This is a genomic window from Synechococcus sp. MU1643 (assembly GCF_020514095.1).
Lineage (GTDB): Bacteria > Cyanobacteriota > Cyanobacteriia > PCC-6307 > Cyanobiaceae > Parasynechococcus.
In genome coordinates this window covers 1-56,292 of sequence record NZ_VTKY01000001.1, presented here as the reverse complement: position 1 = coordinate 56,292, position 56,292 = coordinate 1, and the positions used below count along the sequence as shown (strand labels likewise).

56 protein-coding genes and 2 pseudogenes (1 of these 58 only partly in view) are annotated in these 56,292 nt (G+C 60.6%); 37 read left to right on the top strand and 21 right to left on the bottom strand.

Translation table 11 applies throughout. The features are described 5' to 3' along the window. A protein-coding gene (locus FZX09_RS00290; protein ID WP_226399111.1) for a carbohydrate ABC transporter permease crosses the window boundary here: on the bottom strand, positions 1–388 show its start. Its footprint begins 437 nt before the window's first position; the window shows 388 of its 825 coding nt (coding positions 1–388); the start codon lies at positions 386–388; its stop codon lies beyond the left edge, outside the window. 10 nt (positions 389–398) lie between these two features. Beyond that, positions 399–2,021 carry a 2-isopropylmalate synthase gene (locus FZX09_RS00285; RefSeq protein ID WP_226399110.1) on the bottom strand — a complete coding sequence of 541 codons (1,623 nt, stop codon included), beginning with the start codon at positions 2,019–2,021 and terminating at the stop codon, positions 399–401. Positions 2,022–2,130: 109 nt separating this feature from the next. Here FZX09_RS00285 and FZX09_RS00280 point away from each other — a divergent pair, with 109 nt between their 5' ends. Continuing rightward, the gene (locus FZX09_RS00280) at positions 2,131–3,714 is read left to right on the top strand and encodes a 1,4-alpha-glucan branching protein domain-containing protein (RefSeq protein ID WP_226399109.1); all 1,584 of its coding nucleotides are present in this window, start codon (positions 2,131–2,133) and stop codon (positions 3,712–3,714) included. Between the two features lie 111 nt (positions 3,715–3,825). Here the strand turns inward: FZX09_RS00280 and crtL are convergent, their stop codons facing one another. Both crtL and gyrA read right to left on the bottom strand, forming a co-directional pair. Next, positions 3,826–5,064: a lycopene beta cyclase gene (crtL, locus tag FZX09_RS00275; RefSeq protein ID WP_226399108.1), complete on the bottom strand. Its 1,239-nt coding sequence runs from the start codon at positions 5,062–5,064 to the stop codon at positions 3,826–3,828. A 2-nt stretch (positions 5,065–5,066) separates the two neighbouring features. Then, the gene (gene gyrA, locus FZX09_RS00270; protein ID WP_226399107.1) at positions 5,067–7,679 is read right to left on the bottom strand and encodes a DNA gyrase subunit A; all 2,613 of its coding nucleotides are present in this window, start codon (positions 7,677–7,679) and stop codon (positions 5,067–5,069) included. Between the two features lie 90 nt (positions 7,680–7,769). On the opposite strand from gyrA, the gene FZX09_RS00265 reads away from it, so the two are divergent. The 5 genes and pseudogenes from FZX09_RS00265 to rsmD all read left to right on the top strand — a co-directional run. Next, positions 7,770–8,336, top strand: a complete 567-nt coding sequence (locus FZX09_RS00265; protein WP_226399106.1) for a CAAD domain-containing protein — start codon at positions 7,770–7,772, stop codon at positions 8,334–8,336. A gap of 49 nt (positions 8,337–8,385) precedes the next feature. Next, positions 8,386–9,549, top strand: a complete 1,164-nt coding sequence (locus FZX09_RS00260; protein ID WP_226399105.1) for a GuaB3 family IMP dehydrogenase-related protein — start codon at positions 8,386–8,388, stop codon at positions 9,547–9,549. A gap of 180 nt (positions 9,550–9,729) precedes the next feature. Beyond that, a complete protein-coding gene (trxA, locus tag FZX09_RS00255; protein WP_009790257.1) occupies positions 9,730–10,053 on the top strand; it encodes a thioredoxin in 324 nt (107 codons plus the stop codon). Positions 10,054–10,079: 26 nt separating this feature from the next. Beyond that, complete coding sequence (gene hisH, locus FZX09_RS00250; RefSeq protein ID WP_226399104.1) at positions 10,080–10,721, top strand: imidazole glycerol phosphate synthase subunit HisH; 642 nt, start codon at positions 10,080–10,082, stop codon at positions 10,719–10,721. Then, positions 10,718–11,254, top strand: a pseudogene (gene rsmD, locus FZX09_RS00245) (16S rRNA (guanine(966)-N(2))-methyltransferase RsmD); the annotation flags it as partial. The gene hisH and the pseudogene rsmD, both read left to right, overlap by 4 nt. A 13-nt stretch (positions 11,255–11,267) precedes the next feature. Here rsmD and petG read toward each other — a convergent pair. Then, on the bottom strand, positions 11,268–11,384 hold the full coding sequence (gene petG / locus FZX09_RS00240) for a cytochrome b6-f complex subunit V (RefSeq protein ID WP_071823076.1): 117 nt from the start codon (positions 11,382–11,384) through the stop codon (positions 11,268–11,270). A 56-nt stretch (positions 11,385–11,440) separates the two neighbouring features. Here petG and FZX09_RS00235 point away from each other — a divergent pair, with 56 nt between their 5' ends. The 13 genes from FZX09_RS00235 to FZX09_RS00175 all read left to right on the top strand — a co-directional run bounded on the left by FZX09_RS00235 (position 11,441) and on the right by FZX09_RS00175 (position 22,547). Next, positions 11,441–11,854: a c-type cytochrome gene (locus FZX09_RS00235; RefSeq protein ID WP_226399103.1), complete on the top strand. Its 414-nt coding sequence runs from the start codon at positions 11,441–11,443 to the stop codon at positions 11,852–11,854. A gap of 9 nt (positions 11,855–11,863) precedes the next feature. Beyond that, positions 11,864–12,610 carry an RNA methyltransferase gene (locus FZX09_RS00230; RefSeq protein ID WP_226399102.1) on the top strand — a complete coding sequence of 249 codons (747 nt, stop codon included), beginning with the start codon at positions 11,864–11,866 and terminating at the stop codon, positions 12,608–12,610. Positions 12,611–12,638: 28 nt separating this feature from the next. Then, positions 12,639–13,787 carry a serine hydrolase gene (locus tag FZX09_RS00225; protein ID WP_226399101.1) on the top strand — a complete coding sequence of 383 codons (1,149 nt, stop codon included), beginning with the start codon at positions 12,639–12,641 and terminating at the stop codon, positions 13,785–13,787. After that, a complete protein-coding gene (locus FZX09_RS00220; RefSeq protein ID WP_226399100.1) occupies positions 13,784–15,136 on the top strand; it encodes a DUF3370 domain-containing protein in 1,353 nt (450 codons plus the stop codon). Before FZX09_RS00225 ends, FZX09_RS00220 begins: the two co-directional genes overlap by 4 nt. A gap of 20 nt (positions 15,137–15,156) precedes the next feature. Further along, positions 15,157–16,245 carry a magnesium chelatase ATPase subunit I gene (gene bchI / locus FZX09_RS00215; RefSeq protein ID WP_226399099.1) on the top strand — a complete coding sequence of 363 codons (1,089 nt, stop codon included), beginning with the start codon at positions 15,157–15,159 and terminating at the stop codon, positions 16,243–16,245. A gap of 18 nt (positions 16,246–16,263) precedes the next feature. Next, positions 16,264–16,728 carry a crossover junction endodeoxyribonuclease RuvC gene (gene ruvC, locus FZX09_RS00210; RefSeq protein ID WP_226399098.1) on the top strand — a complete coding sequence of 155 codons (465 nt, stop codon included), beginning with the start codon at positions 16,264–16,266 and terminating at the stop codon, positions 16,726–16,728. Continuing rightward, the gene (locus FZX09_RS00205) at positions 16,725–17,273 is read left to right on the top strand and encodes a 5-formyltetrahydrofolate cyclo-ligase (protein ID WP_226399097.1); all 549 of its coding nucleotides are present in this window, start codon (positions 16,725–16,727) and stop codon (positions 17,271–17,273) included. Before ruvC ends, FZX09_RS00205 begins: the two co-directional genes overlap by 4 nt. Positions 17,274–17,284: 11 nt before the next feature. Next, positions 17,285–17,728 carry a hypothetical protein gene (locus FZX09_RS00200; protein WP_226399096.1) on the top strand — a complete coding sequence of 148 codons (444 nt, stop codon included), beginning with the start codon at positions 17,285–17,287 and terminating at the stop codon, positions 17,726–17,728. A 7-nt stretch (positions 17,729–17,735) separates the two neighbouring features. Beyond that, positions 17,736–18,158: a SufE family protein gene (locus tag FZX09_RS00195; protein WP_226399095.1), complete on the top strand. Its 423-nt coding sequence runs from the start codon at positions 17,736–17,738 to the stop codon at positions 18,156–18,158. 75 nt (positions 18,159–18,233) lie between these two features. Next, complete coding sequence (locus tag FZX09_RS00190) at positions 18,234–19,541, top strand: homoserine dehydrogenase (RefSeq protein WP_226399094.1); 1,308 nt, start codon at positions 18,234–18,236, stop codon at positions 19,539–19,541. A 164-nt stretch (positions 19,542–19,705) separates the two neighbouring features. Continuing rightward, complete coding sequence (locus FZX09_RS00185; RefSeq protein ID WP_370624134.1) at positions 19,706–19,879, top strand: hypothetical protein; 174 nt, start codon at positions 19,706–19,708, stop codon at positions 19,877–19,879. 89 nt (positions 19,880–19,968) lie between these two features. Beyond that, a complete protein-coding gene (locus FZX09_RS00180) occupies positions 19,969–21,528 on the top strand; it encodes an ABC transporter substrate-binding protein (protein ID WP_226399092.1) in 1,560 nt (519 codons plus the stop codon). Continuing rightward, a complete protein-coding gene (locus FZX09_RS00175) occupies positions 21,528–22,547 on the top strand; it encodes an ABC transporter permease (protein ID WP_226399091.1) in 1,020 nt (339 codons plus the stop codon). The genes FZX09_RS00180 and FZX09_RS00175 overlap by 1 nt, the downstream gene beginning before the upstream one ends. Here the strand turns inward: FZX09_RS00175 and FZX09_RS00170 are convergent. Next, a complete protein-coding gene (locus tag FZX09_RS00170) occupies positions 22,541–24,187 on the bottom strand; it encodes an alpha/beta hydrolase (RefSeq protein WP_226399090.1) in 1,647 nt (548 codons plus the stop codon). The two genes, FZX09_RS00175 and FZX09_RS00170, sit on opposite strands and share 7 nt — an antisense overlap. Positions 24,188–24,252: 65 nt before the next feature. Between FZX09_RS00170 and FZX09_RS00165 the strand changes: the two genes are divergently transcribed. The 3 genes from FZX09_RS00165 (at position 24,253) to FZX09_RS00155 (ending at position 29,015) form a co-directional block, all read left to right on the top strand. Then, positions 24,253–25,467 (top strand): MFS transporter, encoded by a 1,215-nt coding sequence (locus tag FZX09_RS00165; protein ID WP_370624133.1) that lies wholly within the window; start codon positions 24,253–24,255, stop codon positions 25,465–25,467. A 474-nt stretch (positions 25,468–25,941) separates the two neighbouring features. Beyond that, positions 25,942–28,524 carry a tetratricopeptide repeat protein gene (locus FZX09_RS00160; RefSeq protein ID WP_226399089.1) on the top strand — a complete coding sequence of 861 codons (2,583 nt, stop codon included), beginning with the start codon at positions 25,942–25,944 and terminating at the stop codon, positions 28,522–28,524. A 248-nt stretch (positions 28,525–28,772) separates the two neighbouring features. After that, positions 28,773–29,015, top strand: a complete 243-nt coding sequence (locus tag FZX09_RS00155) for a hypothetical protein (protein WP_226399088.1) — start codon at positions 28,773–28,775, stop codon at positions 29,013–29,015. A 96-nt stretch (positions 29,016–29,111) separates the two neighbouring features. Here FZX09_RS00155 and ychF read toward each other — a convergent pair whose 3' ends face one another. Continuing rightward, complete coding sequence (ychF, locus tag FZX09_RS00150) at positions 29,112–30,203, bottom strand: redox-regulated ATPase YchF (protein ID WP_226399087.1); 1,092 nt, start codon at positions 30,201–30,203, stop codon at positions 29,112–29,114. 51 nt (positions 30,204–30,254) lie between these two features. On the opposite strand from ychF, the gene FZX09_RS00145 reads away from it, so the two are divergent. From FZX09_RS00145 to FZX09_RS00130, 4 genes are read left to right on the top strand one after another with little or no spacing between them, the layout of a single operon-like run. After that, positions 30,255–31,421, top strand: a complete 1,167-nt coding sequence (locus tag FZX09_RS00145; protein ID WP_226399086.1) for an efflux RND transporter periplasmic adaptor subunit — start codon at positions 30,255–30,257, stop codon at positions 31,419–31,421. A gap of 24 nt (positions 31,422–31,445) precedes the next feature. After that, positions 31,446–34,406 carry a DNA polymerase I gene (gene polA, locus FZX09_RS00140; protein WP_226399085.1) on the top strand — a complete coding sequence of 987 codons (2,961 nt, stop codon included), beginning with the start codon at positions 31,446–31,448 and terminating at the stop codon, positions 34,404–34,406. A gap of 46 nt (positions 34,407–34,452) precedes the next feature. After that, positions 34,453–35,934 (top strand): cysteine--tRNA ligase, encoded by a 1,482-nt coding sequence (cysS, locus tag FZX09_RS00135; protein ID WP_226400285.1) that lies wholly within the window; start codon positions 34,453–34,455, stop codon positions 35,932–35,934. A gap of 20 nt (positions 35,935–35,954) precedes the next feature. Then, positions 35,955–36,197, top strand: coding sequence for a hypothetical protein (locus tag FZX09_RS00130; protein WP_226399084.1), 243 nt, complete (start codon positions 35,955–35,957; stop codon positions 36,195–36,197). 20 nt (positions 36,198–36,217) lie between these two features. Here FZX09_RS00130 and FZX09_RS00125 read toward each other — a convergent pair whose 3' ends face one another. Further along, positions 36,218–37,537 (bottom strand): sodium-dependent transporter, encoded by a 1,320-nt coding sequence (locus FZX09_RS00125; protein WP_226399083.1) that lies wholly within the window; start codon positions 37,535–37,537, stop codon positions 36,218–36,220. Positions 37,538–37,616: 79 nt separating this feature from the next. On the opposite strand from FZX09_RS00125, the gene FZX09_RS00120 reads away from it, so the two are divergent. The 3 genes from FZX09_RS00120 to FZX09_RS00110 all read left to right on the top strand — a co-directional run bounded on the left by FZX09_RS00120 (position 37,617) and on the right by FZX09_RS00110 (position 40,597). Then, the gene (locus FZX09_RS00120; RefSeq protein WP_226399082.1) at positions 37,617–38,864 is read left to right on the top strand and encodes a 1-deoxy-D-xylulose-5-phosphate reductoisomerase; all 1,248 of its coding nucleotides are present in this window, start codon (positions 37,617–37,619) and stop codon (positions 38,862–38,864) included. 2 nt (positions 38,865–38,866) lie between these two features. Further along, entirely contained in the window at positions 38,867–39,229 is a 363-nt protein-coding gene (locus FZX09_RS00115) for a ferredoxin (RefSeq protein ID WP_226399081.1), read from the top strand. 222 nt (positions 39,230–39,451) lie between these two features. Next, on the top strand, positions 39,452–40,597 hold the full coding sequence (locus FZX09_RS00110) for a fatty acid desaturase (RefSeq protein WP_226399080.1): 1,146 nt from the start codon (positions 39,452–39,454) through the stop codon (positions 40,595–40,597). A gap of 35 nt (positions 40,598–40,632) precedes the next feature. Here FZX09_RS00110 and FZX09_RS00105 read toward each other — a convergent pair whose 3' ends face one another. From FZX09_RS00105 to FZX09_RS00090, 4 genes are read right to left on the bottom strand one after another with little or no spacing between them, the layout of a single operon-like run. Continuing rightward, a complete protein-coding gene (locus tag FZX09_RS00105; RefSeq protein ID WP_226399079.1) occupies positions 40,633–41,664 on the bottom strand; it encodes a YheT family hydrolase in 1,032 nt (343 codons plus the stop codon). Further along, positions 41,664–43,085, bottom strand: a complete 1,422-nt coding sequence (locus FZX09_RS00100) for an NAD(P)(+) transhydrogenase (Re/Si-specific) subunit beta (protein WP_226399078.1) — start codon at positions 43,083–43,085, stop codon at positions 41,664–41,666. Before FZX09_RS00100 ends, FZX09_RS00105 begins: the two co-directional genes overlap by 1 nt. Continuing rightward, a complete protein-coding gene (locus tag FZX09_RS00095; RefSeq protein ID WP_115025338.1) occupies positions 43,085–43,381 on the bottom strand; it encodes an NAD(P) transhydrogenase subunit alpha in 297 nt (98 codons plus the stop codon). Before FZX09_RS00095 ends, FZX09_RS00100 begins: the two co-directional genes overlap by 1 nt. Next, the gene (locus FZX09_RS00090) at positions 43,381–44,520 is read right to left on the bottom strand and encodes a Re/Si-specific NAD(P)(+) transhydrogenase subunit alpha (RefSeq protein WP_226399077.1); all 1,140 of its coding nucleotides are present in this window, start codon (positions 44,518–44,520) and stop codon (positions 43,381–43,383) included. Before FZX09_RS00090 ends, FZX09_RS00095 begins: the two co-directional genes overlap by 1 nt. Positions 44,521–44,645: 125 nt before the next feature. Between FZX09_RS00090 and FZX09_RS00085 the strand changes: the two genes are divergently transcribed. After that, on the top strand, positions 44,646–45,224 hold the full coding sequence (locus FZX09_RS00085) for an EF-1 guanine nucleotide exchange domain-containing protein (RefSeq protein ID WP_226399076.1): 579 nt from the start codon (positions 44,646–44,648) through the stop codon (positions 45,222–45,224). Between the two features lie 33 nt (positions 45,225–45,257). Here the strand turns inward: FZX09_RS00085 and FZX09_RS00080 are convergent, their stop codons facing one another. After that, positions 45,258–45,491, bottom strand: a complete 234-nt coding sequence (locus FZX09_RS00080) for a hypothetical protein (RefSeq protein WP_226399075.1) — start codon at positions 45,489–45,491, stop codon at positions 45,258–45,260. Positions 45,492–45,536: 45 nt separating this feature from the next. Here FZX09_RS00080 and FZX09_RS00075 point away from each other — a divergent pair, with 45 nt between their 5' ends. The 3 genes from FZX09_RS00075 (at position 45,537) to trxB (ending at position 48,823) form a co-directional block, all read left to right on the top strand. Further along, on the top strand, positions 45,537–46,988 hold the full coding sequence (locus tag FZX09_RS00075) for a DEAD/DEAH box helicase family protein (RefSeq protein WP_226400283.1): 1,452 nt from the start codon (positions 45,537–45,539) through the stop codon (positions 46,986–46,988). A gap of 96 nt (positions 46,989–47,084) precedes the next feature. After that, entirely contained in the window at positions 47,085–47,333 is a 249-nt protein-coding gene (locus FZX09_RS00070) for a hypothetical protein (RefSeq protein ID WP_226399074.1), read from the top strand. A gap of 107 nt (positions 47,334–47,440) precedes the next feature. Then, the gene (gene trxB, locus FZX09_RS00065; RefSeq protein WP_226399073.1) at positions 47,441–48,823 is read left to right on the top strand and encodes a thioredoxin-disulfide reductase; all 1,383 of its coding nucleotides are present in this window, start codon (positions 47,441–47,443) and stop codon (positions 48,821–48,823) included. Positions 48,824–48,835: 12 nt separating this feature from the next. On the opposite strand, the gene infA is transcribed toward trxB, so the two are convergent. Continuing rightward, positions 48,836–49,105: a translation initiation factor IF-1 gene (gene infA, locus FZX09_RS00060; RefSeq protein ID WP_006041809.1), complete on the bottom strand. Its 270-nt coding sequence runs from the start codon at positions 49,103–49,105 to the stop codon at positions 48,836–48,838. A gap of 201 nt (positions 49,106–49,306) precedes the next feature. On the opposite strand from infA, the gene FZX09_RS00055 reads away from it, so the two are divergent. Further along, positions 49,307–49,954, top strand: a complete 648-nt coding sequence (locus FZX09_RS00055; RefSeq protein ID WP_226399072.1) for a pseudouridine synthase — start codon at positions 49,307–49,309, stop codon at positions 49,952–49,954. Here FZX09_RS00055 and FZX09_RS00050 read toward each other — a convergent pair. From FZX09_RS00050 to FZX09_RS00030, 5 genes are read right to left on the bottom strand one after another with little or no spacing between them, the layout of a single operon-like run. After that, a complete protein-coding gene (locus tag FZX09_RS00050) occupies positions 49,902–50,714 on the bottom strand; it encodes a methyltransferase domain-containing protein (RefSeq protein WP_226399071.1) in 813 nt (270 codons plus the stop codon). The two genes, FZX09_RS00055 and FZX09_RS00050, sit on opposite strands and share 53 nt — an antisense overlap. After that, a complete protein-coding gene (locus FZX09_RS00045; RefSeq protein WP_011364934.1) occupies positions 50,714–50,929 on the bottom strand; it encodes a hypothetical protein in 216 nt (71 codons plus the stop codon). The genes FZX09_RS00050 and FZX09_RS00045 overlap by 1 nt, the downstream gene beginning before the upstream one ends. A 53-nt stretch (positions 50,930–50,982) precedes the next feature. After that, positions 50,983–51,945, bottom strand: coding sequence for an NAD(P)H-binding protein (locus FZX09_RS00040; RefSeq protein WP_226399070.1), 963 nt, complete (start codon positions 51,943–51,945; stop codon positions 50,983–50,985). Positions 51,946–52,001: 56 nt separating this feature from the next. Further along, a complete protein-coding gene (petM, locus tag FZX09_RS00035; RefSeq protein WP_011364936.1) occupies positions 52,002–52,103 on the bottom strand; it encodes a cytochrome b6-f complex subunit PetM in 102 nt (33 codons plus the stop codon). Positions 52,104–52,131: 28 nt separating this feature from the next. Beyond that, complete coding sequence (locus FZX09_RS00030) at positions 52,132–53,295, bottom strand: N2,N2-dimethylguanosine tRNA methyltransferase (RefSeq protein ID WP_370624172.1); 1,164 nt, start codon at positions 53,293–53,295, stop codon at positions 52,132–52,134. Between the two features lie 4 nt (positions 53,296–53,299). Between FZX09_RS00030 and FZX09_RS00025 the strand changes: the two genes are divergently transcribed. Then, positions 53,300–54,265, top strand: a complete 966-nt coding sequence (locus tag FZX09_RS00025) for an alpha/beta fold hydrolase (protein WP_226399068.1) — start codon at positions 53,300–53,302, stop codon at positions 54,263–54,265. Continuing rightward, a complete protein-coding gene (gene ilvN, locus FZX09_RS00020; RefSeq protein WP_226399067.1) occupies positions 54,237–54,767 on the top strand; it encodes an acetolactate synthase small subunit in 531 nt (176 codons plus the stop codon). The genes FZX09_RS00025 and ilvN overlap by 29 nt, the downstream gene beginning before the upstream one ends. A 2-nt stretch (positions 54,768–54,769) precedes the next feature. On the opposite strand, the gene FZX09_RS00015 is transcribed toward ilvN, so the two are convergent. Both FZX09_RS00015 and FZX09_RS00010 read right to left on the bottom strand, forming a co-directional pair. Next, a complete protein-coding gene (locus tag FZX09_RS00015) occupies positions 54,770–55,441 on the bottom strand; it encodes a peptidylprolyl isomerase (protein ID WP_226399066.1) in 672 nt (223 codons plus the stop codon). Positions 55,442–55,445: 4 nt separating this feature from the next. After that, a complete protein-coding gene (locus FZX09_RS00010; RefSeq protein WP_226399065.1) occupies positions 55,446–55,982 on the bottom strand; it encodes a photosystem I assembly protein Ycf4 in 537 nt (178 codons plus the stop codon). A gap of 188 nt (positions 55,983–56,170) precedes the next feature. Here FZX09_RS00010 and FZX09_RS00005 point away from each other — a divergent pair. After that, positions 56,171–56,292, top strand: a pseudogene (locus tag FZX09_RS00005) (photosystem II D2 protein (photosystem q(a) protein)); the annotation flags it as partial.

The following is a 56,292-nucleotide window of genomic DNA, read 5'->3' as shown; positions in this document are numbered from 1 at the left end:
CCATCAGCAGATACAGCGGAATCATCACCACCTGAAACGGGATCAGGATCGTGGCCACCACCAAGCCCAGCACCAGGCCTCGTCCGGCGAAGCGCAACCGGGCCAGGGGGTAGGCGGCCAGGGAGCAGAAAAGCAGGTTGGCCAGCACCGCCAAGCCACTCACCACGGTGCTGTTGAACAGATAAGTGGTGAGGGGATTGTCTCGAAACAGCCGGACGTAGGCATCGAAGCTCGGCTGGGCGGGCAGCAACGCCGGCGGACTGCTGAAGATGTCTTCCGCCGGACTCTTAAGCGAGGTGCTCACCAACCAGAGCAACGGCGTGAGCACCAGCAGCGCCAGAAGAATCAGCAACACCAGCTGGACAGCCCGGGCGGTGGAAGTGCGCATGGCGTCGGCTCTAGAGCGTCGGTCGGGTCTCCAGAACAACAGGATCCTTCTGGGGATGCAATGACTGGCGCTCCTCTCCGGCCACCAGGCGATTGAGGGCATTAATGAAGGCCATCGCCGCCGCCACCACCACATCGGTGTCGGCAGCGTGGCCGGAATAGAGGGCACCGTTGCGGCGCAGGCGAATGGTCACCTCGCCCATGGCATCGATGCCCTCGGTGACCGACTTGACCGAGAACTCGATCAATTCATTGGGCACACCCGCCAGATCATTCAAGGCACGGCAGACGGCATCCACCGGACCGGTGCCCACCGCCGAACCTGTGGTCTCACTACCCTCTTCATCTAGAAGGGTGACGGTGGCAGTGGGGCGCAGGCTGCTGCCACAGCTGACCTGCACGAGCTTGAGCTGGAAGCGGGATTCCGGCTGCTGCACCTGTTCGCTGACGATCGCCTCGAGATCACGGTCGGTGATCTCGCGCTTGCGATCAGCGAGTTCCTTGAAGCGGGCAAAGGCTTCATCGAGGTCCTCGCGGGTGAGGTCGTAGCCAAGCTCCTCCAGACGGGCGCGCACGGCACTGCGGCCGCTCAGCTTGCCGAGGGAGATGCGGTTGTCGGACAACCCGACGGTCTTGGCATCAATGATTTCGTAGGTGAGCCGGTTCTTGAGAACGCCGTCCTGGTGGATGCCGGATTCATGGGCGAAGGCATTGGCACCAACGATCGCCTTGTTGGGCTGCACCACCATTCCGGTGAGATTGGACACCAACCGTGAGGTCTTGATGATCTCTTCGGTGCGCACGGCCGTAAGCGGCGTGGGGCTGTCTTCATCCCGGCCAAAGAACGGGTTGTAATGACGCCGCCGCACGTGCAACGCCATCACCAACTCCTCGAGGGAGGCATTGCCGGCCCGTTCGCCAATGCCATTGATGGTGCATTCGAGCTGACGGGCGCCGTTCTTGACGGCCTCGAGAAAATTGGCCACGGCCAGGCCGAGATCGTTGTGGCCGTGCACGGAGATCACGGCCTCGCCGATGTTGGGCACGTGCTGATTGATCCCTGCGATCAGGGCCCCGAACTCCGACGGGGTGGTGTAACCGACGGTGTCGGGAATGTTGATCGTGGTGGCACCCGCAGCAATCGCCGCCTCAATCACCTCGTAGAGAAACTCCGGGTCGCTGCGGCCGGCGTCCTCACAGGAGAACTCAACGTCCTCGACTAGAGAACGGGCATAGCTCACCATCTCGGGAACGATGCCGAGCACATCGGCACGGCTCTTCCGCAGCTTGTGCTCGAGGTGGATGTCGCTGGTGGCGATGAAGGTGTGAATGCGACGGCGCGGTGCTGGCGCCACGGCATCAGCACAGGCCTTGATGTCGGCCCGCGAGGCACGGGCCAGGCCGCAGATGATCGGGCCGTTATCGCCACCCACCTGCTGGGCAATCCGCTGCACAGCGGCGAAATCACCGGGGCTAGCAAAGGGAAATCCCGCCTCGATCACATCCACACCGAGCCGCGCCAGCTGCTGGGCAATGGCCAGCTTTTCCTCCAGGTTGAGGCTCGCCCCGGGCGACTGCTCACCATCCCGCAGGGTGGTGTCAAAAATCAGGACGCGACCGGGGTCCTTGGCCATGGAAGAGGCTCCAGCGGAGGTCTTAGTCGGAGTGACTATGAGTTAATCCATCTTAGTTCAGCTCCCAAGGGGGAAACGGATTAAGGTCAGCAACCGTTTGGGCTTGTTCGTGACCAAAGGCGCTGTCGCCCTGGTGTTGCATGCCCATCTGCCCTACGTGCGATCGGCACAACCTGGCTCCCTGGAGGAGGACTGGTTTTTCCAGGCCCTGATCGAGTGTTACTTGCCGCTGTTGGAAACGCTGGAGCTGGCCAACGCCGACCCCCACCAGCAGCCCAAACTCACCATCGGCTTGTCGCCGACGCTGCTGTCGCTGCTGAGCGATCAAGACCTGAAGCAGCGCTTTCCCCAGTGGTTGCACGAACGGCTGGTTCTCCTCCCGAAGGCCGACCCATCACTGCGTGCAGGCGCCGAGCACCTGGCGGCCACAATCGAGCGGCATCGGCTGGCGTGGCGGTCCTGCGACGGCGATTTGATCCAGCGCTTCGCCGCCCTGCAGCGCGATGGGGTGGTGGACCTGCTCACCTGCGGCGCCACCCACGGCTATCTGCCCCTGCTGCGCCATCACCCGGAAGCGGTGCGCGGCCAACTGCGCACAGCGGTGCGGGAACACCAACGCCTGGTGGGGGAGCGCCCCCTAGGGATCTGGCTGCCGGAATGCGCCTATTACGAAGGCCTGGACCGCTGGATGCGCGATGCCGGGCTTCGCTACGCCGTGCTGGACGGGCATGGGCTGCTGCATGGCCGGCCCCGGCCCCGCTACGGCGTGTATGCGCCGATCTGCAGCCGCAACGGGGTGGCTCTCTTCGGGCGTGACAGTGACGCCACCCTGCCGGTGTGGTCGGCCAAGGACGGCTACCCCGGCGATCCCCACTACCGGGAGTTCCATCGCGATCTGGGCTGGGACCTGCCAATCGAAGAGCTCAAACCCCTTGGCCTCGACCAACCGCGCCCGCTCGGCCTGAAACTGCATCGGGTGACCGATCACAGCGCACCGTTGGACCGGAAACAGCCCTATGAACCGTGGGTGGCTGCTGAACGGGTGAAAGAGCATGCCGCCGATTACCTACAGGGCCGCCGCCGGCAGTTGGATCAGCTCGGGAATGCCATGGAAGTTTCCCCACTCTTGGTGGCACCTTTCGATGCAGAACTGTTTGGCCACTGGTGGTTTGAAGGGCCGGCTTTTCTCAGCCAGCTGTTCCAGCAGGCACCTCAGGAGGGGGTGGCCTTCACCCGGCTGCGCGATGTGCTGAACAGCGTTGGCCAACTTCAGCTCTGCGATCCCTCCCCCTCCAGCTGGGGGCAAGGGGGCTATCACGACTACTGGCTGAACGACAGCAACGCCTGGATCATCCCCGAGTGGGAAAAGGCCAGCGCCGCGATGGTGCAGCGCTGCAGCCGCGGGGTGGGCAGCGAGCAGGCGATGCAGTGGCTGCAGCAAGCGGCACGGGAACTGTTGCTCGCGCAGTCGTCCGACTGGAGCTTCATCCTTAGAGCCGGCACCACCACCGAACTGGCCCGAGAACGGGTGCAACGCCATCTGGGCCGCTTCTGGCACCTGATGCAGGCAATCGACGGCACCACCGAACTGCCGGAGGGCTGGCTCGAGGAGGTGCAGACGGACGATCGCCTGTTCCCGCTGATTCAACCGTTGGACTGGGCCCCGGTGAATCCTTCTGAACCCAGCACCTAAAAAGAGCCCCAGCAATCTGGGGCTCTTCACTGTTCACATCACGGATCGGGGATCGACCGTTGAACAATCAGAACTCGAAGGTCACACCGCCGCTCGCACGGCAGGTGGATCTCAAAACCGCGGAGCTTGATCCTTCGCCGCCCCCAGCACCAGCCCTCGCCGCAATTCCCACGGGGATAAAGCAAACAACCGCAGCATCACCCCCATCAGCCGAGGCAGCGGCAGGGTGTTGGTGAGGAAGCCAAACCACTCCTCTCGAGGCAATGAAAAGAACGTGGCGAAGTGGGTGCGCAACAACGCTTCGTTGAAGCCCATCAACCGGTCCAGGCCGAACTGATAGAGCTGATGGCGCAGCACCAGTTCCAATGGCCAGAGCGCCTGCCAGCCCCGTTGCGCCAACGCTGCTGAACCAAGGCTTGGATTAGCGATGGCTTCGGCGATGGCGAGGGCCAAATCAGGCCCCCGCCGCAGCAGCGATCCCACCATGTAGCCCGAGGCTGGATGCACCATGCTCGCCGCTCCACCGAAAGCCAGCACCGGCTGACTGCGATCGGGCAACGGCAGGTTCATCGGGAAGAGGCAGAACTCTTCATGGATCACCTCAGTAATTTCCACACCCCGCTGATCCAAGCGCTGCTGCAGCCGTTGCTTGAGCACGTCGTAGGGAACCCCTGGCGCCAAGGCGAGCGAAGTTTCCTCCACGAAGAACAGCCCATCGCCCAAATCCATCGCATACAAAAACGTGGGCGGTTCGCTGCTCTGCTCCTCGCTGAGGTGATCGCAGCGGTAGTCCATCAGCACAAACCGGCCCGGCTCAATTGGCGGTTTGGAGAAACGTGCCACCACGCCGTAAGCCGCCTGGCCCGCCACCGGCCCCTGATCGGGGCGGCGAATGTGGGGCGTGCGCGAACCTGAGGCATCAATCACCAAGCGCGCCTGCAAGGTTGTTCCCGATGCACAGCTGACGCTGGTGATTGCATCCTTCACATCCACCGTTTCGGCGGTGTCTTGATGCCAGGCCACACGATCAGCCCCCTCCAGCCAATGGCGCTGCAGAGCAGCACGATCGAACAAGCCGTAGTCGATCCCATAGGCATGGCTCTGATCCTGAGCCGTTGATCCGCCTTCGCCGAAATAACTGACGGTGTCGCTCCAGCGGTGCTCCAGCAGCTGCTCAAGCCCCACGGCTTTGAGTTCATCGACCCAGATGCCGTAGGTGTTCGGCCAGGGATCGTCGACCGGATCGGGAGCGATGCCTGCAACAGCCACACCGCGTTGGTTCAATTCTGATGCGATGCAGAGGGCAGCAGGACCACCCCCCAACACCAGCACATCCACCGGCTCAACCAAGGTCAGCTGTCCTGTGCGCTGCTTTCAGTGTCACTCGAATCGGGGTCGTTTGACGTGTCGTCGTCAGCAGAGTCGTCGTCTGCTGAAGGCGGCACCAACACCACCTTCAGCAGACGGTCGCCCTTGTCGAGCTTCTGCAGACGCACCCCTGTGGCCGCACGGGACTGCTGCGGAATGGCATCGGCGCTGGTGCGCACGATCACCCCCTTCTCGCTCACCAGCAGCAACTCCTCACCGGCACCGAGCACACTCAGCCCCACCAGCTCATCGGCGTCGGTGCGGAACTTCATCGCGCGAAGGCCCATGCCGGCCCGCTTCTGCAAGCGGAATTGCGTCACCGGAACCCGTTTGCCCAGACCCGAGGCCGACGCCACGAGCACCCAGGGACCCTCACTGGCGGCATCCTCTTCATCGTCGGCGCTGGCGGCCACCTGATCGGCGAGTTCCACGGGCAGAACATCCATGCTCACCAGGGCATCACCATCGCGCAGGTTCATCGAACGCACGCCGCGGGCAGTGCGGCCCAAGGGCCGCAACTCCTCATCACTGAGGCGGAAGTGGATGGTCATCCCGGCTTTGGAGCCGATCAAGACGCTGTCGCCAGGCACCGCCAGGCGCACCCAGGTGAGGGCATCACCTTCCTCCAGGTTGATGGCGATCAGGCCATTGGAGCGGATGTTGCTGAAGGCCGAAAGGCGGGTGCGCTTGATGAAGCCACCTCGGGTGAGCATCACCAGGTCGGTGTCGTCGCTGAACTCCGACACCGGAATCAATGTGGTGATCGCCTCTTCCCGAGGGATCGGCAGCAGCTGCACCACCGGCGTTCCCTTGGCCGCACGGCTGCACTGGGGCACGCGGTAGGCGGGCAGTGCATACGACACACCGCGGTCGCTGAACAGCACCAAGGTGTCGTGGTCGTTGCAGCTGATGAACAGCTTCACCGCATCTTCACCCTGGCTGCGGGTGCCGGCCTTACCGCGGGTGCCGCGGCTGGTGGCTTCAAACTCGCTCACCGGCATCCGCTTGAGATAACCGGTCTCAGTAAGCAGCACCACCGAACGCTCATTGGCGATCAGGTCGATGTCGGATAGGCCGCCGCCGAGGTCGAGGATTTCGGTGCGACGCGGCGTCTGGTAGCGCTCCTGCAGTTGACCGAGCTCGTCCTGGATGATTCCGAACACACGCTCACGACGGCCAAGGATGTCCTTGTAGTCAGCGATCTTGGTGACCAGATCCTCGTGCTCGAGCCGGATCTTGTCGGCCTCTAGAGCCGTCAGACGGCGCAGCTGCATCTGCAGGATGGCATCGGCCTGGATGTCGGAGAGGCCATGGAGCTCCTGAAGCTGTTGACGTGCCGTGGCCGTATCGGGAGCAGCCCGGATCAAGGCGATGATCGGATCCAGCTGATCGAGCGCCAGCAGCAGGCCCAGCAGGATGTGGTCGCGCTCTTCGGCCTTGCGAAGCAAATAGCGGGTGCGGCGCTCAATCGTCTCGACCCGGAAGTCGAGGAACACCTCGAGCATCTTGCGCAGGGTGAGCAGGATTGGCTCGCCGTTCACCAGCGCCAACATGTAGGCGCTGAAGTTGCTCTGCAGCGGGGTGAGCTTGAACAGGTTGTTCAGCACCACCTGCGGGTAGGCGTCACGGCGCAGTTCCACCACAATCCGCATGCCATCGCGGTCGCTTTCGTCGCGAATGTCGGAAATACCCTCTAATTTCTTATCGTTAACTAGCTCTGCGATTCGCTCAATCAGAGCCGCTTTATTGGTCTGATACGGCAACTCCGTGATGATCACGGCATCGCGATCGGGGCGTCCCGGCACCTCGAGCGTTTCAATGTTGGCCACTCCGCGCATCGTCACCGAGCCGCGGCCGCCCAGGTAGGTCTCGCGTATGCCTTCCCGCCCAAGGATCTGACCACCGGTGGGGAAATCTGGACCAGGGATCAGCTGGATTAACTCCTGATCGGTGATCTCAGGGTTCGCGATCAACGCGAGTAAGCCATCAATTAGCTCATTGAGGTTGTGGGGAGGAATATTGGTCGCCATCCCCACGGCGATGCCCGCTGAACCATTCAGAAGCAGCTGCGGGATCCGCGCAGGAAGCACGGTTGGCTCCTGCTGCGAGCCATCGAAGTTGTCGGCAAAATCAACCGTCTCAGCCTCGATGTCTTCCAGCAGGCTGTCGGTGGTCAGCGCCCGCAACCGCGATTCGGTGTATCGCATAGCCGCCGGTGGATCATTATCCACCGAGCCGAAATTGCCGTGCCCATCGATCAGGGGCATCGACATGGAGAAGTCCTGAGCCATGCGCACCAGGGCGTCGTACACAGCGGTGTCGCCGTGGGGGTGATATTTGCCGAGCACTTCGCCCACCACACGGGCGCACTTGCGGTAAGGCCTGTCGCTGGTGAGGCCCAACTCGTACATCGCGTACAGGATTCGGCGATGCACCGGCTTGAGGCCGTCGCGGGCATCGGGCAGCGCCCGACCCACGATCACACTCATCGCGTACTCCAAATAGGAGCGCGACATCTCGTTGCGTAGGTCTGTCTGAATGATCCGATCGTCGGAACCGCCGGGACCGCCGCCGCCAGGCCCCACAGAATCCGTCATACGTGCATCAGACGTCCATTAACAGTCTATCTCGGACGGTAGAAGCAACAGAAAAGTCCGGATAAAATCCCGATGCTTTCCACTGACGTGATGGGTCCTGTCGACGAGCCACGCCCTGAAGCCGAAATCCCAGGCAGCGAAACCACGCCAACACCGGAACCCACTCCGGAGCCTGAACCGACTCCGACTCCGACACCCACTCCCACCCCAACACCGGAACCCACTCCGGAGCCTGAACCGACTCCGACACCCACTCCCACCCCAACACCCGCGCCCACGTCCGACCCGGTAATAGCCTCCACAGTGTCGATCCTTGCTCAGGACAGCACCGATCAGGACGGTGGCGAATGGGAGCTGCTGGTGGGCAAGGTGAAAGACTGGCTCGAGCAGAACGCTCTGGCTGAGCTTTGGACCAAGGCCCAGCTGCCGCTGCGGGTGGTTGGCGGCCTGATCGTCTTCAGCCTGGTGTCGACGATATATTCCGGTGTTCTCAATACCATCAACAGCATCCCTCTCGTTCCAGGCCTGCTAGAGCTGGCCGGAGTGATCTGGTTGGTGAACTTCGCTCTGCGCAACCTAATTCGCAACAGCGATCGGGACAACTTCATCAAAGGCGTTCACTCCACCTGGAGCCGTGTGACAGGCCGATCAAGCTGAGGCGATCATCCCGATTGGTAGCTTGATCTGACTTTATTGAAGTCGCGCGGTGGACATTCAGCTCGGACGCTCAAAGACCGTTCGCCGGGCCTACGGAATCGATGAAATCGCTCTGGTGCCTGGGGGTCGCACGGTGGACCCCGAGGTCACCGATACCCGTTGGACCCTGGGGGGCATCGAGCGCGAGATCCCCATCATTGCCAGCGCCATGGATGGCGTGGTGGACGTGGGCATGGCCGTTCGCCTGTCCCAACTGGGCGCCCTCGGCGTGCTCAATCTTGAGGGTGTTCAGACCCGCTACGAAGACCCCAATCAGGTTCTGGATCGAATCGCCGCCGTTGGCAAGGACGAATTCGTCCCGCTGATGCAGCAGATCTACAGCCAGCCGGTTCAAGAGACGCTGATCCGCAAACGGATCCAAGACATAAAGGCCCAGGGAGGCATCGCTGCCGTCAGCGGCACACCGGTGGCCGCCATGCGTTTCGGTAAGGCCATTGCCGAAGCCGGAGCCGATCTTTTCTTCGTGCAGGCCACCGTGGTCTCAACAAACCACACCGGACCTGAAGGCCAAGAAACCCTGGATCTGGAAGCCCTTTGCCGCGACATGGGCGTTCCCGTGGTGATCGGCAACTGCGTCACCTATGACGTTGCCATGCAGCTGATGCGGGCAGGCGCAGCCGGCGTAATGGTGGGCATTGGACCCGGTGCTGCCTGCACCTCCCGTGGGGTTCTCGGCGTGGGCATTCCCCAGGCCACGGCGGTTGCCGACTGCGCCGCCGCCAGGGCCGATTACGAAAAGGAAAGCGGTCGCTACGTTCCGATCGTTGCCGACGGTGGCATCGTCACCGGCGGTGACATCTGCAAATGCATCGCCTGCGGCGCCGACGCCGTGATGATCGGCTCCCCCATCGCCCGTGCTGAAGAGGCTCCAGGCCGGGGCTTCCACTGGGGCATGGCCACCCCAAGCCCGGTGCTGCCCCGCGGAACCCGCATCAATGTGGGCAATATCGGCAGCATCGAACACATCCTCCGAGGCCCGGCCAAATTGGACGACGGCACCCACAACCTGCTGGGCTGCCTAAAGACTTCCATGGGCACCCTGGGAGCCCAAACCATTAAGGAGATGCAGCAGGTGGAGGTGGTCGTAGCACCCTCCCTGTTGACGGAAGGCAAGGTCTACCAAAAGGCCCAGCACCTTGGAATGGGCAAGTAAGGCAGGGCTAAATTGGAAGTGTGCGGGCTTCGGCCCACACACTCCTCACACCCCCCGGCCCGGCGCAATCGGGCTTTCACTCTTTGTAGAGAGCGACTGTCACAGTTCCCTTCTCGGCAGGGAAGTGCTGTGTTTTCGCTTGAAACCGTTGCTAAATTCCTCTTAAATTCCCCTGCTCATATGTCCAGCGCTGCTGCTGTCACCGACGCATCCTTCGAGCAGGACGTGCTCCAAAGCGACGTGCCCGTCCTCGTGGACTTCTGGGCACCCTGGTGTGGACCTTGCCGCATGGTGGCTCCGATCGTTGAGGAAATTGCCAAGGAATTTGAAGGTCAAATCAAGGTGTTCAAGCTCAACACCGATGAAAATCCCAACGTCGCCAGCCAGTACGGCATCCGCAGCATCCCGACCCTGATGGTGTTCAAGGGCGGGCAGAAGGTGGACACGGTTGTGGGCGCTGTTCCCAAGGCAACCCTCTCAGGCACCATCTCCAAGTACCTCTGAATTCGTCTCCAGAACGGATCAACCGGTTGAGTCTGAACCTCGGGTTAATCGACTACGGCATGGGCAATCTCCACTCTGTGGAGAAGTGCCTGGAGCGACTTGGTCAAGGCTGCTCATTGATTCAACATGCCGATGATCTGGAAGGCATTGATGCGCTGATCCTGCCTGGGGTCGGCGCCTTTGATCCGGCCATGACCAACCTCAGGGCCACGGGGCTGGTGCCCCATCTGCTGCGCTGGGGGCAAGAGGATCGCCCGTTGCTTGGCATTTGCCTTGGCCTGCAGCTGCTGTTTGAACAGAGCGATGAAGGCAACGATCCAGGCCTGGGGCTTCTGGCCGGACGGGTGGAACGCCTTCCCAGCAACAGCGGCGAGCGCATCCCCCACATGGGCTGGGCCCCGTTGAAGCATCACGGCAACTGTCCGCTGCTCAGCAGCAAATCACCCTCGGAATGGGTGTATTTCGTGCACAGCTACGCCGCCGTTCCCACCGATCCGAATGACCTCAAGGCCTCGGCTCCCTTCGGTGATCAGGAGGTCACTGCTGTTGTCTGGCGTGGCCGAGTCGGCGCCTGCCAGTTTCATCCGGAGAAGTCGTCCGATGCCGGAGAACAGATGCTCAAGCGCTGGTTGATCTGGCTGCGTAACGGAGCTGCCCCCTTCCCATGAGCGGGGGCGGGCAACTGCGTCTCAGTGGTGGTCGACGTCTGCTGAGCCCTAGGGGACGCACGGCTCGGCCCACTACCTCCAGGGTGCGTGAGGCTGTGATGAACATCCTCGCCCCGCACCTGCATGATTGCCGCTGGCTCGACCTCTGCAGCGGCAGCGGCGTGATGGGCTGTGAGGCACTGCAGCGGGGTGCGCGCTGTGTGGTGGCCGTTGATCAAGATCCTCAGTGCATCCGCATCAGCCGCTCCAACCTCAGTGCGGTGGCTGCAAGCCGTTCACCTAGCCCGGAGATCCACACCGAACGGCGAGAACTGATCGCATGGCTGCGCAAGGGTTGGAGCCAGGATCCCTTCGACATCGTCTATTTCGACCCCCCCTACGACCAGGGCCTCCACGAACCCTGCTTTCTCGCCCTCGCCCAGGGGAATTGGCTTCACCAGGACTCCCTGGTGGTGTGTGAACACCGCTCCAACATCAAACCCGTACTGGGCTCAGGTTGGACGGTTGTGGATCAGCGCCGCTACGGCATCAGCAGCGTGCTGATGCTCAGCCCCCCAGAGCGCTGCCACCACGGCGGTACTGGTTCCATGCCGCAACAAACAGACCCATCAGTGTGACGGGGATCAGACCAAGAACGATGCCGCAGAGCAGAGGTTCGATCATTGCGTCGCGTCAGCCATCAGAATTGAGCAGAATTCTCTCATTGGAACCCAAGGTCTGTGGTCCAGCCGTCACGAATTGCGGCCGAATCGGCATCAGCTGATGCAAATGATTCGAGCGATCGGGGTCGCGGCCTGATCGCGGCCCTGGTGGTGTCGGCTGCCACGGCTTGCATGGTTCTGGTGCTCTGGGTTCTGGGAAACGCCCAGCAGGACCCCTACATCAAGGCCAGCCTTGAATTAAAAGGGGCCGTTGACCACGGCGGCCAGCTGTTCCGGATCAACTGCGCTGGTTGTCATGGTCTTGCCGGCCAGGGGTTAGTGGGCCCTCAACTTCAGGGCGTCAGCAACCAGCTCAAAGACCCCGTTCTGGTGCACCAGATCATCAGCGGCGAGACTCCCCCCATGCCGAGCTTTGAGATGGAACCGCAATCGATGGCCGACCTGCTGGCCTACCTGCACACCCTCAGCTGAGCCGCTGCCTTGAATGCCGTCGTCGTGCTGGTGGAGCCGGCCGGCCCCCTGAACATCGGAAGCGTGGCCAGACTCTGCGCCAATTTCGGGGTGACCGAACTGCGGCTGGTGGCCCCCCGCTGTGACCATCTCAGCGAGGAAGCTTTGCTGATGGCCGTGCACGGCCAAGCGCTGCTTCAAGCCGCCGTGGTGGTTCCCGACCTGCTGACGGCCATCAACGACTGCCGCCGCACCGTGGGCAGTTGCGGACGCATCGACCATGGTGAGATTCCACTGCGAACACCCGAGCAGGCCTTGGGTTGGTTGCTGGGCAGAGATGGCAGCAGCTCCAGCGCTGACGCCCCCGTGGCCCTTGTGTTCGGACGGGAAGATCGTGGCCTCAGCAACAGTGAACTACGGCTCTGCCAACGGGTTCTCTGCCTGCAAAGCGGTGAGGCCTATCCCTCGCTGAATCTGTCCCACGCCGTAGCTGTGGTGCTGCATGAGTTGGCCCGACTCAACAGCGGCACAACCGAAACCCGCAGCATCGAGCCCCCATCGCCGGACCCGGCGGCCGCCAAAGCACTGTCAGCCTTTCTGGACGACGCAACCGACCTGCTGCTGGAAGCCGGTTTCCTCCTGGAGCACACCGCCGCCTCACGCATGGCAAAAGTGCGGGATCTGCTGCAACGCGCGACGGTGCGCGCCGAAGAAGTCGCTCTGCTGCGGGGGATGGTGCGCCAACTGCGCTGGGCCATCCGCGCCAACCGCCCCTAATCTCTGCCGAACATTCACGGCTGAAAGGTTGAGCAGCAGTCGTTCGTCACGTCGCTCCGCCGGTTGGGGAGGCACGGTCCAGCTCATCCTGCGGCTGGTATTGATGGGGGTGGGCCTGGGACTGCTCACCGGCACAGGCCTGCGGCTGCTGGCCCCGCGCGTGCAACAGCAGAAGATCTCACTACCCAGCTGGCTGGCCGATCAAGCCTTGATCACCACGCTGCTCGGCAACGCCGTGGAGCCGCCCAGCGCTGAGGACGCCTCAAAGCACAAGAAGGCTGCACCTGCCGTGACAAAGGGCCTCAAGCAGGCACGCTTTGCCCCCAGGCAGGAGATCAAGGTGCTGTCGCAGCGATGGGTGGAGCTTGCCGCGCAACAAACCGATCTACAGGCAAGTGCCTACATGTTGATTCTTGACGACGGACGCTTTGCAGCCATGCAGGCCGAGCGCCCGATGGCCGCGGCCAGCTCGATCAAGACGCCGATCCTGCTCGCGGTGCTGGAGCTGCTGGATCAGGGAACGCTTCAGTGGAACGAACCGCTCACGCTCACCGAGGAGCTGGTGGGGGGAGGGGCCGGCTGGATGGCCTCCAGGCCCCTGGGCAGCCGCTTCCCCACCCATGAGGTAGCGACGGAAATGATCCGGGTGAGCGACAACTCCGCCACCAACTTGATGATTGCTCGGGCGGGGGGAATGGACACGGTCAATGCCCGCTTCCAGGAGCTGGACCTACCCTCCACCGTGGTGAACAACTGGCTGCCGGATCTCGACGGCACCAACACCACCAGTGCCCTGGATCTCAGCCGGGCCATTGCCCTGGTGGATAGCGGTGAGCTGCTGGCCCCCCGCAGCCGGGATCTGTTTCGCGAGGTGATGGAAACATCGGTCACCAACACGCTGCTGCCAAGGGGCCTGATGCGCGGCCTCGGTGGCGCCCAGGGGGAACCGGACGCAAGCCTGGCCCGCAAGGGGTACCGCGTCTACAACAAAACCGGTGATATCGGCATCGCCTACGCCGATGCCGGGCTGATCGAACTCCCCGACGGACGACGCGCTGTGGCGGGATTTCTGGTGGAAGGCCCCTTCAATGACCCCCGATCCACCGAACTGATCCGTCAGCTCGCCGCCGCCATGGCACCGCACCTCAAACCCATCCCGGTTACTCCCAAGCCATGAAGCTCGCTCCGCTGTTGTCTGCTGCCTGGCTGGCTGTTGCAGCCATGCCCGGCGCTGCGGAAGTGATTGAGCGACAGCAGAGCGTTCGCCCCTTACCTGGAGCCCTCGACAGCGTGTTGATGGTGAACGACAACAACCCCGAACTGATCAAGGACGACGGCATCTTGATCTCGACCTTCCCCGATGGGGATGCGACATCGGTTCCGGTGGTGCTGAACGGTCGCTTTGACCTGTTCAGCCACCACGTGTACGCCGGTGATGCGGAGGGCAGTCCCAGCTCAACCCTTTGGCTGGCGGTGCTGGCGGCTCCGCTGGGGAACGCTCCTATAACCCTGCAGCTGCTCTCGGGCAGCACCTCGCTCTCACAGGCCACATCACCCGGCCAGACCCAGGCCCCCTTCTTGCCTTTGCCTAGCCTGATGCCAGAGACCACCGACGTGGTGGCGGCAGGACCCGGCAGCCGCGTTGCCGGAGATCTGTTGGTCGGTCGCAGCGCAGCGGAACTCGCCAAGCGCCGCTGGACCCTGGCTCCAGGCTCACCCACACAGCTGCTGCTGTTGCCCATACCCGTGGCCGGTCTCGACCCCCTGCTCAACGGCCGCAACCTGCAACTGCGCTTCAAAAGCTCCGGGACGGTGGCGATGGCCACCCTGGCCGCTCATGGCAACAACGGGAATCCTCCAAGCGAGCAGCACTGGCTGCAGCTGCTGAAGGACCAGCACATGAGCAGTAAGGAGCATCAACCCACCCCACGGGGCAGCAAGGGGAAGATCATTTATTCCCGGGTGAGCGGTGTTCAGATCGGCAGCAGCTGGCGGGCTCGCATCACCGACCCGGGCAGCTCGGTGCTGGCCGCACCCAAGACCCCCATCTCTTGGCCAATCAGCAGCCTGGAGCGCGGCACCCTCGCCACCAACCAGGTGCAAACGGCGGAGCTCAAAGGCTTTTATCCCGGCACCGCCTGGGCTGCCCATGGCAACTACGGGGTGGAATACGACCTCACCCTGCCGCTGAAGAACACCGGCTCAGCCGCAGTGACACTGCAGTTGTCGCTGGAGTCGCCCCTCAAAGGCAACAGCCAAGCCTCTTTCCTGCGCTTCCGCGATGACCTCAATGGCCCTGTGATGTTCCGCGGACCTGTGCAGACAACCGGTCTGGAGGATCCAGAGGGTGTTCCCAAGGGGCGCCAGACCCAGCACCTAGTGCTGCGCCAGGGGCAGCAGGGGCCGTCCTTGGGACAGCTGATGCTCAAGCCAGGGGAAGCCAAGCAGGTGCGCGTACGGCTGGTCTATCCGGCTGATGCCACACCACCCCAGGTCATCACCGTGCAGCCTGTGAAACAATCCTGAGCACGCCTAGAGAATTGCTCGTGACTGCACCCCGGAAGCGCAGGGTCTTTCCCTTCACTGCGGTGATCGGTCAAGAGGAGATGAAGCTGGCCCTGCTTCTCAACGTGATCGATCCGCGCATCGGCGGCGTGATGATCATGGGGGACCGCGGCACCGGCAAATCCACCACGATCCGTGCCCTGGCCGATCTGCTCCCGGACATCGACGTTGTGGCCGGCGATCCCTACAACAGCTCTGCCAGCGATCCCGACCTACAGAGCAGTGAGGTGCGCGAGCGGATGCAACAGGGTGAAAGCCTGAGCACCGAACCGCGGCAGGTGCCGATGGTGGACCTGCCCCTCGGTGCGACGGAAGACCGCCTCTGCGGCACCATCGATATCGAGAAAGCCTTGAGCGAAGGCGTGCGCGCCTTTGAGCCCGGTCTGCTGGCCAAGGCCAACCGTGGCCTGCTTTATGTGGATGAGGTGAACCTGCTCGACGACCACCTCGTCGACGTCCTCCTTGATTCAGCAGCCTCCGGCTGGAACACGGTGGAGCGGGAAGGCGTCTCCGTGCGCCACCCCGCTCGTTTTGTCTTGATTGGCTCCGGCAACCCCGAGGAAGGGGAACTCCGCCCCCAGCTGCTCGACCGTTTCGGCATGAGCGTTGAAGTGCGCACCGTGCGGAATCCAGAGCTGCGGGTGCAGGTGGTGGACCAGCGGACCGCCTTCGACAGCGATCCCGATGGCTTCAGCACCGCCGTGGAGGGAAATCAAAACGCCCTGCAACAACGGGTAGTGGAAGCCCAGCAACGCCTCGACCAGGTGACCATTGATGAGGATCTGCGCCTACGCATCTCCGCCGTCTGCGGCGAGCTCGATGTGGATGGTCTGCGGGGTGACATCGTCTCCAACCGTGCCGCCCGAGCCCTGGCTGCCTTCGAAGGGCGCACGGAAGTGACCGAGGATGATGTGGCCCGCGTGGCCTCCTGCTGCCTGCGCCACCGTTTGCGCAAGGACCCCCTGGAGCAGGTGGATTCCGGCGACCGGGTGGTGAAGGTGTTCTGCAAGGTGTTTGAGCGCAGCGAGAGCAGCGACCGCGCTGATTTCGAACTGGCCCTCGCCGCCTGATCCCCTCACAATCAGCCCATGCGGATCCTCGGCATCGACCCGGGCCTTGCCCGGGTGGGCTACGGGGTGATTGACATCAATGACGGATGCCAGCGCATGCTCGATTGCGGCATCATCCAAACCGATTCCGGTCGCTCGGATGGTGATCGCATGGTTGAGATCGCTGGCGACCTGCGCCAGCTGATTCGCATCTGGAGCCCGGAACTGGCGGCCGTGGAGAAGTTTTTCTTCTACCGATCGAGCAACACCATCAACGTTGTGCAAGCGCGCGGCGTGGTGGTGATGACCCTGGCCCGCTTCAAGATCCCGATGGTGGAGTTCCCTCCCATGCAGATCAAACTCGCCGTGGCGGGATTCGGCCATGCCGAGAAGGATGAAGTACTGGAGGCGGTGATGCGCGAGTTGAACCTTGATGAACCACCCCGACCGGATGATGCGGCCGATGCCCTGGCGGTGGCGCTGACGGCCTGGTTGCAGCGATGAGCAGCAAGCCAACCCTGCGCCGTCACTTCAAAGCCCAGCGTCATCTGGGAGAGGCTGCCACGCGATCCATCCAAGACGCCGTAGCGGACCTGATCGACCAATCCAACTGCGGCAACCGCCATGTGGGGATGTACTGGCCCCTGCCGGGGGAGGCGGATTTACGGCCGCTGCGGGATGCCCCCCATCCACCCTTGGCCTTGCCGGTGGCCGATGGCTGCGGAGGCCTCATCTACCGGAGCTGGGGTGAGGACCCGCTTCACCCCGATGGCTGCGGCATTCCTGCTCCTGCCACGGGAAATGCCCTTGGGCCGGATCAGCTGATGCTGCTGCTGGTGCCGGCGCTGGCCGTGGATGGCGCTGGCATCCGCCTGGGCTATGGCGGTGGGTATTACGACCGGCTCAGGGCTGATCCCGCCTGGGCAGCCGTGCCGGCCTGGGTGGTACTGCCCTCAACCTGCCTTGCGGCCGTACCGTTGCCCCGAGAGTCCTGGGATATTCCATTTACCGGCTGGATCACAGAGCAGGGTGCTGGTCGGCCCACCTGAGGGGCCGCATCATGGGCACCATTGATCGCCCTTCCATGCTGCGTCTGCTGGCTCCACTGGTTCTGCTCAGCTCGGTGCTGAACGGTGCGTTGCCAGCTCCCGTCAAGGCCCATCAGATCGAAAGCGCTCTGCACTATCTCGATGGCGATCTGCAACTGAGCAGCAACTTTTCCAACGGTGAACCCACCCAAGGAGCCGTTGTTCGCCTGCTAAATGCCGATGGCACTCCAGGGCAGGAACTGGGCCGAACCGATACCGAGGGACGCCTGAGTATCGATCTCAGCAGCGTGGGCAACGGCACCGTTGATCTCCAGGTGGACGGTGGTCCAGGCCACCGCGACTACCTCGAACTTCCCGTTCAAGACGGCGAAGTGAATCTGAATGAGGTGGTCATGTTCCCCTTCAGCTTGGTGATGGTGGGGCTGCTGGTTAGCGTGCGACGTCGAAACCACTGAGCCCCGCATGGCCACCAGCACCGGCAGTGATGCCCTCGACCGGATGGTGGAGCGCTTGGGCAGCACCACCGATCCAAAACGCCGCTACGAGTACGTGCTCTGGTTAGCCAAGAAGCTCGCTCCAATGCCGGTCGAGGAGCAGACCAACGACATCAAGGTGAAGGGATGTGTGTCGCAGGTGTTTGTGCGGGGTGCCCTCGATGAGGGGGTGATGCGCTGGCAGGGCGACTCGGATGCGCTGATCACCAAGGGACTGCTGGCGTTGTTAATCCAAGGGCTGGATGGATTGACGCCGGCCCAGGTGCAGGCGGTGGATCCGGCCTTCATTGCGGAAACAGGCCTGCAAGCCAGCCTGACGCCCTCCCGCGCCAATGGCTTCCTGAACATCCTCCTGGCCATGCAGGATCAGGCACGTCAGTTAGGGAACTGATCAGGAAGAGAACAGAAGCAAAGTCACGTCAGTACATAGAGTCGCTCGCAAACGTTCCAACACGGATCACAGGGGATGGCAGCAAAGGTCGGCGTGGGTCTGCTGGGGCTGGGCACGGTTGGCGGTGGGGTGGCTTCAATTCTCGAGACCCCCAGCGAACGCCACCCGCTAGTCGGTGAGCTTGAGCTGATCCGCGTTGCCGTCCGCGATCTGAACCGTCCCCGGCCCGTGGCCTTGGACGCAAGCCTGCTGACCACCGATCCATCGGCAGTCATCCAGGACCCTGCGGTGGACGTGGTGGTGGAAGTGATCGGTGGTCTGGAGCCGGCCCGCAGCCTGATTCTCCAAGCGATTGCAGCCGGCAAATCCGTGGTGACCGCCAACAAGGCCGTGATCGCGCGCCACGGTCAGGAAATTGCTGAGGCCGCTGCCTCCGCCGGGGTGTACGTGCTAATAGAGGCCGCCGTTGGTGGCGGCATTCCCATCATTGAGCCGTTGAAGCAGTCTCTGGGCGGCAACCGCATCAACCGCGTCAGCGGCATCATCAACGGCACCACCAACTACATCCTCACCCGCATGGCAGAGGAAGGGGCAGCCTATGAAGCGGTGCTCAAGGATGCCCAGGAGCTGGGCTTCGCCGAAGCCGATCCGGCAGCGGATGTGGACGGTCTTGATGCAGCCGACAAGATCGCGATCCTGGCCACCCTGGCCTTCGGCGGCAGCGTGGATCGCGCCGCGGTTCCCACCGACGGCATCAGCGGCCTGCAGGGTGTAGATGTGGATTACGCCAACCAACTGGGCTACGGCGTAAAGCTGCTGGCTGTAGCAGAGCGAATGGCCGACAGTGGCGAACCCCTGCCGCTCTCCCTGCGCGTGCAGCCAACCCTGGTTCCCAAGGACCACCCCCTGGCCGGAGTGAACGGAGTCAACAACGCCATCCTTGTGGAAGGAGACCCAATCGGCCGGGTGATGTTTTACGGCCCCGGCGCTGGTTCTGGACCAACGGCCTCTGCGGTGGTGGCCGACATCCTCAACATCGCCGGCATCCGCAAGGCCAGTGACGGTGCTGGGAAAGTGGACCCCCTCCTAGCAGCGAGCAGCTGGCGACCTTGCTCCCTCGTCGATTCAGGCGACATTCGCCAACGCCACTATGTGCGCTTCAAGACAAAAGACGCGCCTGGCGTGATTGGCAACGTGGGCGGCTGCTTCGGCCAACGCAATGTCTCCATCCAGTCGATCGTGCAATTCAATGCCAGCGACGCCGGTGCCGAGATCGTTGTGATCACCCATGAAGTGAGCCAAGGCCAGATGAATGAAGCACTCGAAGCGATCGAGGCCCTTCCAGAGGTTTCGGGCCTGGCCGCTCACCTTGGCTGCCTCTAAGGAGTCCGCCAGCCCTGGCGGCCGCACCCGAGCATGCGTCAGAGTGTCAAGATCTTTCACTGCACAGGTCTGAATTCTCAGATGTGTGCTCCAAACGGTTCATGCAGAACCTAACTCGATCGATACCGGGTCAAGGCTGTTCCCTAGAAGAGGGGTTCAGTCAGATGTCTGTTCACCAGGGAGACTGCGTCAACCTCGACAGTGACGACGACACATATCAGGTGATCGGTGTGGATGGCGACCACGACCGCTGCTGGGTGCGTCGCTGGCCTCTGCAGAGCAACGAGGGATCACCAGTGTTCGAAATCTCTCTAGAAAGGATTCGCCAGGTCGGTTGACTCCCTGTTGAATGGGCCGACATTTTGATGGTTAAGGCCCGTTGAAGCGCATCGATCGCCCCACGAGATGGACGTTCGGTGGCGCACTGATGGCCCTCTCCCTGGCCCTGACCCAGGTGGGGTGTCAGGCACCGCCCCCCACCAGCCGCATCACAGTGGCCTCAACGGGGCGGATCAGCTCCCTGGATCCAGCCCAGGCCAACACCCTCAGCGCCATACAGCTGATCAGTGCTCTGGGGGATCCGCTGTATCGCCTGAAGGGGGATGGCTCGCTGGAACCCAGGTTGGCGGCATCGGCCCCCGTTCTGAGTGATGCCGGTCGCACCGTCACGATTCACCTGCGCACCGATGTGCGTTTCCACGACGGAACGCCATTTAATGCGGCAGCTATGGCCTTCAGCCTGCGGCGCTTCCTCATCATCGGAACCCTCAGCTATGTGGTGGGTGATCGCATCGCTTCGGTGGAGGAAGCCGACAGCCACACCCTGCGGCTGCGCCTCAGTCGCCCCTCTACATCACTGCAGGGCCTGCTGACATCGATCAACCTGACCCCCGTTTCACCGACGGCCTACAGCAAGCACCAGGACCGCTTTCAACACGAACGCTTTGTTGGAACAGGCCCCTACAAGCTGACCCGCTTCAGCGAACATCAGCAACGCTTGGAGCCCTTCGCCCAGTACTGGGGTGAAGCACCGCGCAACGACGGCCTCGATCTGATCACGCTGAGCAACTCCACGGCGCTGTACGGGGCATTGCTCAGTGGCGAGGTGGATCTGCTGCTCTCCGCCTCGATCGACGAAGACCAGCGCCACACCCTGCATGAACGTGCGATCGCGGGGGATCTGCACGAGTCGGTGGGTCCAGCGATGGAGATCGGCTACATCACCCTGCTGAGCAACCAGGAGCCGTTCCAAGACCCCAACCTCAGGCGGGCCCTGGCCGTCAGTCTCAATCGAAAGGAAATCAGTGAAAGGGTGAGCTACGGGCTGCGCCGTCCGCTGCGGGCGCTGGTGCCTCCCAGCCTTGCCGGCGGCGCGATTACCCCATGGCCTGAACACAACCCCGAGCAGGCCCGCGAGCTGCTCCAGGCAGCGGGCTACTGCAACGGCAGCCCCTTGCGCTTTCCGCTCACCTTCCGCTCCAACGTGCCCGCCGACAAACTGCTGGCCCTCACCTGGCAGGCCCAGGTGCAACGGGACCTCTCCGACTGCCTGGTGTTGGATCTGAATGCCGTCGAGTCCACAACCATCTACCGCCAGCTGGGCGAGGGTGCCTTCCAAGCCGTGATGCTGGATTGGCGAGGGAGCTACCCCGATCCGGAGGCCTATCTGACGCCGCTATTGAGCTGCACCTCAGTGGAGGGCGACACCTGCGTTGATGGAGAAGCAGCGATCAGCGGCAGCTTCTGGAGTGCCCCCGGATTGCAGACCGCCCTGCTGAAATCCGACACGCTGACTGGAGCCGCTCGCCGTACCGCCCTGGATCGTGTGGACCATCTCTCTGCCGACGCTGCCGCCTACATCCCCGTCTGGCTGGATTCACCTCGAGCCTGGGCCCAGCTGAACCTCAACCCTCCACAATTTGATGGCAGTGGTCAGTTGATGCTCTCTGAACTGGAGCGCCGCCACGAAGGAGCGACGAACAACTGATGGGACGCGCCCGAGACCTCGCGCACTACAGCGCCACCCGCCTCGCCCTGGCGCCATTGATGTTGTGGCTGATTGCCAGCCTGGTATTCCTATTGCTGCGCGTTGCCCCAGGGGATCCGGTGGATGCAGTGCTCGGCAGCCGGGCCCCAGCTGCCGTCAAAGCCGACATGCGCGCTCGGCTAGGCCTGGATCAGTCGTTGCTCGATCAGTACCTCGGATATCTCAACGGCTTGATCCACGGCGATCTGGGGCAAGCCCTGATCAACCAGGAGCCGGTTCGAACCATCATCGGCAAAACCCTGCCTGCCAGCCTGGAGCTGAGCGTCATCGCCCTAGTTGTCGCCGCTGTAGTGGGACTGAGCATTGGCTTCAGCGGAATCGCACGGCCCGAGGGAAAGATTGACCTCGGAGGTCGCCTCTACGGATTGGGGACCTACGCCCTGCCGCCCTTCTGGGTGGCCATGCTGGTGCAGCTGGTGTTCGCCGTCATCCTGGGCTGGTTACCTGTGGGCGGGCGATTCCCCCCCAGCCTTCTCCCCCCCGAGGGAAGCGGATTTTTCCTTCTGGACAGCGCTCTTCAGAACAACTGGGCCGCCTTCCGAGGCACCGTGCGTCACCTGATCCTGCCCGCAGGAACCCTTGCCCTACTGCTGAGTGGCACCTTCACGACAGCTCTGCGACTGAACCTGCGACGCACCTTGCGCGGCGACTACGTGGAAGCGGCACGCAGCCGCGGCCTGAGTGAGCGCCAAGTGATCCTTCGCCACGGACTGCCCAATGCCTTGCTGCCGGTGCTCACCATCGCTGGCATCACCGTGGCCTCCTTGATCGGTGGGGCCCTGCTGATCGAGGTCACCTTTTCCTGGCCAGGCATCGCCCTGCGGCTACAGGAAGCCATCAACCAAAGGGACTACCCCGTCGTTCAGGGGATCGTGGTGGTGATCGCCGCCTTGGTGGTGCTGGTGAGTGTTGCCGTTGACTTGCTGGTGGCCGCCCTCGATCCGCGGGTGCGCTACTGATCAAGTAGTTGCAAGGCATGGCGACGGCCCAAGCGATGCCAACGCGTCTTGGAACTGGCTTCCATCAGGTGAACAGCATCGTTGCGGGGTGACTCGGAGCTCAGGGAGTCGAGGAAACGGATGACTTCATGGGCAATCACCCGTTGAACGCTGAGGGGATTGACTCCCACCAACTCTTCGGCGAGCTGGAAGACGTCGTCCCCCTCTGACGCCTTGCCTTGGCCATCCACACGAATCGGCGAGAAGTGACTGGCCCCCTCGACCACCACCACCCGGCTGGAAGCATGCTTCGACAATCCAGCCAAAAGAGGCAGCTGCTCGTCCAAAGGAGGGGTGATCAGATCGAGCGTCCCACCCACCATGAGGATGGGAATCGGCAACGCCTTGTTGAAGGGGTGCGGCCAGATCAAACCGCCAAAGCTATTGAGACCCACCACCGCCCGGGGCTGCGATGCCATCGCGTTGCCCTCGAGCCCTCGGCCTGCCGCCAGTTCGCACTGGAGTAATTCCGAGAGGTTGGTGAGGGGCAAGCCCACCAAGGCACCTTCACAGCGCTTCCCCATCCCGGGCACCAGCTCCGCGCCACCGGCCAAGAGGCCCGTCAAGGCACCCAGGGAATGCCCCATTAGCACCACTTCGGTCCCAGGGATGTTCAGATCACCCCTTCGTTGCGCGTCCAGCACCGCCGCAAGATCAGCCAACCGATCACGGAGTGCCGCTGCGCCGTCAAACGACTTACGCCCATCGAGCAATGCCTGGACGGCGGCGGCGTCACTGCCGGGATGCTCTAGCAACGCCACAGGCCAGCCCGCCTGCATCAGCGAACGCGCCAGCCAATGGAAGTGGTTGGGTTCCCCGCCCAACCCCGGCATCATCAAGATCCAGGTCCGATCCTCGCGGGGCGACTGGGGGATCCAACGTTCCACCGGCAATGGACGTGAACGATGGTCCACCGCAAGCGTTGACCGACGGGGCGATTCTGCCGAGATAAAACTCTCTGTCCCATTGAGGGGCTGCAGGCCGGCCTCTTTTTGAGCCAAAGCCCGCATCAAGGTCTGGTGTCGCTGCAGATCCAGCCGCCAGCGGGTAGCGGCAGCCACCAGCGCATCCAAATCAAGACGCAGCTGCTGGGTGGGCAACTCTTCCAACACATCCAGCGTCGAAACGGTTTCCTGCCGTTCGAGCAGCTCCTCCAGAGTTGAGAGCACCAGCGCACGATCGATGCGCTGTCCGTCCTCCACTCGAATCAATTCCCCCAACGCGTTCAGAAGCGGACCAGCACCCCAGCTGCTCAGCAGCTGACGCCCGAAGCTGCGCCGGGAGAGAATCGGTGCCTTCAGCAGACGAATCAGCCCCTGCCGACTCTCAGGCGCGAGAAGACCCATCCAGGTGGACAGCTCCGATCGCGAGAGATGCCCTGGATCAGCCGTCTGCGAGCGCACAAAGGCACCGAGCTCTTCTACCGAAACCGGAAGAACCACTCCGTCGATCTTGACCTCGACACGTTCTATGGAGCCAACAGGCCACGGTGTACAGGTGCTGAGCAGCAGACTGCCCATCAAGCCCATCGCTATTGATCGTCCTGTTAAGCGTCCGCGCAGCAACGCCTGACCCTCTGCGGTGGTGGGACCAGTTTCCATCACCCCTCAAAAATGTCACCCGACTGAGGTTCCTGGCTTCCATCGGTGCCGGAGGAGTGATGTTCATGACGCCGCTGATCTTTCACGCGATCGACTTCTCAGCACGTGAAGTGGGAAGCGGCCTGGCCGTCTCTGCCCTGATCGGCACGGTGGTGCGTTTGCTGAGCGGTGCAATGCTCGATCGCGGCATCCGCTGCTCCTGGCCGGTGAGAGGCACAACCCTGTTAGCCATTGCAGCTGATCTGATCCTGCTGCAGGCCGACAACTACAACAGTTACCTCCTCGGACAACTGCTGCTGGGCTGCGCGGCGGGTCTGTACTGGCCTGCCATCGAATTAGCAGTCCCCCTGAGTTGCGGCAACCTTCCCTCCGGGAGAGGCTACGCCCTAGTGCGCAGTGCCGATGCCCTCGGCATCGGCATCGGCACGCTGATCGGAACCGCTGCCGCCACCCTGGGAATGCTGAGGACGGTGTACATCGTTGAAACGATGTGCATGGGCGCTGTATTAATGCTGATAAGCCTTGTTCCTCTCCAGGACGGTCCGCCCTATCGCAACCTCAGCGGCAACAGCCCAGCGCCGGTTGGTCATCAGCCACCGCCAAAGGACCCGCTGCCTTGGTTGCTTCCACTGCTGCCGGTGCTGCTGATAAGTGTAGTAGCCACTGGGATCCTGGCCCTTCAGCAAAGTGCGCTTCCCCTCGATCTGGTGCGCGGCGGGCTGGTGCGACCGGCCCTGAGCGAAAGCCACAGCAGTGCCCTGATCGCCCTTCAGTTGACCTTGTTGGTGAGCCTTCAGTGGCCTGTGGGCCGTTGGCTGGCGGAGCGAAGCGTGGCCTTCGGCCTCGGCCTGAGCCTGGTGGGATTCAGTCTGGGCTGCAGCCTCATTGCCATTTCCTCGCTTTTCGAAAACGGAACGATCCTGGTGCTGGCTGCCCTGCTGCCGATGGCCTTCGCCCAGGCCGCGTTCCTGCCCACGGCCACAGAAGCCGTCATTGAAGAGACACCACCAGAACACCGGGGGTTGGCGATGGCGCTGTTTTCCCAGTGCTTCGCCATCAGCGCCATCGTGGCCCCCCTCGCTGGAGGAGCATTGCTCGACCTTCAAAACAATGGCCTTCTGCTCTGGTTGTTGATGGGTGGGGCCTGCCTGGTCGTGCTCCCCACCCTGCGCAAGCTCAAGCCGCGCTACGGGGTAATAGAAACAGGCAAGGATGTCGCCCCGCCGGAACGTCAACGCTTTGATGCTCTGGCGGGCGATTCAGGTCAACAACATCGATAAGACTGACGACAGACGATAAAGACCATCCGAGGGCCAAGAGAAAGCCATCTCTCAGTTAGATCCTGAAGATAAATACTGAAGAAGAGCTCCTTCACTTTTTTCGTACCAATCAATCTCACCAGGGAACAGAGATTCACTCTCTATGGATGTTCCAAGGAATGATCAGTAGCCACTAGATTTGCTCATACTGGCAATTGGAAGTGAACACTTTCACCTTTAAAGACAAGTGATGATTGCGGCGGAACGGAAGGAGCAGCAGAACGTACCGATTTAGCACTTTGTCGCCAGGAGAAGCTTGACAGAGCAATAATCACAAGACAAAATACCCACAAAGTAAAGACTACACTGAGTGGGTAAACTTTATTTACGCCCCCTACTGGGGACAATGAACAAGACAAGTTTTTTGGCTTTTTAGATTATACAATTACTGCGGCTTGACTATTGGATAGGTAAGATATAGATTGGCAGTGATTAATGTTTTTGAAAAATATGGTAGGTTTTGGAAATAAATATATTAAAAAATGCGATGAAAAATCGCAGGCCTGCCTTGGCGGAGACGGAGAGGCTTCTTACAAAAAAGCACTTGACTACCATTCAAAAGGAAGTCTTAAAAGTGCTGAAAAAGAGTATAGAAAGGCAATAGAGTTAGGTTCGCTGGAGCCTGGTGCTTATTCAAACCTAGGGCTAATTTATAAAAATAGCGGCAGAATAAATGAAGCAATTTTGCTATTTAAGAAAGCAATCGCAATAAGCCCTAAACACCCAAATTCTTATACTAACTTGGGATTAATATACAAGAATTTAGGAGATTTTGAGCAAGCTCTTTGCCTTACTCTTGAGTCTTACAAGCTTAAACCCTTAGACCCAATAATCCTGATGAACCTGGGTGGTATCTATCAAGATTTAGGCAGGCTTGAACAAGCTTTAGAATTTACACTGAAATCCTTAAAGCTGAAGCAGGATAATTCAATTGCTCTTGGTAACTTAGGCAGTATTTTTAAACAGCTTGGTCGTGTTGACGAAGCACTTAGTTCAACTCTTAAATCACTGGAATTAGAACCTAAAAACCACAATACTCTTTTAAATTTGGGCGTAATTTATACAGGACTTGACAAACTTGACCAAGCTCTTAAATGCACTATCCAATCCTTAGAGATAAAGCCGGATAATCCGGATGCGCTGATGAATCTGGCTGTAATTTATAGAAAACTCGGATCTCCAGAGCGCGCTCTCCCCCCTATTCTTAAATATTCAGAATTAAAACCTAACAACGATCTTGCCTTATTGACTCGTGCAAGCATTTATATAGACCTAGGAGACCTTAATGATGCATTATTTTATGCCTTAAAATCATTTGAGTTAAATCCAAAAAATTATACTACTTGCTTGGTCCTAGGCAATATTCATAGAGATCTTGGCAGCCTTGATGAAGCTATTTTTTTCACTCTTAAGTCTCTGGAATTAAATTCTGATAATTCAAATGCTCATATGAATTTGGCCTTAATTTATAAAGCTATCGGTAGTTTTGATCAAGCTTTGGCTTCAATTCTTAGCTCGTTAGATATAAATCCTAGGAATTCTAATGCTTACACAAGCCTAGGCAGTATTTATTCATACTTAAAAGATTACGATAAAGCAGTTAATGCTTACAAAAAAGCATTTGAATACAATCCGAGCATTGAGAATGAATGCCGGGCAAGATTGGGTTTTCCATATATTGTCAATCATGTCGATGAAGTATCTATTTTGCGATCAGAATATATGGACAATGCGAGATCAATATTTGACTCAAAGAAAGAAAAGTCTGTAGACAATTTTTTAAACCTAGGTTTGTTTATGTTGCCATATCAAAATAGCAAAAATGACAAACAGTTCTTGGAAGATCTAGGTAAATTAGTTTCCCCTTGGCTGCAAGTATCAGAAAGTCTAGAATCAGAGGAGACTGAAATAAGCCAGCACCAAAAATCCCAATTTTTTGCTGCTGGTGCTCAAAGGGTGGGCTTTTACTTTGACAATACACATAGTGGTCATGTTGTCTTCAGGCATTATTTTAATATCGTCAAAAGTTGTCATGAAAGTGGTTTAGAAGTCGTCATTATCAAGGGTCCAAATGCAGCTAATCAGGATTGCACTGAACTTGAAAAATATTCCACATGTGTCACTCAAATATCGTCAAACTTGGTGAATTCAGTTAAAATTCTAAAAAACTTAAGTCTTCAAGTTCTGGTTTATACGGAAATCTTTTCTTCGCCTGTGCCTTACTGCCTGGCGCATAATAGAATTGCAGCGACTCAGGTTGTTTTGCCTGGAAATCTTATCACTACAGGCATTCCAACTGTAGACTATTTTATATCAAGCGAATATATGGAAACAACAAATTCGTATAAGCTATACAGTGAAAAACTGATTCAGCTAAAGGGTATGCCTCACGGCATTACTGATATATCATTGGCGACTTGTATTGGCAATCGCAGTAATTTTAACTTGCCTGAAGGTGCGCAGATATTTGGACTGTTGCACAATCCTATAAAATTTCACCCAGATTGGGATCAACTATTAGAAGAAATAGCACAACAAGATAGCAATTCAATTTTCCTTCTTACAGGCAAGAATACTAAGCCTCATGGCCTTCTTCTTGAAAGATGGAAAAAGGATGCCCCAACTTTTTTATCGCAATGCAAATCATTTGTGCATATGGATATTGTTGATTATTTCAACCTCCTTTCATGCGTCGATGTAGTTCTTGATCCAATCCATGTGGGATGTGGCACTACTTCTATTGATGCTTTAAGTATGGGAATTCCGATTATATCGAAGCCAGAAGATGTGCCTCGTACTCAGATTGTGCAAGGACTTTACGAGCTTATGGACATAAAAGAAGCTCCTATCGCTCGCTCAGATTCAGAATATGTTTATTTGTGCAATAAAATATCAAGAACCCGCGCAGAATATCGAGACCTTAGTCAAAAAATAAAGTCAAGATTTGCTAGAGTCACGAATGAAAATAAAAAATCAACAGTTCAATTCGTCAAAGCGATAAAGAGCTGGATGGCATAAACATATAAATCATTTAGCTCATATAATTGATTATAGCCGAAAATGAATAGTCTTGAACGCTGCCAATTTCTGCACTTTGGCTTTAAATCTATAGCTTCAACGAGGGTGTTACTGTTGTTCGGTATCTTAACCAGGGAACAAGATGCTCACTCTCTATGGACGTTCCAAGGAATGATCAGCAGCCAAACTGTGTTAACCACAGCACCGTAAAAGCAAGATCAGATCGCTCAATGAAATGGTTTACGGCTATGCTGCTCGCCGTAATGCTGACGCCGCTTGCCAGAGCCGCTCAGCATGATGAATGGTCATTGATGGCTCACGTAGAGCGCAAGAAGGCGGCTTACCTGGTTCTGAGGACAATCACCCAGGAGATCGAACTAATTCCAGTGAAATCCCTGCATCAGTGCGAGAAAATTGGAAATGAGATCATGAAGGGTGGAAAGTTGAGCAAGTTCCTCAAGGGATACAAGTGCATTCCAGGTTTGCTCTAGGCGAACCAACTAGAGCAAAATGATATTTCCCCAATCAGGCACTCTTGAAAAATCAAAGAGCTCTAGAGGGAATGTCTAGGCAATCAAATGCTTTGACTAAACGTTAAACAGAAACTCCATCACATCTCCTTCATCCACCACATAATCCTTGCCTTCACTACGTAGCCATCCTTTGTTGCGGGCTTCCGCCAGTGAGCCTGCTTCCAGCAGCTTTTCCCAACCGATGGTCTGAGCACGGATGAAGCCTCGTTCGAAATCGGTGTGGATCACACCTGCAGCCTGCGGAGCCGTCATCCCAGCCTTGAAGGTCCAGGCCCTTGTTTCTTTTTCACCGGTAGTGAAGTAGGTGCGCAGACCAAGCAGACGATAGGTAGCCCGAATCAGGCTTTGCAGACCACCTTCCGTCACACCGAGACCTTCCAGATAGTCCTCGGTTTCCTCATCTCCCAGCTCCACCAGCTCCGCTTCCACCTGGGCAGAGATCCGCACCGTTTCGGCACCTTCTTTGGCGGCCAGTTCAACCACCTCGGTGCAGAAGGCATTGCCCTCAGCCAGGTCGTCCTCACTCACATTGGTGGCGTAGATGATCGGCTTGGCGGTTAAAAGCCCCAAGGGCTTGATCATCGCCGCTTCTTCATCGTTCAAATCGACACTGCGGGCCGCACCACCGTTCTCGAGCACCGCCTGAATACGCTCAAGAGCAGCGTCTTCCACCTGCGCTTCTTTGCTGGTCCGCATCTGCTTCTTGAGACGCTCCCGGCGCTTCTCAATCTGAGCCAGATCAGACAAACCCAGCTCCAGATTGATCACCTCCGCATCCCGCGACGGAGCCACTGACCCTGAAACATGGATGACGTCATCGTCCTCGAAGCAGCGGATTACGTGAACGATCGCGTCCACCTCACGGATGTTGGCCAGAAACTTGTTGCCTAGACCTTCGCCCTGGCTCGCGCCTTTCACCAGACCAGCAATGTCGACAAACTCCATCCGAGTCGGAATGGTGTCCTGGCTTTTGCTTAGTTCTGTGAGCCGGACCAGTCGCTCATCGGGCACCGCCACGCTGCCGACGTTGGGCTCGATGGTGCAGAACGGAAAATTGGCAGCATGCGCCTGAGCGTTGGCTACCAACGCATTGAACAAAGTTGACTTGCCCACGTTGGGCAATCCGACAATTCCGGCTTTTAGCATCGGCGGAATCTACCGGCCTACGGCAAGACTGTTGTGAAGTTTTGTGGGCCCATGCGGCAGTCCTTGCGCTCCCCTTCATCCCCATCGCCTGATGCAGAACTGGCCTCAGTGGCGAAAGCACGATCCAAACGGCCCAAAGCCGCGATCGTGGGATTGCTGGTGCTGGCCCTTTGCGGGGGTGGGCTACTGCTGCGTTTCGGGCCCTGGAGCAACCGTCAACGGGATCTGAAGCCCTTCACCACCACCGCTCAACGCGGCGTGCTGTCTGGGGTGATCACCGCCAGCGGCGAACTGCAGGCCCAGCAGAAGGTGAACGTGAGTCCGCGCAAGCAGGGTCTGCTGGCGGAGCTGAAGGTGGATGAAGGGGATGTAGTGGATAAAGAGCAGGTGCTGGCGGTGATGAATCGTGGCGATCTCGATGATCGGCTTCAGGAGAAGCAGGCTCTGCTGCGCCAGGCCGAAGCCGATTACCAAAACAAGAGGGAGGACTTCGAGCGTCGCGACCAGCTGTATTCCAGCGGCGCGATCAGCGCTGATGACTTCAGTGATGCGCGCTACGAATTGCTGGCCCGACAGGCGGGACTGGTTGCAGCCCGAGAACGGGTGGAGCAACTGGAACAGGAGAGCCGCGAAAAAACAATCCGTGCCCCCTTCTCAGGAACGATCACAGCTCGCTACGCCGAACCGGGGTCGTTTGTGACCCCCACCACCGCTGCCTCGGCCACAGCCGGTGCCACCAGCGCCTCGATCGTTGAGCTCTCGCAAGGCTTGGAGGTGAGAGCCCGCGTTCCGGAAAGCGACATCGGCCGAATCGTGACCGGCCAGAACGCCCAAATCCGGGTGGATGCCTTCCCCGATCAGCGATTCCAGGCAACGGTAAATGAAATTGCCCCCCGCGCTGCGAAAGAGAACAACGTCACCTCCTTCGAGGTGAGGCTGAACTTCGTCAACCCGCAGAAAGAACTGAAGATCGGCATGACCGCCGACATCAATTTCCAGACCGGGCGCAGTGCACCAAAAATCCTGGTGCCCACGGTGGCGATCGTGATGGAGGACGGCAAGCCTGGCGTGTTGCTGGTGGATGAGAAGCAAAAGCCACGTTTCCAGCCGGTGGAACTGGGCAACAGCAGCGGCGACCAGACTGCGATCCTGAACGGTCTCGAATCAGGCACTCGCGTGTTCATCGATCTGCCCCCCTGGGCTGATCGCCGCGATTGATCCACCCACGTCTCCACCGAAGTCATGCCCGAGGCCACCGCCAAGCCCCTCCTGCTGCTTGTGGATGGCCATTCCCTGGCATTCCGCAGCTTCTACGCCTTCAGCAAAGGAGGAGAAGGGGGTCTGGCGACCAAAGACGGTCGACCCACCAGCGTGACCTACGGCTTTCTCAAAGCCCTGCTGGAGAACAGCAAATCCCTGAAGCCCGAAGGTGTTGCCATCGCCTTCGACACGGCCGAACCCACCTTTCGCCACAAGGCTGACGCCAACTACAAAGCCCATCGGGAGGTGGCACCTGAGGTGTTCTTCCAGGACCTCGAACAGCTGCAGCAGATCCTCCAAACGCACCTGCAGCTCCCCCTCTGCATGGCACCGGGCTACGAAGCCGACGATGTGCTGGGAACCCTTGCAAACCGAGCGGCCGACTCGGGATGGGGCGTCCGGATCCTCTCGGGAGACCGCGACCTGTTCCAGCTAGTGGATGACAGCCGCGACATCGCGGTGCTCTACATGGGCGGCGGGCCCTACGCCAAAAGCAGTGGTCCAATGCTGATCCGAGAAGAGGGGGTGCTCGGCAAGCTCGGCGTAATGCCCGACAAGGTGGTGGACCTCAAGGCCCTCACCGGTGACAGCTCCGACAACATCCCCGGCGTACGTGGTGTTGGCCCGAAAACAGCCATCAACCTGCTGAAGGAAAACAGCGACCTCGATGCTGTGTACGCCACCCTCGAGCAGGTGGAAGCAGAAGGGCCGAAAGCCAGTAAGGGAGCCATCAAAGGTGCATTAAAAGGAAAGCTGCGCGCCGACCGCGACAACGCCTACCTCTCCCTCAAGCTGGCCGAGATTCTCGTGGATGTTCCCCTGCCCAAGGAACCCAGCCTGCCGTTGTCGTCGGTGGATGCTGATGGCCTGAGCAGCTGCCTGGAAGACCTCGAGCTCAACAGCCTGCTGCGCCAGGTGGGGGGCTTTGTGGCGGCCTTTTCGGAAGGGGGCTATGGGGCCAATGCGGAGGCCGCTGCCGCCAAGACCATCCGCCGCTCAGCCAGCTCGGAACAGCCAGCTGCCGAGGCCGAAACCGAGCCGGCATCCAATGACGACGTGGGGCTGCCGGCCCTGAAACCGCAGCTGATCCAGACCGAAACGGCCCTGGACGCATTGGTGCACAAGCTGATGACCTGCACCGACAGCGACATGCCTGTCGCCTTCGACACCGAGACCACCGACCTCAACCCGTTTCGCGCTGAACTGGTGGGAATCGGCCTCTGCTGGGGAGAAGCCCTGGATGCGCTCTCCTACATCCCCCTGGGGCACAAAGGCAGCGAAGACAGCAGCCCGGAGCAGCTTCCGTTGGCAACCGTGCTCACCGCCCTAGCTCCATGGCTGGCCAGTAGCAACCACCCCAAGACCCTGCAGAACGCCAAATATGACCGCTTGATCCTGTTGCGGCATGGCATTGCCCTGGAGGGCGTGGTGATCGACACGCTGCTGGCCGATTACCTGCGCGATGCCGCAGCAAAACATGGCCTGGAGCTGATGGCCGAACGTGAATTCGGCTTCCAGCCCACCGCTTTCACCGATCTGGTGGGCAAGAAGCAAACCTTCGCCGATGTGCCGCTGGAACCCGCCAGCCTGTACTGCGGCATGGACGTGCACGTCACCCGCCGGCTTGCCCTGCTGCTGCGCCGTCAACTGAAGACCATGGGCCCCCAACTGCTGCCGCTGCTGGAGCAGGTGGAGCAGCCGCTGGAACCGGTGCTAGCCCGGATGGAATCCACCGGCATCCGCATTGATGTGCCCTATCTCCAGAGCCTTTCGGAGGAGATGGGCACCACCCTTCAGCGACTGGAATCCGACGCCAAAGCAGCCGCCGGAGTGGAGTTCAACCTGGCCTCGCCCAAGCAGCTCGGAGAGCTGCTGTTCGACACCCTTGGCCTGGATCGCAAGAAATCCCGCCGCACCAAAACCGGTTTCAGCACCGATGCCACCGTGCTGGAGAAACTCGGCAACGACCACCCGGTAGTGCCACTGGTGCTGGAGCACCGGGTGCTCAGCAAGCTCAAGAGCACCTACATCGACGCCTTGCCGCAGCTGGTGGAGGCGGAAACCGGGCGGGTGCACACCGATTTCAACCAAGCAGTGACGGCCACTGGGCGCCTGAGCAGCAGCAACCCCAACCTGCAGAACATTCCCGTGCGCACTAAGTACAGCCGGCGCATCCGCAAGGCCTTCTTGCCCCAGGAGGGCTGGACCCTGCTCAGCGCCGACTACTCCCAGATCGAACTGCGAATCCTCACCCACCTCTCGAGCGAAGAGGTGCTGCAGGAGGCCTACCGCAGCGGCGATGACGTGCACGCACTGACCGCCAGGCTGCTGCTGGACAAAGACGAGGTCAGCCCGGACGAACGCCGGCTCGGCAAAACCATCAACTTCGGTGTGATCTACGGCATGGGAGCCCAACGCTTCGCCCGGGAAACCGGCGTAAGCCAGGGCGAAGCCAAGGAGTTCCTGGCCAAGTACAAGCAGCGCTACCCGAAGGTGTTCGCCTTCCTCGAACTGCAGGAGCGGCTCGCCCTCAGCCGCGGCTACGTGGAAACCATTCTCGGCCGCCGGCGACCGTTCCACTTCGATCGCAACGGCCTGGGTCGGCTGCTGGGCAAAGACCCCTTGGAGATCGACCTGGATGTGGCCCGCCGCGGTGGCATGGAGGCACAGCAACTGCGGGCCGCTGCCAACGCCCCGATTCAGGGGTCGAGTGCCGACATCATCAAAGTGGCGATGGTGCAGCTGCAAGACGCCCTGCAGCGTCAGGGCCTACCGACCCAACTGCTGCTGCAAGTGCACGACGAACTGGTACTCGAGGTGGCACCGGACGCCCTGGAGGTCACGCGAGAGCTTGTGGTGCAGACCATGGAACAGGCCGTTGAGCTGAGTGTTCCCCTGGTGGTGGAGACCGGCGTCGGCGCGAACTGGATGGAGGCGAAATAAGCTCAGCCGAACAGGCCGTAGCCTCAGCCGCAGCTTCTGAATGGCTGTGTCCCTGCGGCTCACCAATACCCTCACCCGCCGCACCGAGCCGTTCGCACCGCTGACACCGGGCAAAGCCAGCATTTATTGCTGCGGCGTGACGGTTTATGACCTCTGCCACCTAGGGCATGCCCGCAGCTACATCAACTGGGATGTGCTACGGCGATATCTGATCTGGCGCGGTCTCGAGGTGACCTTCGTTCAGAACTTCACCGACATCGACGACAAGATCCTCAAACGGGCCGGCGAGGAGAACTCCTCGATGACAGAGGTCAGCGAGCGAAACATTGCCTCCTTCCACCAGGACATGGACGATCTGGGGATCCTGCGGCCCGACCGGATGCCCCGCGCCACCCAATGCCTGGATGGGATCCGCGCGTTGATCGGCGAACTGGAAGCCAAGGGTGCGGCCTACAGCGCTGAGGGGGATGTGTATTTCGCGGTGATGAAACATGCCGGTTACGGGAAGCTCAGTGGCCGCGATCTGAGCGAACAGCAGGACAACGCCGCCGGGCGCGTGGCTGATGCCGAAGAGGCCCGCAAGCAGCACCCCTTCGATTTCGCGCTCTGGAAAGGGGCCAAAGCCGGAGAACCCAGCTTCCCCTCCCCCTGGGGTGAGGGACGCCCCGGCTGGCACATCGAATGCTCAGCCATGGTGCGGGCGGAACTCGGCGACACGATCGACATCCACCTGGGTGGGGCCGACCTGGTGTTCCCCCACCACGAAAACGAAATCGCCCAATCCGAAGCCGCCACCGGTCAGGACCTGGCCAGGGTGTGGATGCACAACGGCATGGTCAATGTCGGCGGGCAAAAGATGAGCAAGTCGCTCGGCAACTTCACCACCATCCGTGCGCTGCTGGAAAGCGGCGTCTCAGCAATGACCCTGCGCCTGTTTGTGCTGCAGGCCCATTACCGCAAACCGCTTGATTTCACCGCCGATGCCCTTGAAGCCGCAGCCACCGGCTGGAAGGGTCTGAATGCAGCCCTGAACCTTGGCGATCGCCACGGCGACAGCCTCGGCTGGAGCTCGGCCGCACCTCTCACAGAGGGGGCAATAACGGCCGATGGAGGTCTAGCCGACACCGCTCTGGTGGAGCTCGAGCAACGCTTCATCAGCGCCATGGACGATGACCTCAACAGCTCGGGCGGACTGGCTGTGCTGTTCGATCTGGCCAAGCCCCTGCGGGCCCTCGCCAACCGGTTGGAACGGGGGGAAGACGCCGCCCTGCCTGAGCCGGAATTAAGTGACCTTGAGGGGCGCTGGCAGCTGCTGCGACACCTGGCGGCGGTGCTGGGACTGCGCTCGGAAGCCGAAGCGGCCTCCAGCCTTGACGACGGCGCCATCGATGCGGCCATAGCGGCTCGCAAGGCAGCGAAAGCCGCGAAGGATTACGCGGAAGCCGACCGGATCCGGGATGAGCTCGCCGCCCAAGGGGTGGAGCTAATCGACAAACCTGGCGGAGTGACGGAGTGGATCCGCGCCTGATCCCGGCAGACTGAACCCCAATGCTTTCGCTCCCCATGCTCTGGCTGAAGAAGCTGAACTTCATGGAAACCGCCAAGCTCGAGATGGAGCTGATGAAGGCCCTCGATGCCGGCGAGGATCTCGAGGCAAAGCTCGCGGCTCAGAAGCAGTTGGCGGAGTCCACGGCCGATGCGGAGCAATCCTGGAAAGCGGAGGTCTGGGACAAGATGCTGCAGAGGATTCGCAAGATGGAATCCATGCTCAATTCTTCTGATCAGCCTTAGGCACGGCCAAGGCAATTCCTTCAGCTGGGGATCAGATCAATCACGCTGACTACCAGACCAACAGCGATCACAGGCGGAGAAATCCAGCGCAGCATCACCAGCAGAAAGCGCTGCAGCCAGACAGGGCTCCCCGAGTGGCTGAGCTCCTCCTGGAAGCGAGATGGAAGCACCCAACCAATCAACAAGGCCAGGAGCAAGCCCCCCAGAATCAGCAATAGGCCCCCAAATATGGAATCCATCCAGCCAAGAACCTCCATGGAGGTGGCAGCCGGGAGACCCGCCACAAAGATCAACGCCGTGGACACCCAAACGGCCCGGGACCGGCTCCACCCCAGTCGATCGATCAAACACGCCACCGGCACCTCCAGCAGCGACACCGCTGAGGTAATCGCAGCAATTAAGGCCAGCGCAAAAAAGAGCACCGCCACCAGCTGGCCTGAGGGGCCAAGTGAGCCAAGGCCCGTGGGCAGGGCGATGAAGATCGTGCCCAGGGTGGAGTCACTGATCACATCCTGGAGGCCAAAGCTCATCACCACGGGGAAGGTGACCATGCCGGCCAGCAATCCCACAGCGGTGTCCATCCCCACCACTGCTACGGCTTCCCTCGGCAAATGTGCGCGCCGGCTCAGGTAAGCCGAATAGGCCAGGATGCAGCCGATGCCCGTGCCAATCGAAAAGAAGGCCTGGGTGAAGGCATTGCGAATCGTGGTGGGGTCGTGAAGCTGGCTGTTGTCCCAGCGGAGCAGGAACGTGCGATAGCCCTCAGAGGCTCCATCAAGACCAGCGGCCCAAACCGCGAGGCCAATCAGCAGCACAAACAACAACGGCAGCCCCCAACGGGACAACCGCTCAATGCCTCCACGCACGCCGGCGGCCACCACAGCAGCAGTCACCACAAGGCTGAGCAGCTGGCCGATCAAGGCGGAGCGGCCGCCACTGAGGCCGGCGAAAAAGGCTTCCGCCGAGGTGATATCCGCCGGAAGTCCCTGGGTGAGGGTCTGCACCAGCGTCGCCCCGGTCCACCCCATCAAAACGGCATAGAAGGCCAGGATTCCACTGGCCGCTAAGACGAAAAGCCAGCCCATGGGCTGCCAACGGCGACCGGCTGCCGCCACTGGCGCGAGCAGGGGGCTCTGGCCGGTGCTGCGCCCCAGCACCATTTCGGCCACCAGCACCGGCAGGCAGACCAACAGCACAATGACCACGTAGAGCAGCAGGAAAGCGCCGCCACCTCCCTGGGAGGCGCGGTATGCAAAGCCCCAGAGATTGCCCAAACCCACGGCACTGCCCGCAGCCGCCAGGACAAAACCCAGTCCCGATCGCCACTGTTCCTTCGCCATGCGCTCTCCACAAGCTGTCCGCCAGCTTGCCAGCGTTCAACGGTCCTGGTGGGAGACTTGTTGCAACTGCCGGAACAGCATGAAAGCCATCAGCGTGCTGGGATCCACAGGTTCCATCGGCACCCAGACCCTTCAGATCGCTGAGGAGTTTCCGGAGCAGTTCCGCGTTGTGGCCCTCACGGCCGGCCGCAACCTGAAGCTATTGGTTGAACAAGTCCAGAGGCATCGCCCTGAGGTGGTTGCCCTGGCGGATGCGGATCTCCTACCCGAACTTCAGGACCGTCTGAAGAACGCTGGCGTTTCAGGCACCGAAGCACCCCAGCTGGTGGGAGGTGCTGACGGCCTCAACGTTGCTGCGGCATGGGACAGCGCCGACCTGGTGGTGACGGGCATTGTTGGTTGCGCCGGACTGTTGCCCACCCTGGCGGCGATCCGCGCCGGCAAAGATCTGGCCCTGGCCAACAAGGAAACGCTGATTGCGGCCGGCCCCGTGGTGCTGCCGGAGCTGAAGAAGAGCGGCAGCCGACTGCTGCCGGCGGATTCAGAACACTCGGCGATTTTCCAGTGCCTGCAGGGAACCCCCTGGGCTGAAAACGCACGCCTGTCCACCGGCGTGCCCACTCCGGGTCTGCGCCGGATTCAGCTCACAGCTTCTGGCGGCGCATTCCGAGACTGGACAGCCGCCGACCTTGAAAAGGCAACCGTGGCCGATGCCACCAGTCATCCCAACTGGAGCATGGGCCGCAAGATCACCGTGGATTCCGCCTCGTTGATGAACAAAGGACTGGAGGTGATCGAAGCCCACTACCTGTTCGGCCTGGATTACGACCACATCGAGATCGTGATCCATCCCCAGAGCATCATCCATTCGATGATCGAGCTTGCGGATTCGTCTGTGCTGGCCCAGCTGGGCTGGCCCGACATGAAGCTGCCCATCCTCTACTGCCTCAGCTGGCCGTCACGCCTGGAGACGCCATGGCGGCGACTGGATCTCACGGAAGTTGGTCAGCTCACCTTCCGGGCCCCCGATCCCGCCAAATACCCCTGCATGGAGTTGGCCTACGCCGCTGGACGGGCCGGCGGCACCATGCCTGCGGTGATGAATGCTGCTAACGAAGAAGCCGTGGCGCAGTTCCTCGAGGAGAAGATTCACTTCCTCGACATCCCCACAGTGATCGAGGCCGCCTGCGAGCGACATAAACCCGATCTGATGACCCAGCCCCAATTGGACGACGTGCTGCGGGTGGATCAGTGGGCGCGAACCGCCGTGCGGGAACAGGTGAACCGCGGTATCACCCGTTTGCCCATGGGAGCGCTCGCCGCTTAGGCATGCAACGGATCAGCCATCACCTCCTGCTCTGCGCAACCGCCACCCAAGCCAAATGCTGCGATTCAGCGCTTGGGGCACAAACCTGGAATGAACTGAAGAGCGTTGTTCGTGAACTGAATCTCGAAAACACGGAACGCCCAGAGGGGATTGTTCTGCGCAGCAAAGCGGATTGCCTCAGAGTGTGCGAACGAGGGCCCATTCTTTTGGTCTGGCCAGACGGGATTTGGTACGCCGATGTTTCACCCGACCGGATCAAAAGAATCGTTGAACAGCACATCATTTGCCAACAACCTGTCGAAGAATGGATTTTAAAAAGAACACCTTTCGAGAAAATCAACGATCTCCCTGCAGGCAAGATTTAATGCAAAATAAACCCAGAAATGCAACGCCGAAAAGCTCAATCCATTTGTTAGAAATGGCACTTCCAGCAAAGGGTCTTGAAATTCAGCCTGAATTCTGAACAACAAAATCAGAACAATTACCTTTAGCCCCGCGTGGCTCAAGAGCTTCCACGGGCCGCAACCCGAACAATTATGATGGAATTCTTAAGCGCCAACCTTTAGCGCTTGTCTTGAGGCTTCAATTTGGCATTTGCAACATCGATCCGACCAGCAAATACAGCCCCTGAAGACAGCGCTGATTCAATCACCTATCCCAGCAAAGCTGAGCTGCTCAGCGCATTGCCAGCAGAGCTCTCCAAGCTGAGCCCGGCGAAGTCATGGTCGAGTCTGGCCATGTCTGTTGGCCTTTCCCTGCTGGCCGTTGGCACTGGAACCCGACTTCCGCTCTCTGGAGCCGCCGCACCCCTCTGGCTCCTCTACGGCGTGATCACCGGCACCATCGCGATGGGCTGCTGGGTAATCGCCCATGAATGCGGACATCACGCTTTTCACCCCAACCGCCGGATTGAAGGTGTTGTGGGTTTTGTGCTTCACAGCATTTTGCTTGTGCCTTATTACAGCTGGGCCCATAGCCATGCAGTGCATCACGCCCACTGCAACCACCTGGAGCAAGGAGAAACCCACGTCCCGCCACGGTCAACATCGCCGATGGGACGAACCACCGAGCGGCTGAAGAGGGAAATGAATCCCACCCTCTTCGGGATCATTTCTCTCTTCAATCACCTCGTGATTGGCTGGCAGCTCTATCTCTTTCTGGGCGCCACTGGTGGCGAAGATTACGACTCCCCCACCTCGCATTTTTGGAATCGCAAGCGGAATTTCAACGGCAAACGCCGCCTTTTCCCCAATTCATTCGGCAAGTGGATGGTGCGATCCAATCTCGGATTGCTCGCCATGGTTGCCCTATTGATCATCGCCTCAGTGCAGTTTTCCCTGCTCCGGGTGCTGTGCATCTACGGCCTGCCTTACCTGGTGATCAACATGTGGCTGACGACCTACACCTGGTTGCAGCACACGAATGCAGACATCCCTCACTTCTCCAACGAGACCTGGACTTGGTCAAAGGGAGCACTGCAAACGGTTGATCGTCCTTACGGACCAATCCTCAACCTGCTACACCATGGAATCGGCTCAACCCATGTGTGCCATCACGTCAATTCATCGATTCCGCATTACAACGCCTGGCGAGGAACTCAAGTTCTGAGGCAGAGGTTCCCTGAGCTGGTGCGCTACGACTCAACCCCGATCCACAAAGCACTGTGGAGGATTGCAACACGCTGCGGTGGCGCTGTTTACCAGAACCCAACCGATCAAGCGTTCTATTACTGAAGAGCAGAAGGCCTGGATCCAGATGGGATCACGGCTTAGCCGGCAACAACATCTCTGAGCCAGGCCGCCGCCAGCTGATCCCCCCAGCAGCCGTCACGGCCATGAAAGCCGTTATGCCCTCCCCGAGGCGTGAACAACGTGCGAATCGCAGCCTCCGGCGGCAGCACCTCAGCGAGATCCATCGCGGATGACGCTGGAACCCAGGGGTCATCCAGGGCCTGCAGCAGCAAAGTGGGAGGCATCGCTTTGCAGGCAGGCACGAGATGCTGCAGGGGTGAGGCTTCGCGGTAGTAAGCCTCCACATCCGCAAACCCCCAGCGGGGAGCCGTCACGGCACTATCGAAATCACGGATCGAACGAGGGGGCGTTGCTTGCAAGTTGACCTCCTCGTCGTGGCTCACCCCAAAGGGATCCGCCAAGGTCTGACGCACCAACCGCTTGAGCAGCCAGCGTTGGTAGACCCGATTGCGCGGTCGCTCGATCGAGGAGCTGCAAGCGGCCAGATCCAGGGGACTGCTTGCACAAAAGACGCCATCAAGCACACCGGGCGAGGCCAGTGCAGCATTGAGCAGCATCGTGCCGCCCAGGGAGATGCCCGCTCCTAGCAGCGGTCGCCCCGCCGCCAACATTCGCGCCCGGGCAATCACCGGCAGCAGATCGCTGTTGCAACGCGCTGCGTAGGTGCCACCCGCCAAATGCCGGCCTGGATCCGCACCGCGCAGATTCAGCCGCAAAACGGCGAAACCCGCAGCTTGCAGCGCTACCCCCATCCGCCTCAGGCCTTCCCGAGAACTGGATCCCCCCAGGCCATGGAGCAGGAGAACAAAACCTCTGGGTTCCCCTTTCGGCTGATCGAGCAGGGCAAGCAGAGACCCTGCAGCCGCAGCCCCACTAGGCAGAGCTGGCACGGGGATTTCGATCGGTACCCCTTGATCGTGGGGAAGATCCACCTCGCGCAGGGTGTCGCGGAGGGTTTGCAGGTCACCACCGACCCAGGGCCAGCGCTGCTCAAACGACGGAACCCCCAGCCGCTCGCGCAGCTGGGGGTTATCCACGCCGCGCCCCATCACTTCTTGCCTAGGCCCAGATCCTTCAGTTCCACCAGAAGATCGCCGAGCACTTTCTTGGCATCACCGAACAACATCGAAGTATTGGCTAACTCGAAGAGATCGTTCTTGATGCCGGAGTAACCAGCGCTCATGCCTCGTTTCACCACAAACACCGTGCGGGCATCCTGCACATCCAGAACCGGCATGCCGTAGAGCGGCGAATTGGGGTCGCTCTTGGCCTGGGGATTGACCACATCATTGGCACCCAGCACCAAGACCACATCGGTAGCGGGGAACTCTGGGTTGATTTGATCCATCTCCTGAAGCTGCTCGTAGGGCACATCCGCCTCAGCCAGAAGCACGTTCATATGCCCCGGCATGCGGCCGGCCACCGGGTGAATAGCGTAAGCAACATCTATGCCTGCGCTTTCGAGCACGCGAGTCACTTCCCTGAGCGTGTGTTGAGCCTGAGCCACGGCCAAGCCATAGCCCGGAACAATCACCACCCGTTCAGCAGCCTCAAGGGTGAGGGCGCATTCCTCAACACTGCAACTGGTGATGTTTGTGTATTCACCACCGCCGCCACCGGTGGCCGCCGTGGCCCCAAGGGCGCCACCAAACAGCACAGACACCAAGGAACGGTTCATGCCATTGCACATCACCTGGGTGAGGATCAGGCCCGCAGCACCAACCATGGCACCGGCCACGATCAACAACTGGCTACCCACCACGAAACCGGCAGCAGCCGCAGCCACACCGGAATAGCTGTTGAGCAGGGAAATCACCACGGGCATGTCGGCGCCACCGATCGGCAGCGTCACCCCGATACCCAGCAGTCCAGAGGCCACCACCACCAGCCAGAGGCCGGTGCTCGAATCAGCGTTGCGCAGCATCTCAACGGCACCCACCAGGGATGCCACTGCCAGCGCGATGTTCACTGCATGGCGCGCCCTGCTCTGCATCCAGTCCGGCGTGGACAGCCAACCCTGCAGCTTGGCCATGGCAACGATCGAACCAGTGAAGGTGATCGCACCCACGAACACGGAGACAACGATCGACACCACTGCCACGGGGCCTGCCGCATCAAGGACCGCCGGGTAAAGCGCCGCAGCCAAGGCCACCAGCAGCGACGACATGCCACCGCAGCCGTTAAAGAGGGCAACCGTCTCAGGCATCGACGTCATCGGCACCCGTTGGGCGGTGATGGCACCGAGCACACCCCCCACCAACGTTCCGGCAATGATCCAGGTCCAGGCGGCGATGCTGATGCCGCTGGTGCCGAGGTAATTGAGCAACAGACCAAACACCGCAAGGCCCATGGCCAGAGCGGCCAGCTGGTTTGCACCCCGGGCAGAACGCACCTTGGAGAGACCCTTGATGCCAAGTGCCAGCAACAGAACCGCAACCAGCTCGATCGCGTATTTGAGAAGGTCAGTCATCAGCGGTTCTCCTTACGAGCAGGCTTGCGGCTGAACATGGCCAGCATCCGATCGGTCACGAGGAAGCCCCCGATCACGTTGAACAGGGCAAAGCCCAGCGAGACGGAACCAAGCAACAACACCACAGTGTTATCGCCAGCCTTGATGATGGCGGTGAGCGCTGCCAACACGGTGATGCCCGAGATGGCATTGGCACCACTCATCAAGGGAGTGTGCAGGGTGGGGGGGACCTTGCCGATCAACTCCAGCCCAAGCAGGCTGCCAAGCAGGAGAACCCAGAGGAATTCAACAAACATCAGTTGGAACCTGGGGTAAGAACATCGCCACGACGAATGCTGCCGTCCTGGGCAATCAGACAACCGGCAATTAGTTCATCCTCGGGATCGAGGCTGAGGACGCCGTCATTCAAGGTGGGCTCCAGCAGAGCCACAAGGTTGCGGGCGTAAAGCGCACTGGCGTGATTGGGCACACTGCAGGGCAGATCATTACCACCGATCAGCTTCACACCCTTGCGATCCACGGTCTGGCCAGGAACGGTGTCGGCACAGTTGCCGCCCTGGGCTACGGCCAGGTCAACCACCACCGCACCGGGGCGCATCCGATCAAGCATGTCTTCGCTGATCAGACGCGGAGCGCGACGGCCCGGCACCTGGGCGGTGCAGATGGCCACGTCGGCCTCGGCCAGCTGATCCGACAGCTGCTGACGCTGGGCTGCAAGGAAGGCGTCGGAAGCCTGTTTGGCATAGCCACCGGATTCCGCAGGCTTCTCCTCCATCTCTGGGGGCTCGATGAAACGAGCTCCAAGGGATTCGACCTGTTCTTTCACCGCAGGCCTGATGTCACTGACATACACCACTGCACCCAGACGTCGCGCTGTGGCCACAGCCTGCAGCCCTGCCACACCCGCTCCGAGAATCACCACCTTGGCTGGCTGAACGGTGCCCGCTGCCGTCATCAGCATCGGGAAGTAACGGTCCAGCGCGGCGGAGGCCAGCAGCACCGACTTATAGCCAGCGATGTTGGCCTGGGAGGACAGCGCATCGGCAGACTGCGCCCGGCTAATCCGGGGCAAAAGCTCGAGCGCCATGGCGGAGAGGCCGCTGCGCTTCAGGGCGGCCGTCAGCTCTTCGTTGGCGTAGGGGGAGAGCAGACCAACCACCAGCGCTCCCTGGCGCAGGCGGGCCAAAGTGGCTGCGCTCGGTGCTTGAACACAGAGCAACACGTCGGCCTGGAACCAGGCCGACGTGTCTCCCAACTCCATGAGCTCCGCGCCTTGCGCGGCGTAAGCCTCATCGAGGTGTCCGGAGGGGGTACCGGCTCCGCGTTCGACTACGACGCTGCAGCCCAAGGAAATAAATTTCTTGACCGTGTCCGGTGTTGCCGCGACACGGGTTTCTCCCGGAATCGACTCCACCGGTATAAGAAGTCTGGGCAAGGCGAACACAACCACCGACCCGGCACAGGGTAGAAGGTCGCCTTCTCGAGATCGGGGAAACTTCCTGAAGAACGCACAGAGCTTCTGTCGTTCTTGCTACGTGAAGTGCACCCTCTGTGCTTCCCATGGGTCTCAGCGCAATCGAGTGTCCCGACGGTCTCTGCCACAGCCACCACGGTGGACATGCCGTCGAACGGGAAACCATGCAGTCCACCCTCCAGTTGCACGGCAAAGGCTGGTGTGAACGGCTGGCGGAGCGGATCTATGAAATCTCCGTCGACACTTTTTCGCAAAGCGTGATGCCGAGCCTGCACACAGCCGGCTGGCAGCGCCGACATCTCGACTGGGAGTTCAAGCTCAACGACGGCGAAAGCGAACCCGATCGCACCCTGGTGGACGGGATGATCAACGCCACGGAAAGCTTCTTGCGCAGCAGCGAAGTGCACCGCCTGTTCATCCAGGAACTCGTGCAGGGCACCTTCGCGGAAGCGGAAAACGATGACCTACGCATTAAGGCTGTGCGCACCCTGGTGGAAACCGAAATCGTGGCGATGCTTGAGGAACGGAAAGAAGAGCTGCTGGATCGGCTCGCTCAACAGCTGCTGGATTCAGCCAAGGGGGATTTCACTGCCGCCCGCACCGCCTCAGAAGAGGCCTTAATGGAAGTGGAGCACCTCGTAGTCAACCACGCCGAAGCGCTCTGAAGCAGGGGCGTTTATTCAAGACATGCTGCCGGCTCAAACGATCGGCAGCACTTCCTGTTCGAGGCCCACGGCCCAGTTCACCTCGCCGCGGCGGTGCAGGACGCGTGCCCGAAGAATCAACGGATCGATGTCGCAATCGAGTTCCCAGCAGCCATCGAGTTGGTCGCGCTGCTGGTCGAGGGGGCTGCTGAAAAAACGACGTTGGGCCATGGCGATGGGCGGGACCCGATCCCGATGGAGCTGATGGCCGGACAGTAGAGATGCCACAGCACAAAAGAATGGTTAAAAAGACTCATCTTACCGAGAGGTGATATCTCAGCTGTCAGCTTCAATCTCCCGGGAACCCACAATACCGAGCTAAGCCGCTCCCCCGTCCAACCCCGGCAGTGGCAGCAACAGCTGATCCAGCTGCTGCGTCGCAGGCTCGAGCTTGAGGGCAGCAGCCGCGACCTGTTGGTGTTTGCAGGCCCAGGGGCAGGCAAAACCCTCGGGGCCTTGCTGGGATTCCGCGCCATGCGAGATCAAGGCCGGCTGGACCATTTCGTGGTCTTTTGCCACCGAACCTCAATCCTCAATCAATGGAAATCCGCAGCGGCGCGTCTTGGCTTGCGGCTGGAGGAGTGGCCCTGCCCGCCGGAGCAAAGCCAAGACGCCGATGGCTTGTTGGTGACCTATCAGGGTGCCGGTCGCCAGCGCGAGGCTCTGGGAGCACGGCTCGCGCGATGGGGCCTGAGCGCCTGCATGGCGATCGCCGATGAGGCCCACCATCTCGGCGTCAATCCCAACGAGCCGGACGCCACCGCATGGGGGCAGACTTTTCTGGAGATGACCAGCAGCCTGCGGCTGCGCCTGGGGCTCACAGGGACCCCCTTTCGTGCCGACAACCTGGCGTTCTGCGCAGCCCGGCGCATCCGCGTACGGCTGGATGGCGGTGGGTGGGTTGAGCAAATCCGTCCGGACCTCTGCGTTGAACCCAGGGACTTGATCGCCGCAGGGGATGTGCGCCCCCTGGAGTTTCGCTTTCAGGACGGCTGGGTGGAACACAGCCGCGAAGGACAACCCGACCGTGACGTTTCCCCCCTATCGGCTGAACAACGGGAAAGCTGGCGCGCGCGCAACCTGCGTCGCGCCATCCGTCTGGCCGACAGCAGCAGCATTGGCCAGCAGGTTCTGCTGCGCGCCCAGCAGAAGCTGAATCAGTTGCACGAGCGGCAGCCGCAGGCTGCTGGCCTTGTGATCGCCCGCGATATCAGCCACGCCGAGGCCATCAGCCGAGTGTTGATTGACGACGGCAACCGGGTGGAGTTGATCCATTCCCAGAGCCCCCAAGCAACGGAGCGCTTGAACGCCTTCCAAAGCGGTAACGCCGATTGGCTAGTGAGCATCGACATGTGCGCGGAAGGCTTTGATGCGCCACGTCTACGGGTGGTGGCCTACCTGACCACCGTGGTGACCCGAAGCCGCTTTGTGCAGGGCATCACCCGGGCCGTGCGGATGACGCCCGAACTGGCCGCCCGCGAAGCCATTCCCAGGGAAGCCTCCTTCGTCTTTGCTCCAGCGGACCCACTACTGATGGACTACGCCCGCTCATGGTCGGTGGCCGAGCCCTACGTGCTTCGCCCTCATGAGCAGGCGGCCAAGGACGAGCAGCTGGAGGTCGGAGCCTGGCGCGGACCAAGCCTTCCCCTGGAAGCCGTGGAGGACGGAGCCGGCGCTGTCATCCGGCTAAAAACGCCCGAATTGCCCGCTTTTTTGCAGCGCTGAGCACAGCATTAGCCAGAGGAAAATGCGAATATCTGCAAATGGACGGTCGAATGGGGCCCCCAATCCGTCAACCTGATCAACGTCGAGGAGATAGTCATGGACGCTGCAATGGAACGTCGGATCGTCGTTGCAACGGGCTGGGCATCCACTCGCATTGCAGTCCTGGACAAGGAAGAGCGCTATGAAGACAGTTACGCGATAACGCAAGAATTCTGCGAATGGATCACATGCATCGGTGAAAACGTTGAGATGCTTGAGGCCAATGTTTTGGCGGTTCCGCGCAACCCAAGCAAACGACGCCCGATTCACGACCCCACCTCCAACGACTCACAAGTCGAAATCTGAATATTTTCTTAAACTCTTCTAAATCCCATTCGTTCATCCTCAAGCATTTCCTCACGCAGGCTTCTGACAGGGCTTTAGATTTAACTCATAGTCAGTTCGCTTAAGCGGTGGGTCAAGCCGGTCAGGATCACATCGAAAATCTGGTCATCGTTGGCTCAGGGCCAGCCGGTTACACAGCTGCCATCTATGCAGCAAGGGCCAACCTGCAACCGCTTCTGGTCACTGGATTTCAACGCGGCGGAATCCCTGGCGGCCAGTTGATGACCACTACCCATGTTGAGAATTTCCCGGGCTTCCCTGACGGTGTGCTCGGCCCCGATCTGATGGACTTAATGAAGGCCCAGGCGGTGCGGTGGGGCACCCACCTGCTGGAAGCGGATGCCGACAGCATTGATCTCAGCGCCAAGCCCTATCGCCTTGAGGTCGAAGGACAGACCATCCGCACCCACGCCCTGGTGGTTGCCACCGGCGCCAGTGCCAACCGTCTCCAACTGCCCTCGGAGGAAACCTTCTGGAGCAAAGGTATTAGCGCCTGCGCGATCTGTGACGGCGCCACACCTCAGTTCCGCAATGAGGAACTCGCCGTGGTGGGCGGCGGTGACTCCGCCTGTGAAGAGGCGGTGTATCTGACCAAATACGGAAGCCATGTGCATCTGGTGGTGCGCTCCGACAAACTCCGCGCCAGTGCCGCCATGGCTGATCGGGTGTTTGCCAACGACGCGATCACGGTGCACTGGAACAGTGAGATCGATGACGTGAGCGGGGACGACTGGATGCAGTCGATGACCCTGCGCAATCGCGTTGAGGGCAGCTCAACCACCCTCTCCGTCAAAGGCCTCTTCTATGCCATCGGACACACCCCAAACACCGATCTGCTTCATGGGCAATTGGATCTGGACCGGAAGGGTTATCTGACAACGGAGCCGGGACGGCCGGAGACGTCAATGGAAGGCGTCTTCGCAGCCGGGGATGTGGCCGATGCCGAATGGCGACAGGGCATCACCGCAGCTGGCAGTGGATGCAAGGCGGCCTTGGCAGCGGAGCGCTGGCTGAGTCACCACAACCTGGCCACTCGGGTGCAGCGTGAGCAGGTGGAGCCGGCGGTGGCAGAACGTCCTGTGAATGTGGATGTGACCACAGAAGCCACCTACGACCCCCAAGGGCTGTGGCAGAAAGGAAGCTTTGCCCTACGCAAGCTCTACCACGACAGCGCCAAGCCTCTGCTGGTGATTTACACCTCACCCAGCTGCGGGCCTTGCCACGTGCTGAAGCCCCAGTTGCAGCGGGTGATTCAAGAACTTGCTGGATCCGCCCAGGCCGTTGTCATCGACATCGAGGCCGATCAGGAGATCGCCGAACAGGCCGGAGTGAATGGCACACCCACCGTGCAGCTGTTCCACAACAAGGCGATGGTCAAGCAGTGGCGCGGCGTAAAACAGCGCAGTGAATTCAAAGCTGCAATTGAAGCTTGTCTTCAGACACCCGCCTGAGGGCAGCGGCCCTCAGCGACGGCGCGGTCCGCCGGGACGGTTGCCGCCGGGACGACCGCCAGGAGCACCGGCATTGCGCTCTCGGTAGGTGATTCGGCCGCGGGTGAGGTCGTAGGGGCTGATCTCCACCAGCACCTTGTCACCAGCAAGCAATTTGATCCGGAACTTGGTGAGCTTTCCAGCGGCTCTGCAGAGGCATTGGTGACCAGCAGGCTGCTCGAGGGTGACCAGATAGAACCCGTTGCCCTGTTCCTTCTCGATCACACCCGAGGTTTCGATCATGCGCTGGTCGCCAGTTCTGTCTTGCTGAAGTCAGTTTAGAAGGCCACTTGCACCCCGCAGAGAGAACACAGCCCTTAGGCTCCAACGCCGACACACATCCGCCGTCCGTGATTCTCCCCCCGTTGAGCCTGGATCTCGGCCTGCTGCTGATCTCCATTGGCGTGGTCAACCTGTGGAGGATGCGCGAAAACGCAAGCTGACTTGACGACGTTGCTGCTGAACAAGCCCTTCGGGGTTTTAAGTCAATTCACGCCGGAAGAAGGAAGCCGCTGGCGTTGCCTGAGCGACTTTGTTGATGTGCCCGAGGTGTATGCCGCAGGACGCCTCGACGCCGACAGCGAGGGGCTGCTGATCCTCACCAACAATGGCCGACTGCAACAGCGCCTCACTGACCCTCGCTTTGGGCACTGGCGCAGCTACTGGGCGCAGGTGGAAGGAACCCCCAACACCGATCAACTGCAACAGCTTCGCGATGGGGTTGTGGTTCAGGGGCGCCGCACCTTGCCTGCGAAAGTGCACTGGCTTCAGGGTCAGGAGCAACTGCAGTTGCCCGACAGAACCCCTCCAATTCGTTACCGCGCTGCGATTCCCACAAGTTGGCTGCAGCTGTCCCTCACCGAGGGGCGCAACCGGCAAGTGCGCCGGATGACAGCTGCTGTTGGCCTGCCAACGTTGCGTTTGGTGCGCTGCTGTATCGACTTAATGGACAACGGTCCAGCGCTGGACCTCGCGGGCCTTCAACCCGGTACTTGGCGTGCGGTGACGGCTGTCGAACAGGAACGGCTGAACCGCCTGATCAGCAGCAGCTCGAGCGCTGGGCCTCGGCGGGGAGGACGCCGACGAGGGTGACCGCCCGGAATTCAATGTCTTCCACCACACGCCAGGGCTGCTCACTCCGATCGGCGTAGCGAACTTGCTCAAAGCCAAGAGCTTCAAAGGCCTTCAGGAACGCCTGCTCTTGCCAGGCGCCGCTGATGCAACCGCTCCAGAGATCAGGGTCCTGCTGCAACCGCAGGGGCACCACCTGATCGCAAACGATGTCGCTGATGGCGACGCGACCACCGGGGAGCAGGACCCGCCGAATGTTGGCCAGAAGCCTGTCCCGTGCCGACGGGTTCACCAGGTTGAGCACACAGTTGCTCAGCACCACATCGATCGAACCATCAGCGATCAGGGGTTCACCTGTTGCCGTGGGGGCATCCAGGGCTTCGATGGCTCCATCAACAAAACGGACGTTGTCGAACCCCACGGCTGAGGCAACAACCGGGATCGCTTCACGCGACAGGGCCAGCATGTCGGCGTTGCGATCCACTCCGGTCACATGACCAGATGCCCCGACGATTTGGCTACAGATGAAGGCGTTTTTGCCGCTGCCGCTGCCCAGGTCGAGCACGCGGTCCCCCTGCTTGACCCAACGGGTGGGATCACCACAGCCGTAATCACGGTCAATGACAGCTTCCGGAATCACCCTGAGCAGGGCAGGGTCGAAGCCGACCGGGGTGCAAAGGCAGGGTTCCTGCTCTTGGGCAGCAGCTCCATAGCGGGCTTCAACCGCCTGAGTTTGATCCAGAGACTGCGGCACTGGGGACGAACAACACGACTCCGCCATCAGCCGATTGCCTCCTGCAGCTCACGCACCACATTCCACTGGCCATACCAGTAGTTGGCCTCGGCCCGTCGGTCGGGATCAGCCATACCATCCACCGCATCGGGGCCCACCGACTTCCATAGCTCATGGCCGCAAACGCGGTTGAGGCCCTGTTCCGCCTCATCCGACAACAGCTGCAGACGCCGCTGCAGGTTTTTGAGCTGAGCGACAGCCATAAGGTAGGAATTAGTTAAGGCGATAGTACAAAAGAACCAAGAGGGATCAAGGTTCAGAAAGGCAGCTTTTTCTTCGCATCTTTGTCGAGATCGGCTTCCATTTCGCGCAGGCGCTTCAGGATCGTGTCGTAGTACTCGCCGATGTAGCCCTCCATGTCCGTGGCCTCCGAGGCCTCAAGACCGAAGGCGGCATAGCTGTTTTGCATAGGGGCATCCAGGGTCTGACCGCTGCCGGTGACCTCAGCGAAAGCCAACCTCTCTGCCACGTTGACGGCGGGTTCAAAGAAGGACGCCACCCCCTGCATCAGGTTGATCAAGAATGGCTGCACCCGGAACACACGAGCTGTCTTGCCACTGCAGCGTTCACAGAGCTGGACCAGTTCACCGGTGTTCCAGGCCTTGGGGCCTACAACGGGGTAGGTGCCGCGCACGGTTTCCTCCCGCTCGAGTGCCGCGACGGCAAAGCGGGCCATGTCCTGAGTGTTCATGTAGGCAATAGCCGTGGGGCTACCACTGACCCACACGGTCTGACTCTCCAGAACAGGAATGGCGAACTGACTGATCACCCCCTGCATGAAGGCGGCACCCTGCAGGATCGTGTAATCGAGATCCGAGGACTCCAGCAGCTTCTCCGTGCAGGCCTTGATGTCCATTAGGGGAACGTCGCGGTGCTGATGCGCGCCCAACAGTGAGAGAAAGACAAAACGCTTCACCCCTGCCCGTTCACAGGCAAGAAGCAGTTCGAGCTTTCCGTCCCAATCCGTTTCGTAGATGCTGCGGGGATCGTTGGGGCGACTGGTGGATGCATCAATCACGGCATCCATGCCCTCGAGGGCGTAATCGAGGCTGTCGGGCTCCAAGAGGTCGCCCCGGGTGAGCTCACAACCCCATTCCTGCAGGAAGGCAGCTTTACGGGGCGTCCGCACCATGCAGCGCACCTGGTGGCCGGCATCAAGAGCACGACGGGCGATCTGTCGTCCCAGGGTGCCGGTGCCACCCACCACAAGCACTTGCATCGGCGCCTTCCTTACGAAGGAGCGAGCCTAATGGCCCCCGCTTCGAAGCGACTGCTTCAGTCGTCGCCCTGCAGTTTCAGAAGCAGAGCACCACCAGCGAGGCCGACGGGAATCAAGACCCAGAAAATCGCAGCAGTTCCAAAAATCTCAGCAGCCATGGTCTGGGCAAAGCGATCGCCCGCCCATTTAAATCCCTTCCCCCCGCAGGCTGGTGCAGATCTGTAACAGCTGCGGTAATCCAGCATCGGTTCGCACCTGCCCTGCCATGACGCCGCTGGCACTGGCGCGATAGCCCGCGGCCTGGAGCGCCTGGACCAATGGCCCCAGAGCTGGCGGCCCACCGATGCCCAGCCGCCGAGCCAGCTCATCAGTGGGCCAGACCGTGGGGCGATCTCCGGGATCCGCCTGCAGGCGCTGCATCAGCCGAAACGTGGCGGGGCTGATCTGCTGACGCCCCAGCTGTTGAGCATCGGCAAGCAGATGCTGCAACAGCTTCTGCTCCTGCAAGGGACCGATCCACAACGGGCCGCTGATGCTCCACCGCCCCTGTCCAGCTACGCAGTCACAGGCCGGCCAGCCGCTGAGCTTGAGCAGAGGCTGCACCCGTTGAGCACCACAGCTTTCGCAACGGGCCACCAGCCCAAGCTTCTTTTCATCGCCCGCTGGGATCTGGCGCCGCAGGCGCAGGGCCAGACGAAAGGTGCGGCCTTCACTGAAGCTGAACAGCGGCTGCAGTCCGCGCCCCAGCATCCAGGCTTGCCGCGCCACCAGCCCGATCTGCTGACGCAGGGCCATTTCCCAGCTGGAAGGGTGGGCGCGAGCGGCGGCTCCAAGGCTGCGGATTGCACCCGGCCGGTCATGGCCAGTGGGGGACCGGCCATCCGTGGAGGCCAGAAACAACAGGCCGTCGAAGCGAAGGGCTTGGAGCGCCGGCTGAATCAGAGGCCCAGGAGAGCCGAAGGCATCAAGGTCGATGAAATCGAACCAGTGTCGCTGAACAATCGACCGGTGCAGCAGTAGGTCTGCGGCATCAGCTGTGAGCCGCGTTGAACACCCCAGCCCCTGCACATTGGCCTGGATCAGGGGCAGCCGATCTGGATCCCCATCGTTGATCCAGAGCTCTGTCTCAACGGCCTGGTTGCCCAGCGCCTCCAACCCCCAGCGCAGGGGCCGGATCCCGCAACCAGCCATCAGATCAAGCCAGCGCAGGGGCCGCGTGGCGTGAAGAATCTGGTGACGGGCCAACAACACTGACAGGTCCCGGGCCGGACGCGACTCAGGCCTGAAAAAGCCTGGACCAAGGCTGAGCTCAGCCAAACCTTCGCGATAGTGATGATCGGTTGAGGTCAGAAGGGTGCCGCCTGCTGCTGTCCAGACTGCCGAGTGGGGTGTCCAGAGCACCTGGCCGTGGAGGGGCTGGCCCTGCCACTGGCGGGTCAGCGGCCCTGAAGCGGGCCCTGCGCTGCTGCTGTTGCATGGTTTCGGCGCAGCCAGCGGACACTGGCGCCACTGCGCGCCACGTCTGGCTGATCAGGGCTGGCGGGTCTACAGCCTGGACCTGCTGGGATTCGGCCAATCCGCTCAGCCGGCGCGGCCGATGGACAACCGGCTCTGGGCCCTGCAGGTTTGTGCATTCCTCGATCAGGTGGTACAGGGGCCAGCGGTGGTGATCGGCAATTCCCTAGGGGGCTTAACAGCGCTCACCGCCGCGGTGTTGGCACCGAACCAGGTGCGGGCGGTGGTCGCCGCGCCCCTACCGGACCCTGCCCTGATTCAACCGCTGCCGAAACGACGGGCTCCCTGGCGGCGGCGTTGGCAGCGGCGCCTACTCGCACTGGTGCTGCACTTGCTTCCGCTTGAGCTTGTGGTGCCCTTGATCGCGCGCACTGGCTTACTCAAAACCGGGCTTCAGGGGGCCTATTGGCAATCGATCCAATCCGACCGAGAGCTGGCGCAGCTGATCGCCCGTCCTGCCCGACGCCCCACAGCCGCCCGGGCCCTGCGGGGCATGAGCCTGGGCATGGCCAACCGTCCCCGAGGCGCTACAGCCCCTGCACTGCTCGAACAACTGCGGGCACCCATGCTTCTGATCTGGGGCCGTCAGGATCGATTTGTACCCCTAGCCATCGGCGAATCCGTGGCCGCCAGTCACTCCGAACTCGAGCTGAAGGTGCTGGATCGCTGCGGTCATTGCCCCCACGACGAAGCGCCCGATCGATTCCTGGCTGTGTTGTTGCCCTGGCTGGACCGTAACTTGGGAGGAACAGACCGGCAGGGGACGACCAGCGGCGATGAAACACACCCTTTCGGTGGTGGTTGAGGACGAATCCGGCGCACTCAGCCGGATCGCAGGACTCTTCGCCCGACGCGGCTTCAACATCGACAGTCTGGCCGTCGGCCCAGCAGAGGCCGAAGGGCAGTCGCGCCTCACCATGGTGGTGGAGGGCGATGACCAGACGCTCCAGCAGATGACCAAACAGCTGGACAAACTGGTGAACGTACTTCAGGTTCTCGACCTAACCCAGCGCCCGGCCGTGGAACGGGAACTGATGCTGCTCAAAGTTTCAGCACCGGCGACATCCCGGGGCGCCGTGATCGAACTCGTTCAGGTGTTCAGGGCCAAGGTGGTGGACGTGGCCGATGAAGCCCTGACCCTGGAAGTGGTGGGGGATCCCGGGAAGCTGGTGGCCCTTGAACGGTTGATGGCCCCCTTCGGCATCCTGGAAATCGCCCGCACCGGCAAGGTGGCCCTTGAGCGAGCCTCAGGAGTGAACACGGAAATGCTCAAAGTGTCTCCAAGCCAGAACCGCGTGCCGGCCTGAGTTCACTCGCTTATTGCTGCACCGGTAATGCGATCCCCTTGCTGGATCGCATCCACCACTTCCATGCCATCCACAACACGTCCGAAGACGGCGTAACGACCGTCGAGTTCCGGCAAGGGACGCAATGCCACATAGAACTGGGCGCTGGCTGAGTCAGGAGCCTGAGAGCGGGCCATGGCCACCGCCCCACGCTCATGGGGCAACTCCAGAGCATCAAGTTCAGCAGGGTTGGTGCTTACCCTGCTGTAACGGGGTTGCGGCTCGGATCGGAACTTGATCTCAAGCGGGATCATCCGCGCCTGACCGTTATCTGGATCCACAAAACTGCCGGTGCCGAGCTGCCCCAGGGGAACCGATCGATCACTGGATTGCGGATCGCCCCCCTGCACCACGAAGGGGAAGGGCTCGCGAACAACGCGGTGGAACATCGTTCCGTCATAGGTGCCGCGCCGCACCAGATCAATGAAATTGCCGGAGGTGAGGGGAGCGGCATCGCCGTTCACTTCGATTGTGAACTCGCCCTGGCTCGTCTGCATGGTGACGGCGGCCAGCCCCTGCAGGCAGGCCGCCTGAGCATCGGCACAACCCGTCACCACCAAAGCTCGCGGGGATGGGCTGCAACTCACCAACAACGGGATGAGCAGCAGCAGAGTCCAGGAACGAAGACGACGCATCGGATCAAAGGCCCTCAAGGTTGACGCCCAGAAAGCGAGCCAGTTCAGCACCGTCCTTCTCCAGCTGCGCCAAAGGAAGCGGTTCACCAACGCGGGTGAGCGGCATGTCGCGGCGTCCCTGGATTCTCAGGGCGACACGGCGGCGCGCATTGAAGCCATCGCGCACGTCAACCTTCACCGCCTTGACGTCCTTGAGGGGGATTTCCACCAGAACGGGTTTGCGAAAACCACGGCGACTAATTGTCACCACGCCGGCATCCTTATCGAAACGATTGCTGCCGCCACCAACGTTCACAGCGATCACATACCAGAGGTAGGTGGCCAGCAAGGCCGCAGCAAGGCTGTACAAGCCCATCACCAGGCCCTGGGGGACAAACACCAGCGCAGCGGGGTGCCCCAGAGGGAGCAGATCGCGCCCGAGGTAACTCGACAGCGAAGCCAGGAGGAAGCCCACGCCCCCAATCGTGACGGCCGAGGCCACCAGAAAATTCGAGAAACGACGGGAGCCGAGCACAGGTTGCTCAAGCACTGCTGCGGACATGAACCAGCCAGAACGAAGCGCCATTGTGACCGCAGAAAGGCCCTGAGGACGGAATAGGAAAAAATCCCTAAGAAACAGAGCGATACAGCGGGTTTCAGCTCACGCAAATCAGCCCCGCAGGTCGCGTGAAGATTGTTAAGGTCGCGGCGTATCCCACAGCCTGCGGCTTTCCGCACCGTTCACCTCTCATGACGATCGCTGTAGGACGCGCGCCACAGCGGGGATGGTTTGACGTCCTCGATGACTGGCTCAAGCGCGACCGCTTCGTTTTTGTCGGCTGGTCCGGCATCCTTCTTCTCCCAACGGCCTA

What these genes read in the sequence shown, in the direction of transcription:
- FZX09_RS00285 (WP_226399110.1), bottom strand. Translation starts at nt 2,021, where the DNA reads ATGGCCAAGGACCCCGGTCGCGTCCTGATTTTTGACACCACCCTGCGG.
- trxA (WP_009790257.1), top strand. Translation starts at nt 9,730, where the DNA reads ATGTCCAGCGCTGCTGCTGTCACCGACGCATCCTTCGAGCAGGACGTG.
- FZX09_RS00145 (WP_226399086.1), top strand. Translation starts at nt 30,255, where the DNA reads ATGCGGCAGTCCTTGCGCTCCCCTTCATCCCCATCGCCTGATGCAGAA.
- FZX09_RS00105 (WP_226399079.1), bottom strand. Translation starts at nt 41,664, where the DNA reads ATGGGGCGCGGCGTGGATAACCCCCAGCTGCGCGAGCGGCTGGGGGTT.
- FZX09_RS00120 (WP_226399082.1), top strand. Translation starts at nt 37,617, where the DNA reads ATGAAAGCCATCAGCGTGCTGGGATCCACAGGTTCCATCGGCACCCAG.
- gyrA (WP_226399107.1), bottom strand. Translation starts at nt 7,679, where the DNA reads ATGACGGATTCTGTGGGGCCTGGCGGCGGCGGTCCCGGCGGTTCCGAC.
- FZX09_RS00130 (WP_226399084.1), top strand. Translation starts at nt 35,955, where the DNA reads ATGCTTTCGCTCCCCATGCTCTGGCTGAAGAAGCTGAACTTCATGGAA.
- polA (WP_226399085.1), top strand. Translation starts at nt 31,446, where the DNA reads ATGCCCGAGGCCACCGCCAAGCCCCTCCTGCTGCTTGTGGATGGCCAT.
- FZX09_RS00190 (WP_226399094.1), top strand. Translation starts at nt 18,234, where the DNA reads ATGGCAGCAAAGGTCGGCGTGGGTCTGCTGGGGCTGGGCACGGTTGGC.
- FZX09_RS00265 (WP_226399106.1), top strand. Translation starts at nt 7,770, where the DNA reads ATGGGTCCTGTCGACGAGCCACGCCCTGAAGCCGAAATCCCAGGCAGC.
- FZX09_RS00125 (WP_226399083.1), bottom strand. Translation starts at nt 37,537, where the DNA reads ATGGCGAAGGAACAGTGGCGATCGGGACTGGGTTTTGTCCTGGCGGCT.
- FZX09_RS00115 (WP_226399081.1), top strand. Translation starts at nt 38,867, where the DNA reads ATGCAACGGATCAGCCATCACCTCCTGCTCTGCGCAACCGCCACCCAA.
- FZX09_RS00010 (WP_226399065.1), bottom strand. Translation starts at nt 55,982, where the DNA reads ATGTCCGCAGCAGTGCTTGAGCAACCTGTGCTCGGCTCCCGTCGTTTC.
- petG (WP_071823076.1), bottom strand. Translation starts at nt 11,384, where the DNA reads ATGATCGAACCTCTGCTCTGCGGCATCGTTCTTGGTCTGATCCCCGTC.
- ilvN (WP_226399067.1), top strand. Translation starts at nt 54,237, where the DNA reads ATGAAACACACCCTTTCGGTGGTGGTTGAGGACGAATCCGGCGCACTC.
- FZX09_RS00045 (WP_011364934.1), bottom strand. Translation starts at nt 50,929, where the DNA reads ATGGCTGTCGCTCAGCTCAAAAACCTGCAGCGGCGTCTGCAGCTGTTG.
- FZX09_RS00195 (WP_226399095.1), top strand. Translation starts at nt 17,736, where the DNA reads ATGGCCACCAGCACCGGCAGTGATGCCCTCGACCGGATGGTGGAGCGC.
- ychF (WP_226399087.1), bottom strand. Translation starts at nt 30,203, where the DNA reads ATGCTAAAAGCCGGAATTGTCGGATTGCCCAACGTGGGCAAGTCAACT.
- FZX09_RS00050 (WP_226399071.1), bottom strand. Translation starts at nt 50,714, where the DNA reads ATGGCGGAGTCGTGTTGTTCGTCCCCAGTGCCGCAGTCTCTGGATCAA.
- FZX09_RS00160 (WP_226399089.1), top strand. Translation starts at nt 25,942, where the DNA reads ATGTTTTTGAAAAATATGGTAGGTTTTGGAAATAAATATATTAAAAAA.
- FZX09_RS00085 (WP_226399076.1), top strand. Translation starts at nt 44,646, where the DNA reads ATGGGTCTCAGCGCAATCGAGTGTCCCGACGGTCTCTGCCACAGCCAC.
- FZX09_RS00095 (WP_115025338.1), bottom strand. Translation starts at nt 43,381, where the DNA reads ATGTTTGTTGAATTCCTCTGGGTTCTCCTGCTTGGCAGCCTGCTTGGG.
- FZX09_RS00155 (WP_226399088.1), top strand. Translation starts at nt 28,773, where the DNA reads ATGCTGCTCGCCGTAATGCTGACGCCGCTTGCCAGAGCCGCTCAGCAT.
- infA (WP_006041809.1), bottom strand. Translation starts at nt 49,105, where the DNA reads ATGATCGAAACCTCGGGTGTGATCGAGAAGGAACAGGGCAACGGGTTC.
- FZX09_RS00220 (WP_226399100.1), top strand. Translation starts at nt 13,784, where the DNA reads ATGAAGCTCGCTCCGCTGTTGTCTGCTGCCTGGCTGGCTGTTGCAGCC.
- FZX09_RS00070 (WP_226399074.1), top strand. Translation starts at nt 47,085, where the DNA reads ATGGACGCTGCAATGGAACGTCGGATCGTCGTTGCAACGGGCTGGGCA.
- FZX09_RS00200 (WP_226399096.1), top strand. Translation starts at nt 17,285, where the DNA reads ATGGGCACCATTGATCGCCCTTCCATGCTGCGTCTGCTGGCTCCACTG.
- FZX09_RS00170 (WP_226399090.1), bottom strand. Translation starts at nt 24,187, where the DNA reads ATGGAAACTGGTCCCACCACCGCAGAGGGTCAGGCGTTGCTGCGCGGA.
- FZX09_RS00015 (WP_226399066.1), bottom strand. Translation starts at nt 55,441, where the DNA reads ATGCGTCGTCTTCGTTCCTGGACTCTGCTGCTGCTCATCCCGTTGTTG.
- FZX09_RS00205 (WP_226399097.1), top strand. Translation starts at nt 16,725, where the DNA reads ATGAGCAGCAAGCCAACCCTGCGCCGTCACTTCAAAGCCCAGCGTCAT.
- FZX09_RS00185 (WP_370624134.1), top strand. Translation starts at nt 19,706, where the DNA reads ATGTCTGTTCACCAGGGAGACTGCGTCAACCTCGACAGTGACGACGAC.
- ruvC (WP_226399098.1), top strand. Translation starts at nt 16,264, where the DNA reads ATGCGGATCCTCGGCATCGACCCGGGCCTTGCCCGGGTGGGCTACGGG.
- FZX09_RS00180 (WP_226399092.1), top strand. Translation starts at nt 19,969, where the DNA reads ATGGCCCTCTCCCTGGCCCTGACCCAGGTGGGGTGTCAGGCACCGCCC.
- FZX09_RS00040 (WP_226399070.1), bottom strand. Translation starts at nt 51,945, where the DNA reads ATGCAAGTGCTTGTGGTGGGTGGCACCGGCACCCTGGGACGACAGATC.
- FZX09_RS00100 (WP_226399078.1), bottom strand. Translation starts at nt 43,085, where the DNA reads ATGACTGACCTTCTCAAATACGCGATCGAGCTGGTTGCGGTTCTGTTG.
- petM (WP_011364936.1), bottom strand. Translation starts at nt 52,103, where the DNA reads ATGGCTGCTGAGATTTTTGGAACTGCTGCGATTTTCTGGGTCTTGATT.
- FZX09_RS00165 (WP_370624133.1), top strand. Translation starts at nt 24,253, where the DNA reads ATGACGCCGCTGATCTTTCACGCGATCGACTTCTCAGCACGTGAAGTG.
- FZX09_RS00175 (WP_226399091.1), top strand. Translation starts at nt 21,528, where the DNA reads ATGGGACGCGCCCGAGACCTCGCGCACTACAGCGCCACCCGCCTCGCC.